This window comes from bacterium (assembly GCA_026416715.1).
Lineage (GTDB): Bacteria > UBP4 > UBA4092 > JAOAEQ01 > JAOAEQ01 > JAOAEQ01.
The window spans coordinates 1-57671 of record JAOAEQ010000014.1; the positions used below are offsets into that span (position 1 = coordinate 1).

52 protein-coding genes and 1 pseudogene (1 of these 53 running past the window's edge) are annotated in these 57671 nt (G+C 41.3%); 27 read left to right on the plus strand and 26 right to left on the minus strand.

Features of this window, described 5'->3' with window-relative positions:
- Both N3A72_07190 and N3A72_07195 read right to left on the minus strand, forming a co-directional pair.
- A partial coding sequence (locus N3A72_07190) for a hypothetical protein (protein MCX7919379.1) occupies positions 1 to 227 on the minus strand: 227 nt, incomplete at its 3' end.
- 4 nt (positions 228 to 231) lie between these two features.
- A complete protein-coding gene (locus N3A72_07195; protein ID MCX7919380.1) occupies positions 232 to 903 on the minus strand; it encodes a response regulator transcription factor in 672 nt (223 codons plus the stop codon).
- 211 nt (positions 904 to 1114) lie between these two features.
- Here N3A72_07195 and N3A72_07200 point away from each other — a divergent pair, with 211 nt between their 5' ends.
- The 7 genes from N3A72_07200 to N3A72_07230 all read left to right on the plus strand — a co-directional run bounded on the left by N3A72_07200 (position 1115) and on the right by N3A72_07230 (position 8078).
- A complete protein-coding gene (locus N3A72_07200; protein MCX7919381.1) occupies positions 1115 to 2272 on the plus strand; it encodes a cystathionine gamma-synthase in 1158 nt (385 codons plus the stop codon).
- 109 nt (positions 2273 to 2381) lie between these two features.
- On the plus strand, positions 2382 to 3329 hold the full coding sequence (gene arcC / locus N3A72_07205) for a carbamate kinase (GenBank protein ID MCX7919382.1): 948 nt from the start codon (positions 2382 to 2384) through the stop codon (positions 3327 to 3329).
- Positions 3330 to 3428: 99 nt separating this feature from the next.
- Positions 3429 to 4082, plus strand: coding sequence for a VCBS repeat-containing protein (locus tag N3A72_07210; GenBank protein MCX7919383.1), 654 nt, complete (start codon positions 3429 to 3431; stop codon positions 4080 to 4082).
- Positions 4083 to 4599: 517 nt separating this feature from the next.
- Entirely contained in the window at positions 4600 to 4857 is a 258-nt protein-coding gene (locus N3A72_07215) for a hypothetical protein (protein MCX7919384.1), read from the plus strand.
- 238 nt (positions 4858 to 5095) lie between these two features.
- Positions 5096 to 6463 carry an FAD-dependent oxidoreductase gene (locus tag N3A72_07220; GenBank protein ID MCX7919385.1) on the plus strand — a complete coding sequence of 456 codons (1368 nt, stop codon included), beginning with the start codon at positions 5096 to 5098 and terminating at the stop codon, positions 6461 to 6463.
- Between the two features lie 108 nt (positions 6464 to 6571).
- Positions 6572 to 7726 carry an NAD(P)/FAD-dependent oxidoreductase gene (locus tag N3A72_07225; GenBank protein ID MCX7919386.1) on the plus strand — a complete coding sequence of 385 codons (1155 nt, stop codon included), beginning with the start codon at positions 6572 to 6574 and terminating at the stop codon, positions 7724 to 7726.
- A gap of 166 nt (positions 7727 to 7892) precedes the next feature.
- Positions 7893 to 8078, plus strand: coding sequence for a ferredoxin (locus N3A72_07230; GenBank protein ID MCX7919387.1), 186 nt, complete (start codon positions 7893 to 7895; stop codon positions 8076 to 8078).
- 85 nt (positions 8079 to 8163) lie between these two features.
- Here the strand turns inward: N3A72_07230 and N3A72_07235 are convergent, their stop codons facing one another.
- Both N3A72_07235 and N3A72_07240 read right to left on the minus strand, forming a co-directional pair.
- Positions 8164 to 8835: a TVP38/TMEM64 family protein gene (locus N3A72_07235; protein ID MCX7919388.1), complete on the minus strand. Its 672-nt coding sequence runs from the start codon at positions 8833 to 8835 to the stop codon at positions 8164 to 8166.
- Between the two features lie 173 nt (positions 8836 to 9008).
- A complete protein-coding gene (locus N3A72_07240; protein MCX7919389.1) occupies positions 9009 to 9434 on the minus strand; it encodes an archease in 426 nt (141 codons plus the stop codon).
- Between the two features lie 174 nt (positions 9435 to 9608).
- Here N3A72_07240 and N3A72_07245 point away from each other — a divergent pair, with 174 nt between their 5' ends.
- The gene (locus N3A72_07245) at positions 9609 to 10892 is read left to right on the plus strand and encodes a neutral/alkaline non-lysosomal ceramidase N-terminal domain-containing protein (GenBank protein ID MCX7919390.1); all 1284 of its coding nucleotides are present in this window, start codon (positions 9609 to 9611) and stop codon (positions 10890 to 10892) included.
- A 202-nt stretch (positions 10893 to 11094) separates the two neighbouring features.
- A complete protein-coding gene (hemL, locus tag N3A72_07250; protein MCX7919391.1) occupies positions 11095 to 12378 on the plus strand; it encodes a glutamate-1-semialdehyde 2,1-aminomutase in 1284 nt (427 codons plus the stop codon).
- 142 nt (positions 12379 to 12520) lie between these two features.
- Here the strand turns inward: hemL and N3A72_07255 are convergent, their stop codons facing one another.
- From N3A72_07255 to tadA, 3 genes are all read right to left on the minus strand, one after another.
- Entirely contained in the window at positions 12521 to 12877 is a 357-nt protein-coding gene (locus N3A72_07255) for a zinc ribbon domain-containing protein (GenBank protein MCX7919392.1), read from the minus strand.
- Positions 12878 to 12923: 46 nt separating this feature from the next.
- The gene (locus N3A72_07260) at positions 12924 to 13685 is read right to left on the minus strand and encodes a hypothetical protein (GenBank protein ID MCX7919393.1); all 762 of its coding nucleotides are present in this window, start codon (positions 13683 to 13685) and stop codon (positions 12924 to 12926) included.
- A 66-nt stretch (positions 13686 to 13751) separates the two neighbouring features.
- Positions 13752 to 14207, minus strand: coding sequence for a tRNA adenosine(34) deaminase TadA (gene tadA / locus N3A72_07265; protein MCX7919394.1), 456 nt, complete (start codon positions 14205 to 14207; stop codon positions 13752 to 13754).
- Positions 14208 to 14355: 148 nt separating this feature from the next.
- Between tadA and N3A72_07270 the strand changes: the two genes are divergently transcribed.
- The 3 genes from N3A72_07270 (at position 14356) to N3A72_07280 (ending at position 21422) form a co-directional block, all read left to right on the plus strand.
- Positions 14356 to 17529 (plus strand): family 10 glycosylhydrolase, encoded by a 3174-nt coding sequence (locus N3A72_07270; protein ID MCX7919395.1) that lies wholly within the window; start codon positions 14356 to 14358, stop codon positions 17527 to 17529.
- A 139-nt stretch (positions 17530 to 17668) separates the two neighbouring features.
- Entirely contained in the window at positions 17669 to 18970 is a 1302-nt protein-coding gene (locus N3A72_07275) for a family 10 glycosylhydrolase (GenBank protein ID MCX7919396.1), read from the plus strand.
- Positions 18971 to 19181: 211 nt separating this feature from the next.
- Entirely contained in the window at positions 19182 to 21422 is a 2241-nt protein-coding gene (locus N3A72_07280; protein MCX7919397.1) for a rhomboid family intramembrane serine protease, read from the plus strand.
- Between the two features lie 220 nt (positions 21423 to 21642).
- Here the strand turns inward: N3A72_07280 and N3A72_07285 are convergent, their stop codons facing one another.
- The 3 genes from N3A72_07285 to N3A72_07295 are packed head-to-tail and all read right to left on the minus strand — an operon-like array spanning position 21643 to position 23742.
- The gene (locus N3A72_07285) at positions 21643 to 22164 is read right to left on the minus strand and encodes an ankyrin repeat domain-containing protein (GenBank protein ID MCX7919398.1); all 522 of its coding nucleotides are present in this window, start codon (positions 22162 to 22164) and stop codon (positions 21643 to 21645) included.
- 44 nt (positions 22165 to 22208) lie between these two features.
- The gene (locus tag N3A72_07290) at positions 22209 to 22850 is read right to left on the minus strand and encodes an ankyrin repeat domain-containing protein (GenBank protein ID MCX7919399.1); all 642 of its coding nucleotides are present in this window, start codon (positions 22848 to 22850) and stop codon (positions 22209 to 22211) included.
- A 31-nt stretch (positions 22851 to 22881) separates the two neighbouring features.
- Positions 22882 to 23742 (minus strand): hypothetical protein, encoded by an 861-nt coding sequence (locus N3A72_07295; protein MCX7919400.1) that lies wholly within the window; start codon positions 23740 to 23742, stop codon positions 22882 to 22884.
- A 315-nt stretch (positions 23743 to 24057) separates the two neighbouring features.
- On the opposite strand from N3A72_07295, the gene N3A72_07300 reads away from it, so the two are divergent.
- From N3A72_07300 to N3A72_07340, 9 genes are all read left to right on the plus strand, one after another.
- Positions 24058 to 24291: a zinc ribbon domain-containing protein gene (locus N3A72_07300; protein ID MCX7919401.1), complete on the plus strand. Its 234-nt coding sequence runs from the start codon at positions 24058 to 24060 to the stop codon at positions 24289 to 24291.
- 86 nt (positions 24292 to 24377) lie between these two features.
- A complete protein-coding gene (locus N3A72_07305) occupies positions 24378 to 24617 on the plus strand; it encodes a hypothetical protein (protein MCX7919402.1) in 240 nt (79 codons plus the stop codon).
- Positions 24618 to 24629: 12 nt separating this feature from the next.
- A complete protein-coding gene (locus N3A72_07310; GenBank protein ID MCX7919403.1) occupies positions 24630 to 25952 on the plus strand; it encodes a hypothetical protein in 1323 nt (440 codons plus the stop codon).
- A 93-nt stretch (positions 25953 to 26045) separates the two neighbouring features.
- The gene (gene amrB, locus N3A72_07315; protein MCX7919404.1) at positions 26046 to 26861 is read left to right on the plus strand and encodes an AmmeMemoRadiSam system protein B; all 816 of its coding nucleotides are present in this window, start codon (positions 26046 to 26048) and stop codon (positions 26859 to 26861) included.
- 105 nt (positions 26862 to 26966) lie between these two features.
- A complete protein-coding gene (locus N3A72_07320) occupies positions 26967 to 27830 on the plus strand; it encodes a hypothetical protein (GenBank protein MCX7919405.1) in 864 nt (287 codons plus the stop codon).
- A gap of 73 nt (positions 27831 to 27903) precedes the next feature.
- Positions 27904 to 28845, plus strand: a complete 942-nt coding sequence (locus N3A72_07325) for an SDR family oxidoreductase (GenBank protein ID MCX7919406.1) — start codon at positions 27904 to 27906, stop codon at positions 28843 to 28845.
- Positions 28846 to 29024: 179 nt separating this feature from the next.
- Positions 29025 to 30314, plus strand: a complete 1290-nt coding sequence (locus N3A72_07330) for a UDP-glucose/GDP-mannose dehydrogenase family protein (protein ID MCX7919407.1) — start codon at positions 29025 to 29027, stop codon at positions 30312 to 30314.
- A gap of 95 nt (positions 30315 to 30409) precedes the next feature.
- Complete coding sequence (gene selD, locus N3A72_07335) at positions 30410 to 31456, plus strand: selenide, water dikinase SelD (protein ID MCX7919408.1); 1047 nt, start codon at positions 30410 to 30412, stop codon at positions 31454 to 31456.
- 147 nt (positions 31457 to 31603) lie between these two features.
- On the plus strand, positions 31604 to 32725 hold the full coding sequence (locus tag N3A72_07340; protein ID MCX7919409.1) for a glycoside hydrolase: 1122 nt from the start codon (positions 31604 to 31606) through the stop codon (positions 32723 to 32725).
- A 260-nt stretch (positions 32726 to 32985) separates the two neighbouring features.
- Here the strand turns inward: N3A72_07340 and N3A72_07345 are convergent, their stop codons facing one another.
- The 6 genes from N3A72_07345 to N3A72_07370 form a co-directional block, all read right to left on the minus strand.
- Positions 32986 to 33993 carry an NAD(P)H-dependent glycerol-3-phosphate dehydrogenase gene (locus N3A72_07345; GenBank protein MCX7919410.1) on the minus strand — a complete coding sequence of 336 codons (1008 nt, stop codon included), beginning with the start codon at positions 33991 to 33993 and terminating at the stop codon, positions 32986 to 32988.
- A gap of 295 nt (positions 33994 to 34288) precedes the next feature.
- Positions 34289 to 35227 (minus strand): DUF362 domain-containing protein, encoded by a 939-nt coding sequence (locus N3A72_07350; protein MCX7919411.1) that lies wholly within the window; start codon positions 35225 to 35227, stop codon positions 34289 to 34291.
- Positions 35214 to 36089, minus strand: coding sequence for a hypothetical protein (locus N3A72_07355; GenBank protein ID MCX7919412.1), 876 nt, complete (start codon positions 36087 to 36089; stop codon positions 35214 to 35216). The genes N3A72_07350 and N3A72_07355 overlap by 14 nt, the downstream gene beginning before the upstream one ends.
- Before the next feature lie 242 nt (positions 36090 to 36331).
- Positions 36332 to 37432 carry an undecaprenyl/decaprenyl-phosphate alpha-N-acetylglucosaminyl 1-phosphate transferase gene (locus N3A72_07360; protein MCX7919413.1) on the minus strand — a complete coding sequence of 367 codons (1101 nt, stop codon included), beginning with the start codon at positions 37430 to 37432 and terminating at the stop codon, positions 36332 to 36334.
- A gap of 74 nt (positions 37433 to 37506) precedes the next feature.
- Entirely contained in the window at positions 37507 to 38538 is a 1032-nt protein-coding gene (argC, locus tag N3A72_07365; protein ID MCX7919414.1) for an N-acetyl-gamma-glutamyl-phosphate reductase, read from the minus strand.
- A 374-nt stretch (positions 38539 to 38912) separates the two neighbouring features.
- Positions 38913 to 39995 (minus strand): DUF2961 domain-containing protein, encoded by a 1083-nt coding sequence (locus N3A72_07370; protein MCX7919415.1) that lies wholly within the window; start codon positions 39993 to 39995, stop codon positions 38913 to 38915.
- Between the two features lie 161 nt (positions 39996 to 40156).
- On the opposite strand from N3A72_07370, the gene N3A72_07375 reads away from it, so the two are divergent.
- From N3A72_07375 to N3A72_07385, 3 genes are all read left to right on the plus strand, one after another.
- On the plus strand, positions 40157 to 41314 hold the full coding sequence (locus N3A72_07375) for a hypothetical protein (GenBank protein MCX7919416.1): 1158 nt from the start codon (positions 40157 to 40159) through the stop codon (positions 41312 to 41314).
- A gap of 125 nt (positions 41315 to 41439) precedes the next feature.
- Positions 41440 to 42492 (plus strand): GDSL-type esterase/lipase family protein, encoded by a 1053-nt coding sequence (locus N3A72_07380; protein ID MCX7919417.1) that lies wholly within the window; start codon positions 41440 to 41442, stop codon positions 42490 to 42492.
- 96 nt (positions 42493 to 42588) lie between these two features.
- The gene (locus N3A72_07385) at positions 42589 to 44061 is read left to right on the plus strand and encodes a hypothetical protein (protein MCX7919418.1); all 1473 of its coding nucleotides are present in this window, start codon (positions 42589 to 42591) and stop codon (positions 44059 to 44061) included.
- A gap of 82 nt (positions 44062 to 44143) precedes the next feature.
- On the opposite strand, the gene N3A72_07390 is transcribed toward N3A72_07385, so the two are convergent.
- The 6 genes from N3A72_07390 to N3A72_07415 form a co-directional block, all read right to left on the minus strand.
- Complete coding sequence (locus tag N3A72_07390; protein MCX7919419.1) at positions 44144 to 46375, minus strand: LamG domain-containing protein; 2232 nt, start codon at positions 46373 to 46375, stop codon at positions 44144 to 44146.
- 39 nt (positions 46376 to 46414) lie between these two features.
- Complete coding sequence (gene folE, locus N3A72_07395; GenBank protein MCX7919420.1) at positions 46415 to 46987, minus strand: GTP cyclohydrolase I FolE; 573 nt, start codon at positions 46985 to 46987, stop codon at positions 46415 to 46417.
- On the minus strand, positions 46968 to 47501 hold the full coding sequence (gene folK, locus N3A72_07400; protein ID MCX7919421.1) for a 2-amino-4-hydroxy-6-hydroxymethyldihydropteridine diphosphokinase: 534 nt from the start codon (positions 47499 to 47501) through the stop codon (positions 46968 to 46970). The genes folE and folK overlap by 20 nt, the downstream gene beginning before the upstream one ends.
- 9 nt (positions 47502 to 47510) lie before the next feature.
- Complete coding sequence (gene folB / locus N3A72_07405; GenBank protein ID MCX7919422.1) at positions 47511 to 47864, minus strand: dihydroneopterin aldolase; 354 nt, start codon at positions 47862 to 47864, stop codon at positions 47511 to 47513.
- 101 nt (positions 47865 to 47965) lie between these two features.
- Positions 47966 to 48697 carry an SDR family oxidoreductase gene (locus tag N3A72_07410; protein MCX7919423.1) on the minus strand — a complete coding sequence of 244 codons (732 nt, stop codon included), beginning with the start codon at positions 48695 to 48697 and terminating at the stop codon, positions 47966 to 47968.
- A 108-nt stretch (positions 48698 to 48805) separates the two neighbouring features.
- A complete protein-coding gene (locus tag N3A72_07415; protein ID MCX7919424.1) occupies positions 48806 to 50011 on the minus strand; it encodes an NAD(P)/FAD-dependent oxidoreductase in 1206 nt (401 codons plus the stop codon).
- Positions 50012 to 50525: 514 nt separating this feature from the next.
- Between N3A72_07415 and N3A72_07420 the strand changes: the two genes are divergently transcribed.
- Entirely contained in the window at positions 50526 to 51662 is a 1137-nt protein-coding gene (locus tag N3A72_07420; GenBank protein MCX7919425.1) for a family 10 glycosylhydrolase, read from the plus strand.
- 117 nt (positions 51663 to 51779) lie between these two features.
- Here N3A72_07420 and N3A72_07425 read toward each other — a convergent pair whose 3' ends face one another.
- The 4 genes and pseudogenes from N3A72_07425 to N3A72_07440 all read right to left on the minus strand — a co-directional run bounded on the left by N3A72_07425 (position 51780) and on the right by N3A72_07440 (position 55102).
- A complete protein-coding gene (locus N3A72_07425; GenBank protein ID MCX7919426.1) occupies positions 51780 to 52886 on the minus strand; it encodes a hypothetical protein in 1107 nt (368 codons plus the stop codon).
- Positions 52887 to 53085: 199 nt separating this feature from the next.
- Complete coding sequence (locus N3A72_07430; GenBank protein MCX7919427.1) at positions 53086 to 53391, minus strand: MscL family protein; 306 nt, start codon at positions 53389 to 53391, stop codon at positions 53086 to 53088.
- 60 nt (positions 53392 to 53451) lie between these two features.
- On the minus strand, positions 53452 to 54132 hold the full coding sequence (locus N3A72_07435) for an OmpA family protein (protein MCX7919428.1): 681 nt from the start codon (positions 54130 to 54132) through the stop codon (positions 53452 to 53454).
- 571 nt (positions 54133 to 54703) lie between these two features.
- A pseudogene (locus tag N3A72_07440) lies at positions 54704 to 55102 on the minus strand (peptidylprolyl isomerase).
- Between the two features lie 290 nt (positions 55103 to 55392).
- On the opposite strand from N3A72_07440, the gene trxB reads away from it, so the two are divergent.
- A complete protein-coding gene (trxB, locus tag N3A72_07445) occupies positions 55393 to 56310 on the plus strand; it encodes a thioredoxin-disulfide reductase (GenBank protein ID MCX7919429.1) in 918 nt (305 codons plus the stop codon).
- Between the two features lie 52 nt (positions 56311 to 56362).
- A protein-coding gene (locus tag N3A72_07450) for a glycosyltransferase family 39 protein (GenBank protein MCX7919430.1) crosses the window boundary here: on the plus strand, positions 56363 to 57671 show its 5' portion. It continues 176 nt past the right edge of the window; the window shows 1309 of its 1485 coding nt (coding positions 1-1309); it begins with the start codon at positions 56363 to 56365; the stop codon falls past the right edge of the window.

Here is a 57671-nt window from a genome sequence, read left to right on the forward strand (position 1 = left end):
GGGATAGCAGCACCCACAAAATCTTGTGACTCAGTTTTTAAAACGATTTTACCCTGCTCTATTTCCAAATTATTGCTTAGTAGTACTGCTTTCGCCAGCAATTCGCTGTCAAAGCTGTTATATAACGACCGTTGTTTGCTGAAATAGAGCAATAGACTAAAGCTCACAATAACGATAAACAACACAAGTAGAAACCAGCCGATAAGTTTTAATCGTAACGAATGCATAGGTTTATTCGCCTTTCAGCATATATCCTTCTCCGCGGATGGTGATAATCATTTTGTTTGGGAAATCTTTATCAATTTTATTCCTCAGATGGTTTATATAAACATCAATGATATTGCTGGTAGATTCATCTTGCCAGTCATAAAGATGTTCCCAAAGCTGGGTTCGACTGACAATCTCATTCTGATGATATGCAAGATATTCCAATACCGCATATTCTTTCGGTTGCAAGATAATCTCTTTTGTATTTCGCCATACCTGATGCGATCGGGTATTGAGTTTCAAGTCGCCGATAGTTAATATCGGTTCTTTCTTTTGATATTCCCGACGGAGAAGTGCACGAAGCCGGGCAAGTAGTTCATCATAATGAAATGGTTTGGTTAAATAATCATCGGCTCCGGCGTCAAGTCCTCTAACCTTTTCATCTGGCGCATCCCGCGCGGTTAAAACGAGAATATGGGTTTGAATTTTTTGTCGACGTAATCTTTGCAGCAATGTTATTCCATCAAGTTTTGGTAACATTAAATCTAAAATAATAATGTCGTAAGGATTATTTTCTGCAAGAAATAAACCTTCTTCGCCGTCATAAGCGACATCGACCGCAAAGGTTTCTTCTTCTAGTCCCTTTTTCAGGCTTTTCACTAAAGCTTTATTATCTTCAATCAAGAGAATGCGCATAATAATATCAATTAGTTTACTATAAGTCAGATTAATTTTAGATTAATTAGGAATAAATTATTTCGTCTGAATTAATTCAATGCTTATCATAAAATAAAACGATAGTTTTACGCTATCGAATAAACCAAAGGGAACCACGCTTGCTGAGATGTAGGATACAATAGTTAGTATCTAGACCACTGAACCGTTTGATATAATAACCACAATTAAAATGTTAACGGAGGAAGCCATTATGCACTTTGAAACCATCGCAATCCATCGTGGGCAGGAACCGGACGCGAAAACCGGTGCTGTGGTCGTTCCGATATATCAGACATCAAACTTCCAACTTGATGCTATTGGAAAAGATAGAGGATATGAATATTCTCGAACCGGGAACCCAACGCGCACCGCGTTAGAAACGTCCATAGCGGCGTTAGAGAACGGAACGTATGGATTAGCGTTTGCTTCCGGTATGGCAGCGATTAATGCCGTGATTCAACTTCTGCTTCCTGATTCACATCTGATTGTCTGTAATGATTTGTATGGCGGAACCTATCGGCTGCTAGAGAAAGTTTATAAACCTTGGGGTATATCGGTAACCTATGCCGACGGAAATGATATTGATTCGTTTGCTCGTTCGATTCAAAAGAATACGAAAATGATTTGGCTCGAAACTCCGACCAATCCATTATTGAAAATAATTGATATAACGGCAGTAGCTAAAATTGCTAAGGAACATAATCTGCTTATCGTCGTTGATAATACGTTCGCGAGTCCATATTTCCAGCGACCGCTAGAACTCGGTGCAGATATCGTTGTCCATAGTACTACCAAGTATTTAGGCGGACATAGCGATATTATTGGCGGAGCAGTGGTAACGTCTAATGAAGAAGTATATCACGCGCTCAAGTTTTATCAGAATGCTGCCGGAGCGGTTCCGGGACCATTTGATTGCTGGTTAGTTCTCCGTGGCATCAAAACTTTAGCGGTTCGTATGCGTGAACATGAACAGAACGCTCTATATCTTGCAAAGGTTCTAGCGCAGCATCCGAAAGTAGAACAAGTCTATTATCCTGGATTACCGAATTCTCCGGACTATGCAATTGCAAAGAAACAAATGACCGGATTCGGCGGAATGATTAGTTTCGAAATTAAAGGTGGATATAACGCCGTAGAACAATTCGTTTCGAAGCTTAAAATTTTTATTCTCGCAGAAAGTCTCGGTGGAGTAGAATCGCTGGTTTGCTATCCGCCGAAAATGACCCACGGGTCTCTATCCCGACAAGAACGGCTGAAACGAGGGATCAAAGATAATTTGATTCGGCTGTCGGTAGGTATAGAAAACAAGTTAGATTTAGAAGAAGATTTAATGCACGCGTTGGGTTAATAGCGGAAAAATCCCTTTTCAAAAGAATACATGCAATCGGACTGTTTGTCAGTTAGTTGTGGTTATTTATTATTGCCCACTGACTCCTAAATTGTAGGTAGGAAATCCTATGCAATTAGCAGTGATTGCGATTGGCGGGAATTCGTTGATTCGTGACCCCTCTCATCTCGAAGTGTCCGACCAGTATGCAGCGGTCTGTGAGACTGCTAGACATATTGCGGAATTAGCTGAACGGGGCTATAATCCTATTATCACCCACGGCAATGGTCCGCAAGTCGGCTGGATATTGCGTCGGTCGGAAATTGCGTATGAAGTAGCTGGTTTACATCGGGTTCCGTTAGTAAGTTGTAATGCTGATACGCAAGGTGCGCTCGGATACCAGATACAGCAGGCGATGGATAATGAATTTCATAGACGAGGATTGCACAAGCTATCCGCTACGATTGTTACGCAAATAATTGTCGCTCAAGATGACCCAGCGTTCACTAACCCGACTAAACCGATTGGCGAGTTTTATACCGAAGAGCAAGCGAATAAAATCCGGGTCGAACATCCGGATTGGACTTTAATGAACGATGCTGGCCGAGGATACCGCAGAGTTGTTCCTTCTCCGGAACCATTGGAAATAGTTGAACTGGAACTTATTGAACGGCTCGCGCGTGATGGATATTGTGTTGTCTGTGTTGGCGGGGGTGGGATTCCTGTCGTTCGCGAGAGCGACGGGAACCTCAAAGGACTCGATGCGGTTATTGATAAAGACTACGCTTCGAGCTTATTAGCATCAAAACTCCATGCGGATTTATTTATTATTTCGACCTCAGTTCCGTTAGTCTATTTGAATTATGGTAAATCGAACCAACAAGCGTTAAATCGGGTTACCGTTGCTGAAATGAAACAATATATCAAAGAGAACCAGTTTGCGCCTGGTAGTATGCTTCCGAAAGTTCAGGCAGTAATTCGTTTCTTAGAACAGGGTGGTCGAGAAGCAATTATCACCAATCCTGAATCGTTAGCCGATGCCGTAGACGGAAAAGCCGGAACCCATATCGTTCCATAACGATTATGCCAGATGAGCAAACGTAAATGTTAATCAATCTTAAATGTCCGCTCCGTCTACGTTGTTAATATCAATGTTCATTTCACGGGGAAATTTAAAATGCAGAAGAAAACAATAAATTTACTATTGTGGGTTATCCCTGTTTGCATGATAGGTATGATTGTTGTAGGACTTGTTGGCATTTTTTATTATCTGACGCATCCGAAACCGATTATGAATTTTCATAAACCTACACCTTATACAATGTCTGAAGATGAAATAGCTGAATTTAAAAAAGTAGAAACTTTGATGGCATCCGATTCCACAAGGTATTGTGAAGCGGATTTTAATGGTGATGGAATTCTCGACCGCGCTTATGCAAACGGTTTGGATACAGAAATTATATTCAGTATCGGAACCGATAAAGAAAAAAAAGCTCGTCGTATGCAACTTGGAACCTCTGGATTTACCTGCATTGCCTGCGCAGATATGAATCAGGATGGTAAAATCGACCTAATTCTTGGTGACCCCGGAGATAATAGAATTGATATTTTATATAACGATGGAAAGGGAAATTTTGCATTTAGTTTTACATTGAGAAAACGCAGCGATAGAATAGGGTTAGGACATCAAGGGACGATATTTATTGTTAAAGATATTAACCAAGATAATTTACCTGATATTATATACAAGTCGTACTCTGATGATTATTATGCTTGCATAAACCGTGGTGCTACGGAAAAGCTTTCTATTTTAACTCCAAAACTGAAATAAAACCTGATAAATCAAAATATCCCCACCTCAGCTCAAAAGCTGGCTCGAAAAAGCAATGCTTGGCAAATCAATCCTATACATGATGAAATTTACTTGGAGTCTAACGGAGTCAAAATGAGTGCGTCCGAGGAGGAGAGTGGGTATTGCTTTGAGCAATTCCCACTCTCCTCCGCTTGTTATCCGAATTCTATATTTAAATACATAGTTGATAAATATAGAGCTATACATAAAATCGGTCGGTTTACAAGAAAATACGATTTTTTTGAATCCGATTATTTCCTTTTGCGTCTTTATATAGCCAACTGCGAATATTTTTGCACACTTTTACATAAAAAATGTAACCAAAATGTGCCATTTTTTCATATTAGGTTGATAGGGTAACTGAGACTCTCTGCTCCTTACAACCATAACCCTAACAAAAACAACACTGGATGAAATAATACCGATTTAGTCCTGTTTTGGCATAAGTTATGCATTTTTTTTAATAAGGTTTTTATATAGAAAGTAGGTGGATTTTATGGCAAAAACTAAACCAACAACTTCTACTTCTTCTACTACCCCAGCTCGGAAAAAAGGACGAGCGTTTAAACGGAATAAGGTTATTCGGAAAGAGGAATTTATTCCGTATTCTGATTTAGCTGACGAAACGGAAAATGAAGAAGCGATTAACTGGTATCAGGATGAAGATGCGTATCGCCGAATTTCGTCTATCCGCCCGCAACGTGATTGGGATGAAGAAGATGGATTGAATATCTGGTGGAACTGGGGAAATTAACCGGTTCATTTTCTATTTCTTTACTGTCCGCAACCGGAGTTCTGGTCTTGAATCAGAACCTCCGGTTTTTTTATTCCTTTTATTTCAAGCAGGTAGAGCACAGCTTTCTCCCGATAAAATAAAGGATAGAGCAAGCCTGTTTTAACCTTTGCACTTTGTAAGTTAACCCTCCTCTTGTCTGCGTGATATAATATTTTGTAACGATATCTAATTAGGATTTATCATAGGAGCAATGGATATGAAATATATCACTGAAAAAAAGCGAAAGATACCGGTAGTTGAAGAAGTAGATGTTCTCATAGTCGGCGGAGGAACCGCTGGTGCAGTTGCAGGCATCGCTGCTGGTAGGATGAAAGTTAACACTTTGATTATCGAACAGTTTGGGTTCCTCGGCGGAACCCAAACTGGTGCGTTAGTCACCCCGATGATGCATAATCAAGTTAACGGAGTTCAACTCAATCCTGGGATTGGGATGGAAATAATGGATCGGCTTAAACTAACCGGAGATACTGGCGGGGATAATAACGGCCGGTTTAATGCGGAAATGCTGAAATACGTCCTAGATGATTTCGTGACTGAAGCTAACGTTCAAGTTCGATTTCATACTTTTGCGTCAGATGCGATTGTTGAAAACGGCAAAATTAAAGGAGTAGTTGTTGAGAGCAAATCCGGTCGACAAGCGATTGTAGCGAAACAGGTGGTTGACTGTACTGGCGATGCGGATATTGCGGTTCGTGCCGGCGTTCCCTATTCTGCTGGGCGTGAAGAAGATGGGATGAATCAAGCGATGTCGCTTCGTTTTCATCTTGGGAATATTAATCTCGTTAAATTCTGTGAGTTTCTCAACAAAATTGCACCGGATAGAGCGTTCGAACAACAGCCGACCCATCTGCATACCGCATCTGTCTGGGGAACGAATTGGGCGTTAGTCCCCTATTTCGAACGCGGGGTTCAAGAAGGAATCCTCGAACGGAGCGATGGCGATTATTTCCAGTTATTCTCGGTTCCAGGACGACCGAACGAACTTGCGTTCAACTGTCCGCGAATCAGCCAACGGGTTAAAGGATATGATGTAACTGATTTAACCTATGCACAAATTGAAGGACGTAAGAAAATCCGACGGTTGCTAGCGTTTATGAAGAAATATTTTCCCGGATTTGAAAATGCCTATATCGTGTTCACGGCACCGATGGTTGGCGTTCGAGAAAGCCGGAGAATTAAAGGGGAATATTTGTTAACCATAGACGATATTGTTAACGCACGAAAATTCCCTGACCCGGTTGCGAGAAATAATTATCCGGTTGATATCCATAATCCGAAAGGGTCGGGTACGAAATTCCATTATCAGCTGCAACCGAACCAGTATCATGAGGTGCCCTATCGCTGTCTTGTTCCGTTAAAAATCGATAATTTATTAGTTGCTGGACGATGTATTTCCGCAACATTTGAAGCGCAATCATCTATTCGGATTCAATCGAACTGCTATGCGTTCGGAGAAGCAGCCGGTATTGCCGCAGCACTCTGTGTGAAGAAAAGAACTACACCTCGAACATTGGAATATAAATATCTGAAAAAGTATCTACCGAAACCAAACTTAAAGCCGTAGGAAACAGTGGTCAGTAGTCAGTAAACAGGATACGTATCAAGAACATTGAATATTCAATATTCATTTTCAATTGAAAACTGCTCATTGAACATTTAGTATTGAGTTCATATGTTGTATGACGTAATCGTCGTCGGGCTTGGACCCGCAGGGGCAACTGCGTCCTATGCGCTGAGTCGAGCGGGACATAAGGTTCTGGCGTTTGATAAACAGCATTTGCCGAGATATAAACCCTGTGCCGGCGGATTATCATTAAAAATCGAAAAAGTCTTACCTTTCGCTGACTGGTATAATTTGATTGAAACCACCGTATATGACCTTATCCTGTCTTATAAAGAAGAGGATATTCAACGATTCCATTCCGAGCAACCGATTGCGTTTCTCATTGACCGGCGCAAATTTGATTATTATCTGGTTCAAAAAGCGCTTGACGCAGGAACGGAAATCCATCCTGCAGAACCGATACGCACGGTTAGCGAAGATTCCGATAAAGTCGTAGTAACCACACCTATTCGCAGTTATCAAGCGCGATATTTAATCGGAGCTGATGGCGCTAAAAGCATCGTTGCCCGCAGTCTACCAGTGTTCCAAAAGAATAACCCGCAATATTGGATTGGATTAACCACGGAACTCGACTCGCAATATCTCCGGATGCAAGACCACCATGCAACGGAAGCAATTTATATCCATTTCGGAACCATCCCTCGAGGATACGGTTGGTCTTTCCCGAAAAAGACTCAATGGAGTATTGGAATCGCTGGCGACCGTGATAAACTTAAACCTGCTCGAGCTTATTTTACTCAGTTTATTCAATCTCAGGTGGTGGTTAAAGATTTCAAACCGGATAACACGTCTGTTCATCTCATTCCGCTCTATCAAGAAGATAATATTTCACGATGGAGTTCACGAACGATATTAGTCGGGGATGCCGCAGCGGTTGTTGACCCATTTCTCGGTGAAGGAATTTATTATGCGATACAAAGCGGACACCTCGCAGCGCAAACGCTCCATGCAATCTTATCTGGTCAATCCGAATCGTTAGCAGAATATGAAACCAGGGTGCGGAGTGAAATTGGAAAAGAACTGCGAATAGCGCAATGGATTGCAAACGCAGTATATCGGGTTCCTGCGTTAAGTTATCATTTATTTAAATCGAATCCGACCTTTTTTGAGTTATATCGTTCCGTGCTTTCCGGACAAACAAGTTATTCGGATTTAGTATCAGCGATAAAAATTAAAGTAGAATCGCTGTTTCCTGGTATATAATATATAGGGTAAATTCGAATATCGCAAACGATTATAGTCTTGACCACGTAGAAGAACGAAACAGTCGCAGAGATTCACTTTATAAAATGAATCAACATAATCTGCGATTTTTGCGTGTTCTGCGGTTAGGTTTATACCGGATTTGATTTTGAAAGGAGGGTAGACAATGGTCGTTAACATAGATGAATCTCAATGTACCGGATGTGGACTATGCGAACAGATTTGCGTAACAGTATTTGTAATGGGTGATGACGGATTAGCCCATGTGCTAAAACAGCCGGATGCCAGTGAAGAAGCAGCGGTAAAAGACGCGGTTGCTAGCTGTCCAGTAACTTGTATTAGGTCGGAATAACCGCTAGATAAAACTATTCCAATAATTATAATAAATGCTAGGAATAAATAATTTTATTTGTTTCTAGCATTTTCTTTTTATAACGCTATGATTGGAATAAAGTCCAGCCCTGTTTTCTTTTCTGATTTAGATAACTTAAAGCGACAATCAGGAAAAGAATCCAGAGTAGGATGGGAATCCAAAATTGCGGTGACTTGGGTGTGGTAATCGCTGCTGTAACTGCAACGAGAAATAAGGTCCCTGGAATTAAACCGAGCGCAGTGCCGAATGTGAAATCCCAGAATCGAATTTTGGATAATCCGGCAGCGAAATTTACCGCATAAAAAGACGGGATAATAACCGGGACAAGCCGTAATATCAGGATAACCCAAAATCCATGGGTTGCAACTTTCTCATCAAACTGTGTCATTCTACCGGGAATGAACCTGATTACTGCTTCTCTACCGAGTTTACGCGCTAATCCGAACGCAAACATCGCACTAAACGTCGCACCGAGTGTTGCATAAATCGTTCCCCAGAAGATGCCGAATAATAACCCTGCAACGATAGTCAGGATGGTTCCGGGGAATAAGGTCAATGGTCGAATCGTGGAAATTAGCAGGAACATGATTGGCGACCAAATACCGAACGAAGCGATATATTTCTGGAGAGAGGTAACATTAAAATAGTTGCTTAATCCGGTCGCTCGGAATAAAATGACCAGCAGAACTAGTCCCAGAATTAGCAAAATAAGTTTCGTTATCGCTCGTTTATCCATCAAAAATTAAACCTGATACAAATTTGACTGTAGCGTTCGTAAGGTTCGTGAAAAGACCACCTTGTTTTATAACATTTGAATTACCCGCTACAAACGCTGCATTCTCCACGGTAAGAACTATATCTTTGTGTCAATATTCGATATCCACTTCCAAAGCGTTAGCAAATGCCAGGTTATAAATCGCAAATAACTTGAATTATCCATTCGTTATCCTTCTGTTCTATCAGCAACTGATGATAGGTTACCGCTTTAATTTCATCAAAAATATAATGCTTTTCCGGATTAAACTTTTCTCCGTGCAGCGTTCCTAGAATTCGATTCGGCGCGGGTAACTCAAGCTGATATTCTTTCGGTATAAAAGTTTTCGCGTCGTGTAAATAGAGGAGATAATTCAAAAAGTGGACTACTAAATCTTCTCTAGTACCTGCGGAAATATCTATCGGGTGTGACTCGGCCGTTTCAACATATTTCATATCATGGATTGCTGCAAACATTCCTTTCGCGACATTAACTAACGCTTCTAGGAAAGATTTTCCAAATCCGCGAATCCCAATATCCGCAGTATGATCTATATATTCGTAGCATTTATTATCGGTCATTATTCAATGGAAAAACGATGTAAACGGATCCAACCTGATTCAGACAAATGCTGAATACCTGTTTGCATCCGAAATAAACCGTCTGCAACCATTTTTTTATAGACAAATATATATAAAATCAAGTATAATCTACGCTGGGGATTTAGTCAACTTCATTGATTGGGGAACCGTTTGATGGTACTCGCTGGGGTAGCAAAAACTGATATAACTCCGCCGGTCGGAATCGAATTAACGGGATATATCGGACGACAGCAACCGTCGGTGGGAATCCACGACCCGTTATTTGCGAAAGCAATTGTTCTTGCTGATGGAAACACCAAACTTGCTCTTGTTTCCTGCGATTTATTAGCACTCTCTCGCGAATCCGTAGCCGCTATTCGTCAGGCAGTAAATCACCAGAGCCAAATCCCTCTTCAGAATATCCTCATCGCCTGCACGCATACCCATTCCGGTCCAGCAACGGTATTTTTACGAAACTGCGGTACTGTGGATAAAGATTGGCTTGCGAAACTCGAACAGCAGATTAGTAATACGATTATAGCCGCAGCAAACTCAATGGAACCAGTCAACCTCGGGTTCGGAATCGGGACAGCGGATATTAATCTCGACCGACGCACCAAAAAAGATACCACCTTAAAACCGAATATCGTAGATAAATCGCTCGGTGTGATTAAACTCGACCTGATTACTGGCGAACCGCTTGCGATTATTATAAATTATACCTGTCATCCAGTAGTGCTAGCGGAAAAAAACCGCTATATTAGTGCGGATTATCCCGGTGCAGTTTGCGATTATATCTCGTCACGATATCCGAATGAACCGCTGGTAGTATTCTTCAATGGCGCTTGTGGGAATATTAATCCGGTCATACGTGGCGGAACCTGGGACGATGTTTACCGATTAGGTGAAATTATCGGCAAGCGAGCAATTGAAGTGCTCGATTCGATATCAACGAATGATGCTATGGCATTCTCCGCAATAAGTCAGGATGCAGAATTAGAACTTAAAATTCCAACCATTGCCGGGCTGGAATATGAACTTGATATTTTCCGCGAAAAAGCTGCGCTTATCCCGCAAGCTGAGTCAATGAACCAGCGGGTTAATTCCGCAATGGTTAGTTGGGCGGAAGAAACACTCAATTTACTTAAACGAGGGAAAGTATCGCAAACTGTTCCGCTAGAAATCCAGGTGATTAAACTCGGTGAGTTGATTCTGGTAGGAATCGGCGCAGAAGTATTCTGCGAAATCGGGCTAAATATTAAAAAAGAGGCTGGAGCACCAACATTGATTATCGGATATGCGAACCATGTTGTCGGATATATTCCAACACGAAAAGCCTTCGATGAAGGTGGGTATGAAGTTGATACAGCATATCGCTATTATGGCAATTTCATGTTAACTCGGGATGCACAACATACCGTCGAAACTACCACTCTCCATCTAATCAAATCAATCTAGTTTGATTTGCCTTCACTGTAGGAATAAACGCTAGTTTAATTTAGGAAAATTATCGCTGTCCATATTTTCCGGTTTAGAAAATATCATTTTTTCGCTTTATGCTTTACTGGTCAAAATTGTTGTGATTATCTATAATCGCATTGGAAAAACTTATATAATATTTTATATATATGTTTTATACTATTAAAAAGGAATATTTTTTATGAACCATACGAAATCAAACCAGCTTTTTGCCAATGCACAAAAGTATCTAGTTGGTGGAGTGAACAGTCCGGTTCGCGCATTTCGTGGAGTTGGAGGAACCCCCTTTTTTGTTACCCACGGGAAAGGTGCATATATCTGGGACGTAGATGGGAATAGGTATCTCGATTATGTCTGTTCTTGGGGCGCATTATTATTCGGTCATGCGCATCCATCAATCGTTACATCTGTTCAATCCGCAGTTGAAAAAGGAACAAGTTTTGGAATTCCAACTGCACAGGAGACTGAGTTGGTTCAACTGATTCGAAAAGCGTTTCCATCTATGGAAAAGATTCGATTGGTTAATTCTGGGACTGAAGCGACGATGAGTGCAATTCGAGTCGCTCGTGGGTTCACGAAACGAAATATCATTATTAAATTTGACGGCTGCTATCATGGGCATGGAGATAGTCTACTGGTTCAAGCAGGGTCAGGCGCAATGACACTTGGTATTCCCGATTCTGCTGGCGTCCCTGCAGATTTTGCAAAACATACGATTTCATTACCCTATAACGATTTGAATGCGGTTAAAAAAGTGTTTCGTAAACTCGGGAAACAGATTGCTGGCATTATCGTTGAACCAGTTTGCGGAAATATGGGAGTCGTGCTACCGCAAGAAGGTTTTCTGCCCGGATTAAGAGATTTATGCACGCAATATGATGCCGTATTAATTTTTGATGAAGTGATGACCGGATTTCGGGTCGCGTATGGCGGCGCGCAATCGGTTTATAATATTAATCCGGATTTAACGACGTTAGGCAAGATTATCGGCGGTGGTCTGCCAATCGGCGTGTATGGCGGAAGAAAAGAAATTATGGATCTCGTCGCCCCGCTTGGTCCGGTATATCAAGCAGGAACATTATCCGGCAACCCGATATCCGTCGCTGCAGGAATCGCTATGCTCAAACTCGCTGCACAGATGAAGGTATATCAACAGTTAGAAAAGCGAACGAAACTGTTATCTGCTGGAATTCAGGAAGCTGCAAAAAAAACCAGGGTACCGCTTTTTTCCGTTTCGATCGGGTCAATGTTCTGCGGTTTTTTCACTGAGCAACCTGTCTATGACTATGCAACCGCCAAATTATCGGACACTAAACGGTATGCAAAATATTTCCATCTGATGCTCGAATCGGGAATCTATTTTGCGCCATCGCAGTTTGAAGCCGGATTTGTTTCCGCAGCACATACCGAACAGGATATCGAGAAAACTATCCGAGCGAGTCATAAGGTATTCAAAAAACTTTAGTAGAGAAACGAATAACTCTTCGACTTCGTCCAGCGTAAACGAAAGAACTGAATAAGGCAAGAATTAAAAAAGCATTTCTCGTAAAGAACGCCATGGTTTTATTTAACCATTTAATTTATTTAACTATTTACCTAGCAATTTGCTATTTCCATCTCGTCTGTTTTGTATACGTCGCTCGCATTCTGCCGTATCGTTCCATCGCAGATAAGGTTCTGCCACATTGCGGACATATCGGGTCACGGCTAGTTACTTTCTTCTGGCAATACGGACATTCTTTGGTATAGTAGGAAGCTAAACGGTTAACGCGAGTATTTCCGCATTTGGGACATTGCAATTTTTGCGGATAGAATCGTTTATAGATAACCCACGGGATAATTAAACAGAAAAATAATACTACTTCCAGAAAAACCTTAAACCCTGAACGAACCTGTTCCGCTTTCCCACGAAATTCACAGTTCGGACAGTAGATAAAACACTGTTTTTTTCGCTCTCTTCCCATTCTATCTAGACCAATTCAAAAAAGCATGAACCATGGTATTAACGTTCTACTCTTGGATAAATACCCAATCACCAATTGTTTCCGCAGTTCCGCCATACATATATTTCGGATAAAATTTTCTAGGCCAATAGACGAATCGGTCGAAATGATGACTGCCAAGCGGCGGCATTAACCGCAGTTCATATCCGCCGGTTTCAAATCGAACCCATTTATTTTTACTTTCTTCCCGAACAGGCTTTTGCATCATGCCGGAAACGTATTCTAGCTTTTCATATTCTAAAACCGGATATCCCACCATCGGGATAGTTGGAATCTGGTCAAGATATTTCGGAACCAAATCCGTTATCGAACTCGGATATTTTCCGAATTCAGTATGATACTGCTCCAATGCAGTAATTATCGGTTGAACGAGTTTTGCGGTAGTAAGCAATCTCGTATTTCGTATCTGCACTACCAGCTTCCCTGCTCCATAACAAAAGATAAAATTCAGCAGTAACATCAACCCGACTGTCCGGAGCAAATTCCGCTGAAGTTTCTGGAACAACGAAACGATAAAAATAACTAGTCCTGTAGGACCGCCAAAAAGGATAATAAGACTTAATATCGGGAAAATAAAATAGGTTACTAACGCGTTATAGAAAACCAATTCGAGCCAGCGATTATTTAAGAACGGCACGACTTGAATAAAAAAAACCAATATCGGCACAACTACTACCCATAGAAACCCAAGGAGAATATATTGTACATATCTATTTTTCTTTTTAGATTTCTTCTTCGGAACGCTCTTGGTTTTAAGATATTTCAGCATAGAGAATAAGTATTAGGAATCGAGGAAACTAAGAAAAACCACTGGTTTCTCGATTTTCTAATAACCTTACTTTTCTTTTCTCAATTTTTTAAAGAATTGTTGGAGTAATTCTCGGCATTCGGATTCCAAAATTCCGCTGGTTATTGCAATCCGATGGTTCAGGTGCGGATGATTGACGAGATTAACCACCGAGCCAGCAGCGCCGGATTTCGGGTCGCTGACTCCAAATATCAATCGTTCAATATGCGCAAGTACCATCGCCCCAGCGCACATCGGACAAGGCTCTTTCGTGACGTAAATCCATGCGCCATCTAATCGTTTCTGATTCAGCTTCTGACACGCTTCCCGAATCGCAAGCAGTTCCGCATGGGCAGTAGCGTCGGTAGTAGTAATATTCGCATTATTCGCTCGGCTGATTATCTGACCTTGATATACGACCACTGCGCCAACTGGCACTTCGTTTAATTCCGCTGCGGATTGCGCTAGTTCAATCGCTTCTCGCATATATTGTTCATCAGTCATAATGAACCCAAAATCAACTGGATTATTGCCGGTGTATCCGCATAATCGAACTCGTTTATTTTTACAAATATCCGTTTTGCAATCGTATTTATCTATGATATTATTATATAGAATAAAGGAGTCTATTGAAAACCGAAAGGATAACAAGATGAAAGTAGCTATTATAACTAAAGTATCTGTTATAGTTTCCCTATTATGTTTAATCACAATTGCAGGAGCAGATATTATTGTAGAAAGTGGTATCGGTGGGTTGAACCGTTCATATTATTACGAAGTAGGTAGCCGATGGTTTGATAGTACGAGCAAAAGTACTGCTGAAGGATTAACCCCAGGTATTCTCTCACGGTTTGTTAACTTGCAAACGTATCCAAATGATAGGGATACTGCGGTATTTCGCCCATATATTAATACTGCGGGTAACTATCAAGTTTTTGTAAGTTGGAATCTTGGAAATGCATCTACTGTTCGGCATACTATCTATTATTCTGGCGGGACAGCGATTCAAGATTTGTTACAGGATGGGTATGGTCAATCGACTCCTAGCAATGCAAATATCTGGATTCCGCTAGGAACTTACAATTTTGCTAGCGGTACTAGCGGTCGAGTTGAAGTAACGAGCACGTACGTAAGCGGCCGTCCGGGACCGATTGGTAATTATCGGGTATATGCTGATGCGGTTAAATGGGTTTGGGCAGATGCACCCGTTACGCCAGTTGCAGCGTTTACCGGTACCCCGACGACTGGGCAAACTCCATTAACCGTTTCATTTACCGATAACTCGTTAAACAATCCGACATCATGGTTTTGGGATTTTGGTGACGGAACTACGAGCACTGTTCAAAATCCACAACACACTTATTCAACAGTTTCAGCAATAACCTATTATACCGTTAAACTCATTGTTTCAAATTCTGCCGGAACGAGTACCACGATAAAAACGAATTATATCCGCGTTACCGCTCCGTCATCTCCGCCACCAATTGCAATCGATTCCGTCACGCGAACCGGGATTATTGTTGATAATTTAGATTCTGGATTTAGTTATTTCGGTGCATGGTCGCTAGCAACCGCATATGGACAATGGGCATCGAACTATCGACTAGCGACTACGGTAAACAATAATCTTTCAAACGCAACCGCTCGATGGCGACCGACATTGCCTGATAGTAAAAAATATAATGTTTATGTTTGGTATCCGGCGACGACAAACCGCGTTCTCGATGCGCGGTATCGCATCTATTATTCCGGTGGAAATGAAACATTTTATGTCAACCAGACAGTAAACTATGGCGGCTGGTTCTATTTAGGATGTTTCAGTTTCGCTTCCGGGACAACCGGATATGTTGAATTGACGAACGCAACGCGAACCTCTGCTGGTTCATACTGGGTCGGTGCAGATGCAGTTATGTTTGAAGCGATAACGACCATTATTGTTGATGATAGCTTGCATTATAATAACCAATTTAAAATAACTGGCAGTTGGTCGGTAAGCACTTCACCGCAGTATTTCTACAGTACTACGGCGCGATATGTCAGCGCGGTTACGTCCGGATTAGCTACCAGAACTGCAATTTGGCGACCGCATCTTCCAGCAAATGGTATCTATCAGGTTGAAGTATGTTATCCATCAGAAATTCTCGGGCAAACCTTAGCGAAAGATGCGAAGTTTACTGTGTATCATAAGACTGGCTACGAGCCGGTGATTGTGCCACAATATGCGCATGGGAAATTTCTCGGCGGACATTGGTTTGATTTAGGTGTATTTGCGTTTGATAGCGGAACAACGGGATATGTCGAGTTAACCAATCTCGCGCCGGAATCGAACGGTCGTGTCGTTGCAGCGGATGCGGTTCGGTTCACGACCTATTCTCCGTTACCGGCTAGGGAAGGCGGAGAATTCCGTGCATTCTGGGCACACGGAATTAATGTTATGGGTCTACGAAGTATTCAAGAAGTAACCGCAATGATTGATACCGCGCGAATGGCGAATTATAATGCGATAATCGTCCACGGGCGGGTTGCCGGTGATGCTTATTACGATTCCGCATATGAACCGAAATCGTCTGCGTTAGGCGCAAATACGACGTTCGATGCGATATCGGCTTGTGTCGCCTATGCGCATGATACCTCCGGCGGAAAGCCGTATATCGAGGTACATCTCTGGATGAACCCCTATCGCGATTATCGAACCGATATGCCGCCTACTGATACTACAATGCATCTATTTTATCTCCATCCGGAATGGATTGATCAGACGTATAGTGGAACGACTCTGGTAAATAATATGATGTTCACTAATCCAGCTATACCGGATAATCAAGATTATCATATCAAAGTCTGGATGGATGCGATTCGGAATTACGACGTTGACGGAATTCATACCGATGATTATTTCTATCAAGGGAGTAGCTGGGGATATAATACGATAGCGATTAGTCGGTTCTCAACAGAATTTGGATATTATCCATCAACCAATGACGCAAATCATGGTAACTGGCGCCGACAAGAAGTAACCAGTTTTGTCCGGCGTGTATATGCGGAATCATTAACTATCAAACCGCATATTAAATGGTCGAAATCGCCTGTCGCTTCTGGGAGTATGATTCCGTATACTTCGAGCGCAGCGTATGCGAGCGGTTTTTCCGATTGGATTGATTGGTTAAAAAACCATTATATCGATGCGTTCGTCCCAGAAGTATATACCGGATTCAATTCGACTTTTACGACCAACGTCTGGTTTTCAACTGATACGGCAAAAGCATATGGTCGGCATAACTACGTCGGGTTAGCCTGCTACTCGCAGACAACTGCAACGATTATGACCGAAATTAACTATTGCCAGAATTCAGCGAAATCTCATGGTACGGTCTGCTTTACCTATCATCAACAGACGCCTGCTCCAATAGATAATCCGGGGTTCTATTCAATCATAACCACGGTGGTGTTTGCAAAACCGACAACAACACCGGCGATGCCGTGGAAATCGAATCCACCGGGTGGTATCTTAAAAGGGGTTGTTGGTTCCAATCTTGCACCATATAAATTCTATAGCGGGAAATCGTTATATAAAGCGCTGGTAACCTATACCGGTCCATACGGTTCCGGGTCAACGTATACTGACGGTTGTGGGTATTATTGTATGTTTGATGTGCCGTATGGAGTTTATACAGTTACTGCATATCCACCGCCTGGGGTCGTTTTAGCACCGGTATCAGTTCCTAACGTTCAAATCATTCGTGGTGTACCGACGCGAGTCGATTTGTTTTTAGATACGGTACCGGTAGAACTCTCAGCATTTACTGCAGAAGCGGTGAAACCGTAATCTAATCAAAAGAAAAGGAACGGATGAACGAAAAAACAAACCGCAAAATGCGCGCAACAGAAAATGTAAAGGTTGCAAAGCGGTTAATCTAACCCATTTAACTTATTTAACCTAAATCTACCATAAGGAGAAAATCTCCATGCAACGAAAATCCCGATTTACTCTGTTACTTTGTCTCGTCTGCTGGATTAGTCTTTCAATATGTTACGGTGAAACCACTCGAAGGGAGACACAAGAAGTGAAACCAATGAAGTCTGAACCGGTCGTTAACCCTGAGCACGAAATCCGAGCGCTCTGGGTAACCCGGATGAATTATAAAACTGCAGATGATGTAAATAAAATTATTACCAACGCTTATAACTATAACTTCAATCTAATTCTGTTTCAAGTTCGCGGTAATGCGACGGTATTCTATAAATCGAAATATGAGCCCTGGGCTTGGGAATTAACCAGCACTTCAACTTCGACTACCAGCACTGCTGAAGCAGTTAAATCGCTGGGAAAAGATCCTGGCTGGGACCCGCTAGCGACTGCAATTGATACTGCGCATGCGCTCGGACTTGAACTTCACGCATATATGAATACCTTCCCAGCGTGGAAAGAAACCGTTCCACCGCCGGAAAATGTCAATCAGCTCTGGAATACACACCGAGATTGGTTTATGCAGGATAGTGCTGGTAATGTTATGTGGCCGCAAGATTGGTGGTCGTATTGGTATACGTTCATAGACCCTGGGGTACCAGAAGTACAGGAATATTTAACCAATATTTATCTGGAGGTTGTTCAGAACTATGATGTTGATGGAATCCATTATGATTATATCCGCTATCCTGGAGAAGTTGGAGATTGGTCATTCAATCCGATATCGGTTAAACGGTTCACTGAAACCTATGGTGACTCGCCGCATAAGTTACCAGCGTTATGGAATGAATGGAAACGAACGCAAATAACCGAATTAGTTCGGAGAATATATCGTGCAGTGAATCAGGTAAAACCTGGTCGGATAACTGTTTCTGGGTCAGTCGCAGGAACCTGGGATAACGGATATACTAAATATTTTCAAGACCGAAGAACCTGGCTTGCGCAAGGAATCATTGATATGACCAACCCGATGTGTTATGTTACCACCTATAGCATTTTTTCCGCTGAAGTAGATGAACATCTAAAAAATTCGTTCGGTCGGTTTGTGTGTCCGGGTATAGGAGTCCATCGAACGATGACCCCAGACCAGTTACTCGAACAAGTTGAGTTGGTTCGGAAACTCGGTGCTCCGGGGATAACCTTTTTTGCCTATAATAATTTATTCCCAAAACACCAACCGAATAAACTAGCGCAAGCTCTATTGACCGGACCATTCTCCCGCAAAGCAGTTATACCTCCGATGCCATGGAAACAAACTACGCGTTCTATCAAATCCCAAGAAAGACAAGAGGGAAATTAAATTTTTCGGTTTATTTTGACTTTTCTACCTGATTTCAATACTGTTTAGGATAGTAATCTTCAAGGAAGCTATACCGGAGATGAACAAGAGCGGCTTTAACCCGCTCTTGTTCATCTCCGGTAACCAACCAAAAACAGAATGATTGACTTTCTCCAACCATTAAATGCAAGTAATTTGATATTAGGCATTTAACATTGGGTATTGATTTACTATGATTATTCCGATTGGTGATGATAATCCGCGCGAAAAGGTTCCGTATGTAACCTATAGTCTCATTGGAATTAATATTATTGTATATATCTATTTCGGCTGGATTCGCGGAAATTATGAAGAGTTTGTAACCCAATTCGGATTTATCCCAGCGCAATTTGATTTTTTAACCGTATTCACTTCGATGTTTCTCCATGGAGATATTTTCCATCTCGCTGGCAACATGCTGTATTTATGGATTTATGGCGATAATGTTGAAGCGAAATTCGGGAAAATCCGATTTCTCCTGTTTTATCTATCTTCCGGAGTTGTTGCACATGGATTGCAGACCGCGTTCTCCACCAACCTGCAGATACCGAACATCGGCGCTTCCGGCGCTATTGCCGGTGTACTCGGTGCATATCTCGTTCTATTTCCCCGGGCGAAAATCATATTCTGGTATTTCTTTATATTCTATTTTCGGATATATACCGGTCGATTCAAGGTTATCGCTTGGTTAGTGCTCGGATTCTGGTTTTTACAGCAGATTATTTTCGGTTATTTCGGGTTATCCCAAACAACCGCACAAGAAGGCGGTGTAGCGTTTTTTGCGCATATCGGCGGATTCTTATGTGGAGTAGGCGTAATGCTTCTATTCCGCCAGACGTACCGGTTTCAGCGGAGTCGGTTATTGCGCCCGGTAATTGATGAACAGTTGAGATATCCGGTATCGTATACTTCTCAGCAGTGGAAAAATATTCGAAATTATCAGAAAACTATTAAAGAGGTGCTAATTCAACAGGGGACTGCAGTTGCGGTGCCGTTATATGAACAGATGCAGAGTCAGTATCCAAACACTGCGCTTGATTCTGAAAGTATGTTCCTCATCGCAGAATCGTATACCCGGAGAAGAGAATTCGATAAAGCGCTGGAAACCTATCAGAAAATTTTGCGGTTCGAACCGCATTCGGAGAAAGCGGATAATGCACTATGGGCTATGGCAGAGATATATCTCCAGCACTATCATCTGCCGGAAAAAGCTAACCAATGTCTGCAGATTATTGTTGATGGATATCCTTTATCCGAATGGTATGAACCTGCAAAACAAATTTTGGAACAGGAAGGAATAACGTTCGTAACGCATCGGGGAACACAAACCGTAACGAGACTCGGGTTTGCTGGTCGGCAGCTGCAGTTTACCGGACCAGTTCTAATCGGGTTGCTCTGTTCAGCTGGAACGTTGAGTTGGATGTCTGCAAGTCTCCCCCATAGAAGTGGTGGATTATTCATTGAAAAATCAGCGGGAACAATGATGACTGAAACTGAGCCGCCGGTTTGGTTGGATAATTTTGATACAAATAAACTAACCCGATGGAAAATAAAATATCCGGAAGATAATTTAGTTCGTTTATCGCAGGATAACGCGGTGAGTAAACCATATAGTTTGCGATTTTCGCGCGAACAGCAACCGCAACAAGGGTTGATAAATCCGGCAGAAATCGTCTCCGAGACAATTCCGATTGAGTTCACCAAACCATACACGCTATCATGCGCTATCTACTATACCGGAATGCTACTAGCACAAGAAATCGAGTTCGGCCATATTAAACTCGAAATCCAGATTATTCGGTTGCCGGTGGTCGGAACTTCAGCGAATGTTAGATATAGGTTCGGCACACAATATCGCTCGATTCAATTGAAAGATAAACCGTTTGCGCGATATTTTCCAGCGGAACAATGGAATCGGCTAGAGTTAACCGTTAACCAAGCGCAGAAAACGTTGACGATAACGATTAATGGAAACGAATGGGCGACGGTAGCGTTAGATGTCGCGAATCTAGACCCGAAACCGAAAATCCGGGTTAGCGCCAGTTTGCCCGCACCGACAAACAATCTATCGGAAACGACGATTGTTTATCTCGATGACATCGCAGTGTACGGCAAAAAAATCGTTGAACCGAAAGCTGAAACGAAACAAATTTCACCAGAGCCGAAATTTAACGCTGAATTTCTGGAAATATATCAACTCGGATGGAGTCAATATAAAAATGGGGAATATTATTCTGCAATAACGAGCTTCCAGAAAGCATTAGCATTAAATCCGCAGTCGCCAGAAGCGGTTAATGCGCTCGGATTAGCCTATCGGCAAATCGGCGATGTAGAAAAAGCTAGAGAGCAATTTCAATTAGCGCTTATTCTCGACCCGAACTTCGTTCCCGCCAAACATAATCTGGAAACTCTACCTGCTGAGACTACCAAATAAGTTCTATTAAGAAGTTAAAACCTCGGAAGAATCATCATGTGAAGAGCACAAAACTTATCAAGGTTTGCTTGATAAAACGAGCGAAGCAAGCTACCGCATTCCAAAGTAGGACAAGAAAACCTTGCTTTTGTCTTAAAACATCACAATCTCATTTACGTCATTTGGTTATCCATCAGAATACCAGTTAATTTTTCGCGAGAAGTACATACAATAGCAAAATTCATTTCGCGCCAGCGAACTTTAAGAGTTGCACGATTTCAGTTAAAGCGCGATTCTCCGCACACTGTAATGCGGTGAGTCCATATCGGTCTCGAATATTCAAATCTGCACCGTGCGATATCAGTAAATCAACAGTTTCGATATTTCCGGATTTTGCCGCAAACATTAATGCTGTCTCATTGAAAATCGTGGTAGCGTTCACATCCGCACCGTGCTCAATTAACACTTTCGCTACTTCCGGATGTCGGAAATGCGCCGCAAATATCAGCGGAGTCCAGCCGAATGCTGCGGTTTTCGCATTCACATCCGCACCATGGTCAATGAGCAAATATGCGATACGCGGTCGTCCCTTTTTCGCCGCAAACATTAATGCAGTCCAGTTCCGTTTATTCCGTTCGTTCGGGTCTGCGCCTTGTGTTAATAAGGTTAGAACCTGGTCAATGTCTCCTTCATCGCATGCGCGCATTAAGGGAGTCAAATCATCTTCCAGCCCAATTTCTTCAATATCTATAGTATCAGCCATAATTTTCCTGAAATCAATACTATTCGGATACAGTCTCTCCTTTGTTATTCTTTCGCCCCAGCAGATTTTAGTAAGTTGACGAGTTCCGAATAGTTCCTATTCTGTGCGAATTTCAATGCAGTCCATCCATATCGGTCTTTCGCATTCAGGTCAGCGTTTTTTCTGATGAGTAGTGATGCTATATCCAGCAACCCGTTACGAGCAGCAAACATTAACGCAGTTTCATTAAATATAGTTACGGCGTTAACGTTTGCTCCACTTTCTAGAAGAAGTTCAACTATTTCCTGATGCTGATAATACACCGCAAAAATTAATGCAGTCCATCCAAACGCGGTTGTCGCAATATTGGGGTTTGCCCCGTGGGATAATAATAATTTCGCTATTTCTATTCTTCCGAGCTTTGCAGCGAGCATTAACGCAGTCCAGTTCCGTTTATCCACCGCATTAACATTAGCCTTATGTTCTAGCAGAAGTTCTACGATATCGGTTGTTCCATGTTTAACCGCAAAATGTAATGCTGGAACACCATCTGGTGATGTTGTATTCGGGTCTATTCCGGCAGCGAGAAATAATGAAACAATCTTATCCTCTCCGGATTCAAGATATGAGAGAAAGGTTGCGGAACTGAACTCAATATTCAGCCGTTTCAGTTCTTGACGTGCTGGTTCGGAAGATATATTCGACATAACATATCCCAGCATTTCAGGAATGTAAAGTTTAACTTGATTCCGCTAGTCGTAACGTCATCCGTCTCTTCTGAAGGGCTTCGGTAATCAATGATTTACTGGTTTTATGCGTTCGCCCTTTTTGTCCATCATACGTAGTTACACTATAATTAAAGATGATATTTTCAATCGGCATCGTCTGTAAAGTTGAGAAACTGCCATTGGTCAATTGTTTTTTAATTTTTCGTAGAAGGATAGTAACACCTTTTTCGTCTGTATCCGGGAGAATCAATAGAATCAATTCATCAGAATATTGTGCAACAATATCAATCCCACGAACTATTTTCGGTAACCAATTCGCTATTTCAACAATCAGCGTTTTTTTCGTCCAGTATTCTTGTGAAGGTAATCCAATGTTTTGAATATTGATTTCAAGGAGCACCAACGTTACCTTATTTTTTTGTCGTTCGGCACGGCGCATTTCCAAAGTAACAAGCCGATTGATTTGTTTCAAATCGGCTGGAAAATAATTTAATTCATCACTCGCGGTACTTATTCCCGATTCTTTCTGAACCCCAACGATTTCCGCTGCTTCTTTTTCAATCCCGAGTTTCGTTGCCCAAAATGTTACACTATCTATAAGGGGAATATTTTTACCAAGTGAATATAACTCTAATAAGTTGCCACCCTTATATCCAGCACAAGGTACATACGAACATTTGAAATGCTTGCGGTCTAAATCTATTGCTAAACTTCGAACCACGGTATCTTTATGAATCGGACAGAACACGCGCATCAAATTCCCATTAAAGGTTGCCTGATGCTTCTGGTCAATCCCTAATGCAGATAGCACCTCTTGCGGGGTTAATAGATTCAAGATGCGAGTAACTAAAATATCGAATTGCGTCGCCATAGTAGTATCTACTGCGAGTGTTTACGCTACGGACAAGTTTAGGTGTCAATGGCTATTAATGTTATTTCTGTTTAAGTATACATTAGATAACAGACGATATGCAAGTCGAGAAAAGAAGAAATGAAATAATATATATTATCTCTTGACAAGAATGGGTTGCTAGCATAGGATAATTAGATAAAAATGAAGCTAAATTAATAGATTTTGATGTCGAAATAATCGAAAATTCAAGATATTTTAACGAATAAAAGACAAAATAACGTAGCGTTTTGTTGGTTTTGGACTTCAAGTTTATTATTAGGTTACGTCATCATTATGCCAATTTATGAATTTCAATGTTTAAAATGCCATAAAATATTTGAACGGCTGATTTTATCTAAACACGATATAACTGAAGTTGTCTGCCCGAAATGTAAGAGTAACCAGACTCGCCGGCTACTATCTCGATTTGGGTTAGGCGGAAATTCGTCAGGAGAAAGCAAGGCGTCGGGAAGTAGTAGTGCTTCTTGTTCGACCTGTTCTGGAGGGGATTGTAGTTCTTGTAAATAACTTGACTCATTCGTTGATTTAAGATTAAACGATCATAATCCTCAACTAAAGGTGAACTAAAAAGGTCAAAGCAAGGAGATAATGATATGATTTTTCAGGTAATTATTGCAATAATCATTTTTCTCATAGGATTTTATTGCGGGAAAATCTGGGTAACTAAACTTGCTGGGAAAACCATTTCGTTTTCGTTACGGAGTGCATTAACCGTAATTTTTTTAATTTTAGTCGCTATCATAATAATTGGTAGCATAATTTTTTCATACCGGCCGCAGGCAGGCGAAGAACCAATTTCTACGCCTGAACAGGTCGCTCCGCCAGTAAAATAAATTACAATCGATATGGAACCAAACCAAAACAAAAAGGATACCTTGAATCAAAATAATCTTGCTGAACCGCAATCCGCTGCGGAACCACTGGTTCGGTTTCGATTGCTACCGTTTTTTCAAGAGGTTCGACTCACCAGCCCGAATTTCGTTTTCGGATTAACCCTTATTTTTATTGCCCTGCTCTGGATAATCCTTTTCATCGCTCCCTTTACTAACCTCCAAATGATGACGCAGATGTTTGCGGCTTATGCCAGTGGGATGATAGTAACTTTTGTTCTGACTTTTTTCATGACGCTTCTTGCCGGCATATTAAATTCAAAATACTCGCCCCGAGTCGTAGATGTTTTGTTCTCGCAGTGGACGATTGGATATATGTTTTTATTCATTGTAAGCATAATTTATGCCCTGTTGAATATTAAAGGAAACGTTTCTGAATGGCATCTCCGTTTCGGATTTGGTTTACTTTCAACCTGTTTATTCCTCTTAATACCCTATATTGTTTTCGTTAAAGAATATCTAAAACCGGCACAATATTTAGATAAAATTAAACGATATGCTATGTTAAAAATCCAGCATATGTCCGCGGAAACCGAATCATTACCGGAGGAAATTAACCAAATAGATTATCTAGTGGTCAGCAGCCAGCGAGTAGATGATTATGATACTTTTGAAAAGGGATTGGAAAGTCTAGCGAATCTAATTGACTATTTACCGAATGAACAAACGAAACAGCATCTTATTCAGCGGTTTGAATCCATTGCCCGGTCGTTTATTACGAAACCGCATGCGCCGGTTATCGTTATCGGATATTTAGAAAAACTCGGGTTGAATGCAATCCAGTCATCTCGGTATGCTATCGTTCAACAGATCAATGAAGCGTTGATTAACATCGGCGAAGATGCAACGAAGATACATGGTACTTTTGTGGTGAATAGGATTATTGCGATTTTCAACCGTTTTGGCAAAGAAATCTGTTATAAAAAAGATTGGACTACGGTCACCAAACAGCTATTCCGCAATCTCGGTAATCTTGGCGACCAGTGTTTGAAACGGAAATTACCCGCCAGTTGTGAAGCGATTGCAAAAAGTCTTGGCGAACTTGGCGAACTTGTCGGAAAATCATCTGATTTTGAAGATTTAACCTATGAAGTGGTAAATTTACTTAAATCGTTATCACATACCGCAAAATTAGCGGATTATGATGAAGTACGAAAAGCGATTGTTCTATCGTTAGGGAATATCGGCAAAGTTACGACCACACAGCCGGGATTAAAAGAATTAACGAGTTATATTATTTCTGCTTGGGAACAAAGTTCTGAAGGATTGGAAATGTAGATGAAAAGAAGCAAGAAGTGAGATGTCAGAAGTTAGAAATTCATTTTGTTCTATCTTACATGTTACATCTAACATCTTGCATCTGCTTGATTAATGTTGATACGACAACCGAGTGTTAGTGGTCATTTATATCCCGCAGACCCTGAGAAGTTAAAAGACCTGATTCAATCATTTCTACCCAAGAAAAAAGGGGCACAGGAACCAGTATTAGGTATTATTGTTCCGCATTCGGGATATAACTTTTGTGGAAACATTCTTGCCGCGACATATCAGCGGGTTGTTCTGCCGGAAACTATCATTATTTTAGGGCCAAACCATAGCCAACAGGGAGACCCGATGGCATTATTTGCTCGCGGGCTCTGGCAAACTCCACTTGGTGAGGTTGAAGTTGATACAAAACTAGCGCTGGAAATAAAACTGCATTCAAAAGATTTATTAGATGAACCGGAAGCGCATGAATCTGAACACGCGATCGAAGTCCAGCTGCCGATGTTACAATATTTCGCACAAAAAAAATTTAAGATTGTTCCGATTACAATAGCAACGTATAAAGATGCTACGATTGGATTCGAGTTGGGGTTTGCGATTGCCCGCGCGATCAATACACTGAACAAACAAGTTACAATCATTGCGACTACCGATTTAACTCAAGACGAATCGCAGGAAATGGCAAATCGGAAAGACCAACGGATTATCAATGCGATTCTGCGTCTCGAACCGCAGGGGGTCGTTACCACGATCCGACGGTATGGTGCAAAAGTTTGCGGAAGTGCTGCGGTGGTAGCAATGTTAACCGCAGTTAAAGAACTTGGCGCATCCCAAGCGGAATTAGTGCAATATGGTACTTCAGGCGATGCTACCGGTGACTATTCAAAAGTCTGGGGATTCGCTGGAATTTTAATTAAATGAACGAAATCGGTGGTCTGAAGTTTACCTCACGATCAGACTGGATTAGACTGAGCAATTGCCGATTTTTCTGGTTTGGTTTTATTTTCATAAGGAGGAACTACGGAAATGAAGACTATCAAAGTTAAAGCGCCGGTGAGAATTGATTTTGCCGGCGGTTGGACAGATGTTCCGCCATATTGCGAAGAAGTCGGTGGAACTGTGGTTAACGCTACTATCGATAAATATGTTGAGGGAACCTTTATTATTGATGAACAAGACCGAATTAGTGTTCAATATCAGAGTGATATTCCGATATCTTCAGGGTTAGGAACCTCAGCAACCATGAATGTTGTCTGGTTGAAATTAGTCAAGAGTCAGGTTGAAAATTTTGCTATTGCAGAAAAATCGTTCTGGTTAGAGAAATTGCTCGGTATCGCGGGCGGTCGGCAAGACCAATATGCGTCAGCAATCGGTGGAATAAATTATATGATGTTTAATATGGATCAGACAACCGTTTTCCCGATTCAGGTTTCGCCTTCGTTTATTCAAGAAATGGAAGATAATATGGTACTCTGTTATACCGGAAAAGCGCGATTATCCAGCAATATTATCACGGTGGTTATGAAAAATTTCAAAGAAGGTAACCGCGAAACAGTTACCGGTTTAACCCAAATCCGAACCGCAGCGCAATTGATGAAATCTGCATTAGAACAAGGAAACCTAAAAAAAGTAGCGGAACTGATTAATCAGAATTGGGATGGGCAGAAGAAACTCTCACCGGAAGTCTCAACTGAACAGATGGAATTATTATTCCGGTTAGCGTTTGCGCATGGCGCGATTGCTGGAAAAGCTTGCGGTGCAGGTGGCGGTGGTAGTCTCTTATTTATCGGCGATAAACAGAAAATTTCCGCTGCATTACAGGCGCACTGTCAAATTATTCCGTTCCATTTTGATTTCAACGGACTGCAGATTCAAATCCAAGAAAAATAAAATAAAGGATAACGTACTCAGGATAACGTATGACCATTAGAACCTCATACGTAGTTCTTAGTACGAATATATAATGCCTAGAACCGTTGTTACCGGCGGTGCCGGATTTATTGGGTCACATCTTTGTGACCGTTTAATTAAAGAAGGACATGAAGTTATCGCTATAGATAACTTGATTACCGGAAACACTGATAATATTGCGCATTTACACAATCTACCGTTCAAGTTTATCAAACAAGATGTTACAGAATATATTTATATTGAAGGGAAAATAGATTATGTACTCCATTTTGCCTCACCAGCGAGCCCCATTGATTATCTTGAATATCCCATTCAGACGCTCAAAGTCGGGTCGCTAGGAACCCATAAAGCGCTCGGATTAGCGAAAGCGAAACAAGCGGTTTTTTTACTCGCATCAACCTCGGAATGTTACGGTGACCCCTTAGTTCATCCGCAGCCCGAAAGTTATTGGGGTAATGTTAACCCCATTGGACCTCGAGGTGTGTATGATGAAGCGAAACGGTTTGCCGAAGCAATGACAATGGCGTACCACCGGGTTCATAAGATGAAAACGCATATCGTTCGAATATTTAACACATACGGTCCACGTATGCGGATTCATGATGGTCGAGTTGTTCCGAATTTCATTTATCAAGCATTACATGGTCAACCGCTGACAGTCTATGGCGATGGCAGCCAGACGCGCAGTTTCTGTTATATTTCGGATTTAATTGAAGGGATATATCGTCTCTTACAAACTGATTATGCTGAACCGGTTAATCTGGGAAACCCGAACGAAATGTCAATACTTGCGTTTGCGCAGAAAATCAATGCATTAATGGGCAATAAATGTTCTATCGAATTTAAGCCATTGCCCGTCGATGACCCGAAACAACGGAAGCCAGATATTTCCTTAGCGAAGAAGTTGCTCGGTTGGGAACCGAAAGTTTCATTAGATGAAGGATTGAGACTCACTATCCAATGGTTTCAAGATAAAAGCCGTTCAAATAGGTAAGGATTCGACTTTCCGCAATGCCTTATCCATATCGCAATTGCTCCTGAAAAATAATAAACTTGGTTCAATAGACTGTTTTTATTTATAATATTTGAATAAATCTAATAGATTAGATGAACTGGATGGTTCACCTACAATAATCAAGTTCTATATCTTATAGGTATAGGAGGGCATCTCGAATGAAAGTATGTGTTATAGGAACTGGATATGTTGGATTGACAACCGGTGCAGTGTTTGCTGATTTAGGAAACGAAGTGGTTTGTGTCGATAATATTAAAGAGAAAATTGATATGTTGAATAAAGGGATTATGCCAATTTACGAACCTGGTCTCGAAGAAATGGTACATCGGAATAAAAAAGATGGTCGGTTGATTTTTACGACGGATATAGCGTTTGGGGTTAAACGGTCAGAAGTGATTTTTATCGCAGTAGGTACGCCGCCAAAACCTAATGGCGAAACCGATTTATCTCAGGTGGAAGCAGCAGCGATTAAGATAGCACAAAATCTTGATTCCTATAAAGTTATCGTTAATAAAAGCACGGTTCCGATTGGAACTGGTGATTTTGTTCGGCAGATCATTGAGGCTAACCGAAAAAAGAATGTTGATTTCGATGTGGTTTCAAACCCTGAATTTCTCAAAGAAGGTTCCGCAATTAATGATACGCTCAATCCTGACCGAATTGTTATTGGCGCACCGAGCCAGAATGTTGCGATGAAACTATTAGAACTCTATGCGCCGCTAGAACGGCCTATGCTGATTACCGACGTTTATTCAGCGGAAATGATTAAATATGCCAGCAACGCATTTCTAGCAACAAAAATCTCGTTTATTAATGCGATTGCGAACATCTGCGAAAAAGCGGGTGCGGATGTAACTGATGTGATTAAAGGAGTTGGTGCAGATTCACGTATCGGTCATGCGTTTCTTCAAGCTGGACTTGGTTATGGCGGTTCCTGTTTTCCAAAAGATGTCGAGTCGTTAATCCATACTTCCAGCAAGTTCGGGGAAGAGTTTAAGTTGCTCAAATCTGTTGTTGAAATAAATAAAATGCGGGTTCCTCGGTTTATCCAGCGGATGAAAAAAGAGTTGAAATCAATGAAAGGAAAAACTATTGCTATTCTTGGCCTTGCGTTTAAACCAAATACTGACGATTTGCGCGAAGCAAAATCGTTAGAAGTTATCCGTCTGTTACTCGATGAAGGAGCGAAAATTCAGGCGTATGATCCGATAGCAATTGAAAACTGTAAAAAAATCTTTCCAAAACTAAAATATTGTAATAATGCGTATGATGCAGCGAAAAACGCTGATGCTTTAGTTATCGTTACCGAATGGAATGAATTTAAATTCTTGGCGCTCGACCGGTTGAAAGAAGTTATGAAACAACCGATTATCTTCGATGGACGGAACTTGCTTGACCCGAAGCGAGTGCGCGCTACCGGATTCAAGTACTTCGGAGTAGGACGATAATCATAAATATTTATTTTCGAAATGCGAATGTCGAAACAAAAAAGACAAACTGCAATAACAACAATCAGATTTACTATCACAATGCAATAAAATGTATGGGCAAGAAGATTCGATTAACCCAGTATGCCAGTTGTTCCGGCTGAGCAGCGAAAGCGAGCCAGAAGGCACTCGCGCAAGTTCTGCGCGAGCTTCCGAAAATAACCCATTCGAATCTGCTCCTTGGTATCGATGTACCGGACGATGCTGGGGTATTCCGATTGAATCCATCGACTACTATCGTTCAAACCGTAGATTTCTTTACTCCGATAGTTGACGACCCCTATGATTTCGGACAGATAGCCGCAGCAAATTCTGTTAGCGATATTTACGCTATGGGCGGAACGCCGGTTACCGCATTAAACGTAGTTTGTTTTCCAACTGTAACACTGGGAACCAAAGTTCTCGCGGCGATACTTCGTGGTGGACTTGATAAACTTAACGAAGCGGGAGTAGTTATTGTCGGCGGACATACGGTAGAAGATGCGGAACCGAAATATGGAATGGCGGTAACGGGAATAGTTGACCCGAAAAGAGTTGTTACTATTGCAGGCGCAAAACCGGGTGACCAACTGATTCTAACTAAACCGCTAGGGATAGGCACGATAACGACTGCGCTGAAATTCGGGAAAGCGAATAAACAAGCGGTAGCGGAAGCGGTTGCTGTGATGAAACAACTCAATAAAACGGCGGCGCAGGTTATGACCCGACTCGGAGTTAATGCAGCAACCGATATAACCGGATTCGGATTGCTCGGTCATGCGTATGAAATGGCTGAGTTAAGTAAAGTCAGTTTGGCTATCAATGCCTTGCGGGTTCCTATTCTAACCCCAGCAATTCCGCTAGCGAAAAAAGGGGTCTTTTCCGGCAGCGCATCGAAAACACTTAATTTCTTACAAGGAAAACTTGGGATTAGTCCTGAGATACCGCAGTATCTCATCAACTTACTTGCAGACGCCCAAACTTCCGGCGGACTCCTGATTTCTGTTCCGAAGAAGAAATCGCAGAAACTTTTATCCGCATTGCACAAGGCGGGAATACAAGAAGCAGTTACCATCGGAGAAGTTATTCCTTCTAGCAAAAATAAAATAATAATATTCAGCTAATTTTACATCATTCATTACGAGATATGATATACTAGTCACTTTTTAGAGTTTAGATAAGGAGATGAAAATAACGTGTTCGGCAAAAATGTATTGATATTCATACTATGTTGTGCAATTTATTCTGTATCCAATGGAGGCACGTCGGTTATGACACCGCAACAGCAATCACCAGGAAAAATCGTTCTTGAACTCCCGCCAACGTCTGGTAATCCGAGGAATAGTGAAGGAGCGTTCATCACGTTACGGGATAATCGGATTCTATTTATATACAGTCATTTTACTGGGACGAGTAGTGCTGACCATGCTAGTTGTAGTTTAGCTCGATGTTATTCTACGGATAGCGGCGAAACCTGGTCAAAGCCGGAAATATTTTTAACGGCAGATGAAGAAAAGGCAATGAATATCATGAGCGTTAGCTTACTGCGGATGCAGAACGGAGATATTGGTTTATTTTACCTTATTCGAAAAGGATGGAATGATATGCGGTTATATCTTCGTCGATCTTCGGATGAAGGGCTAACGTGGAGTAATCCGATTTGTTGTATTCCATCTTCAGGATATTTTGTTGTCAATAATGACCGGGTTATCCGATTACATTCTGGGAGACTGATTATTCCAGCGAATCTATTTCGGATGAAATATACCCCAGCGACAAGTTGGCAATCTCTTGACCATCGGGGAATCGCGATATTTTTTATCTCTGACGATGATGGTAAAACCTGGTATGAATCTGATAATTATCAGGTATTAACCGACGGCCCAACCCAATCCGGACTCCAAGAAACCGGAATTATAGAATTACAGGACGGTACGTTATGGGCATGGGCGCGAACTGATTTAGGCAGACAATATCAGATGTTCTCGTATAACCATGGATTAACCTGGACAAAACCGGTCCCATCAATGTTCTGGTCACCCCTATCGCCCTTATCAATGAAACGCGAACCGAATTCAGGTATTATCATAGCGGTCTGGAACCCCTATCCGATAGTTCATACCGGAAACTGGCCAGGACGAACCCCAGTCCGTGGTACCGATAGAAATCCATTAGTCCTTTCATTCAGTAAAGATGATGGGAAAACTTGGAGTGATTATTTTATTTTAGAACAAGAAGAAAAATCTGGATATTGTTACACCGCTATGCATTTCACCGCGGATTCTCTGCTTCTAGCATATTGCGCTGGAAATATTGACCAGGATCGCGGTATTCTAAATCGGTTACGTATTCGGAAGATACCGTTCAAAGAACTATTTACCCCACCGCAATAATTCAGTCCATCCAAACCATCATAAATACTATAGCATTCCATGCGGATAAGAAATACCTCTTCTGCGCCAATCACTTCTCTAGAAGCAAATCTTAGAGTAGGTTAACCAAAAATTGTTTCTGGAGAGACTACGAACGAGATAATATCTCGTTCGTAGTCTCTCCCAATTGGGTCGAGGGATATTTCGGAAAGAAATCGGGTAGAAATAAGAGTCAAGAAGCAAAGAAAAAACAATGTTGTAATAATTTTAAAGGAATAACATTAGATATGTTCGAGCTCGGGTTTCGCATCCCGCATCATTAAATCGCTGACCGCTTGAATGGGTGGTTTATTCTGGTAGATAACGTGGTAAATTTGTTCGGTTATTGGCATTTCGATATTAAGTTCTTGCATAAGTTTATATGCCGCTTGAGTGGTTCTGACTCCTTCAACGACCATACCGATTTCATTTAACGCCTGCTGAACCGATTCTTTTTTCGCAATTTTTTCGCCGAATGCTCGATTCCTTGAATGTCGACTGGTGCAAGTGACAACTAAATCTCCTAGACCGGTTAGCCCTGAGAAAGTCGATGGATTTGCACCAAGTTTGACGCCAAGCCGACTAATTTCCGCTAATCCACGGGTGATTAACGCTGCTTTCGTATTATCACCAAATCCGAGTCCGTCAGATATCCCTGCGCCGATAGCAATGATATTTTTCAGTGCACCGCCTATTTCAACACCAGTTAAGTCCGGATTGGTATATACCCGGAACCGTGGAGTGAACATCAGGCTCTGGACATATTCCATAGTGCTTTTATCAAATCCGGAAACGACCACCGTAGTTGGAATATCACGACTGACTTCTTCCGCATGGGATGGACCGGAGAGAACCGTTATTCGGGTATGATATTTCTCCGGGAGAACCTGCGTGATAACTTCCGACATCCGTAGATGCGTTTCCGCTTCAAGTCCTTTAGCGCAATTAACTATTGCTATCTGGTTAGAAATATAGGGGACTAACTGCTGGCAGACCGAGCGAATGGTATGTGATGGTAACGCTAGGAGAATCGCTTGCGAACCTTTCACTGCTTCCGTAAGTTCGTTGGTTATCCGAACCGAGTTCGGAATTTTTATCCCCGGTAGGAACCGATAGTGTTCCCGATGCTGTACCAAATTCGTAAACGCATTCGGGTCGAATTCCCAGAGCGAAACTTGTTCTCCTTTATTCGCTAATAACCGGGCGAGGGTAATCCCCCAACTCCCAGCACCTAAAACCGCAATAGACATACAATCATTCACCGCAGCGTTCGCTGAGAAAAAATATTTATTTTCTGCGGTCTCAGCGCGCGCTCAGCAGTGAATTATAATACCATAAAAAAGGGCAGAATATAAATTCTGCCCTTTCATGAGCGAACCATAGGTAAGGTTATTCATCCTATCAACCAAAACTAAGTTAAGGAGGATAGGTCCGCCTTGGCTTAAGGGTTAAATCTTACCTGTGAAATCGCCCAAATGTTAAACGGAAGAACGGAGTTACCTTAGAACTGAAGAACTAATACAGTATGGTAGTTTCGTTCTTTCGTTAGACTTTTAGAATATTGATTTTTTTCAAATCCGATTCGCCGAGCCCGAATTCAGTTGCGATTCTCAAATGCTCGAATTCGGTCGGTTGTCTGCCGAATAGCGTGGTGGCATATGCATCCGCCGCTATCATATCCACGCTAGCGATAATCGTTTCTGTTAATTTAACATCAGCTGGATTTCCGCCTTGTGGTCCGTGGTTAGTGAGTATCCGATATGCATCGATAACTGTTAAATTCGGTTTCCGGACCGTATTCAGTTCCGCTATTTTCCGGTCGTAATTAGCATGGATTTCGCCACGGTTCCCGCCAATAACCCCCATAATATTTTTCATTCCGAGCGTTAATCCTGCTAACCCATGATGTTTCGCTATGGGAACATTGATATAAACATCTGCATCCAGGAAATCCTGGTAGAACAGCCAGGATTTAACCAAATCTCCACGCGGAACGTTCACTGATTTATACTTTCGGTTATCCATAAAATAGATGTTTCCACCGGCGGATTTAACCGCTGCTTCGATTCCAGAATTACTATAACATCGGCGTGGATCATTGCAGGTGTTATCGAAAACCTGGACTTCTTTCGCGCCGGCTGATAAACAGAGTTCAACTAGCGTTTTCACTACATCTGGATTAGTATTAGCGGCTTGTTCCGGACGTCGGTCCCAGCCAATATTCGGTTTCACCAGAACAATATCACCTTTTTTAACGAATTTTGCTATTCCACCAATTGCTGCTAACGCACGTCTAGTTAACGCCGCCGGCTCACCTTTCTGCGCTACTGCGATGATAGATTTTGCAGGAGAAGGAGTAGTTGCTGGAGATTGCCCCGCCTTGGCAGCGGTGAAAACGATGTTCGGGATACTTCCGACACCAGCAACTACTCCGGCGAAAAGAGCACCCTGTTTAATAAACTCACGGCGACTAACTTTTTTCATTTCGGTTTGACTTATCTTCTTCCCCAGATTTAACCCGTTTATATATCTCGTCAGCTAACTTTACTTCATTATCTTTTTGGAAGTTCAAGAATAGGATGATATAATTATCGAACAACCCAAATCGAATCGGGTCAGTCTCCTTTTGAGTTAAGAACGCTTGTCTAACTTCATCTTGATTCTGATATTCGACGATAATCACTTTTCCAATAATCTTGTTGAATTCATATTCTGCATAAACCGCATTTGTTTTCTCGGTCAGTTTCAAATCAATGTATTTATTTACCTCTGGACAAACATTATTCAAAATCAATTTCTCATGGAAATAAACTATACTGCTTGGAATCAATCCTTGTTTAGGAAGTATTTTAACTAATCTCGGCTCCGAAGAAGTACTACTCGTCAGAAATTTTGCGATTTGTTTTCCAACTCTAATTAAATCAGTGGTCGATATTTTACTATCTAACCCTGCCGATATTCGAACATAATATTGCGCAACCCAGAAATCTAATAATCCCGGCGCGATAATCCCTTCGTTTCCGACATCGACGAATTCGTTACTTCCAAATCGGTTGAAACTATAAATTCCGAATGCATCATCGGGAGTGCTCATATCATAAATATCAACCGAAATAGTTTCTCTTTTGTTCTGTTCGAATTCATAAACCGTAACATCTTTCACGGCATAGGTATAATAGATTTCTGCAGCGCCGTTAATATGGTCGGTTAGTTTCTCTCGCGAATATACGACAGGTTTTTTCGTCTTAATCCAGCTCTGGAGCTTGATTTCAGCTGGTATCCCCGCAAAAGCGGATATAGTGATTATCAAGAACAATAGAGATAACAACCCAACCTTAAATTTCATGATACGATTAACTACCACCTCGGTTTGCTTTTATATTAATAAGGGGCTATAAAAAATCTAATTGGTTTCAGCAATTTTGGATTTTGGAGAGATAAATTAAGTATAAACAGTATACCACTCGAAGGTAGGGTTTGTCAAAAGAAAACGGAATAATTTATAACTCTAATAATATCAATGGTTCTTATATGAAACCGAAGAATGGATTAATCCCTTTGCTGGTTAGTCATCCCGTTTCTTTGTTATCAAGTTTTAGGATTGTTTTTTCTCCCTGCGGTTTCTAAAAAAACGATGATAATAAATATCGCGATCGCTTGTATGAGAATAAGAAGAGATTCGAACCAATTCAGACGGCGGAGCAACATCGCGCTGAATCCGATACATATCGTAACTAAATAAATCGTTAACACTGCTTGCCACTGAGTCATTCCAAGCGCAACGAGCCGATGTGAGAAATGGTTCTTATCCGCTTGATAGATGGGCAAATGCCGTTTCAGCCGGATTATCACTACTGATATCGTATCGAAAATCGGAACGCTTAAAACTAACAGCGGCATTATCACCGGTAAAATCGTCTGAGCTTCGGAAGAATAATAACTGCTTAAAACCGTTAACGTCGCTAATGCAAATCCGATAAACATACTTCCTGCATCGCCCATAAAGATTTTTGATGGATAGAAATTATACGGTAGAAATCCGGCAATCGCTCCACATAAGGTTAATAAAATAACGGCAATAAAATAATGGTCAAATTGGATTGAAAATAAAGCGAAAATAAACGCGGAAATAGCTGCGACTCCTGCCGATAATCCATCCATATTATCCAGCAGATTGAACGCATTGGTTATTCCCGTTAACCATAATATTGTCAATATTCCAGCGAAATAAACGTTCGGAATGAACAACTCGATGCGAACGCCGAATAGCACGACAATCAATCCAGCAATAATCTGCCCAATGAGCTTCTGCATCGCTGATAACCGTTTCATGTCATCAATCAATCCAAGAATGAAAATAACCAAACTGCCGAGAAATATTCCGAACAATTTATGAAGAACCGATTTGATGTTTGATAGATATTGGGTAACATCTTGGGTCAGGAAATGAAGTGATTGAGTGGATGGAGTTAATGCAATAATTAGTCCGATTCCGATAACGAGATTGAATGCAAGAAAAATTGCTACTCCTCCAAGGTAAGGTTTTACTTCCGTATGGATTTTCCGTTCCGTATCCGGATAGTCAACAATATCAAGCTTAAATGCTAACCGTCGAACTAGTGGAGTGAAAGTAACCGATAGCAAAAAAGCTGTGATAAATACTATACCATAGATAAAAAACCAATTCATAACTTTTTACCGCACGTACGCTCAACCTGCAGAGATATATTGATTCTCACCATCGAACTCTCCATTCTCTGCGGTTAAAGTAGTCCGGTGGTTTCTTTCAATCCGAACATAATGTTCATATTCTGAACCGCTTGTCCACCAGCGCCTTTTATGGTGTTATCTATTGCAGAGAAAATCAATATACTTCCGGTTCGTTGGTCTATTCCTAATCCAATATCACAGAAATTGGTATTAACCACATTAACTACTTGCGGGAATTCGCCTTGCGGGTATATGCGGATAAACGGTTTTCCCTTATAAAATTCAGTGTATAATGATACAATGCTATCAAGCTTAATCTTCTTTTTCGGTTTAACAAATATCGTACTCAGAATTCCTTTATCAATTGGGATAACGTGCGGAATGAAAGTTATTTTTACCGTCTGCTTGGAAATATTCGTTAATTCTTGTTCGATTTCAGGAGTATGCTGGTGGATAGCAACTTTATAAGGTCGAATATTACCGTATAAATCAAGGAACATATTAAATCCGGGCTTATACGTTCTCCCAGCGCCAGATATTCCGGAATATGCGGAGATATAGATTTGATTCGGTTGCACGAGATGATTCGCTACAACCGGCGCTAATCCTAAAATAATACTAGTCGCATAACAACCGGGATTAGCGATTAGTCGCGCTTTTTTAATCCGGGATGCATTGAGTTCCGGCAGTCCGTAAACGGATTGTTTCAACAAATTCGGTTCTTCATGAGTATATTGATACCATTGCTTATATTCGCTTGGTTCTTTTAATCGAAAATCACTCCCAATATCAATAATTTTAAGTCTATTGGATTGACGCAACAGGTCAGCGCCATATTTCATTGAACCACCAGCTGACCGGCAAATGAACACCACGTCTGATTGTGTCGCAATCGCAATCTTATCATATTCTTGCAACGGCAGCGAAACCAAACCTCGGAGAATAGGATGAACTTGGTCAACTGTTTTCCCAGTACTGCTACTTGATTCCAAATAGGTTAATGTAACTTCCGGATGATGGAGCAGAATTTTAATCAATTCACCCGCAGTATAACTGGCTGCACCGATGATACTTGCTTTAATCATGTTGATAAACCTCTTAGAAAAGCTAGAATAATAACGGATATAATATCATAACAAATCATTGGATTTCTATTCTCTTTTTTAAAAACAATAGAAAAAATTTGCGTTTGATATTTTAATTTTATAAGAAAACCAGTAAGATTGTATAAAAGATGTAAGTAGGGAACGTTTCCTGCGTAAGTTGGCTATTTTGTGTGTCCAGAATATGGAGGCGTGGCAGCATTAGGAAATTTGGTATTTGAGCAACTGGTTATGCCGGTTCGTGAATAACCCCAAGTTTGGACTTAGAAACGACAGTGTTGATATACATCCTGTGGTTTTAACCTTGAATTAAGAAAAGAAAAACGCCTATTCTAAAATTTGGGTTAATCGTTAAGTTAATACGGTAGTTCTTTTCGGTTTTTCCCGCCAGGCCAGTTTTCCAATCCACCAAACGCATAGGGAAGCCGGTCTTCAAACCGTCCGATTTCCGGTAACGGTTTCGTTCTCCCGATTTGATACCAATATGCGGTACTTGTCCAATCCCCTTGTCGGTCGTTCGCATGACCGTGTTCGATAGAAACTAGTAGTGACCGTTCAAAATATATTGGGTCTTCTATATGGAACCGATATTGAGAATGTTTGCCAGTATAATCCGCGTTTCCTTTAAAGTGGTATCCGAAATAAGGAGTACAATACGGCTGATGTAATCCATGGTAATTCCACGCACCACAAAAATAATCTTCAGTTCCAGTTCCATGTAGGTCTGGTGGCCATTTTTTACCGTCGATGAAAATCATATCGTCTCCTTCACCCCACCAGCCGGGTTCATTGGTATCAATATGTAAACAACAGCCGACATAATGCCCTTTTCCTTGCGTATCGAGAATAACATAATTATTTTTTCCAGTTGTATTTAAACGTTCGAGGTTCCCGCGAGCATTTTTCCCAATTTTTTCCGACTTCTTAACCACGAGTTGCCGACGCCAATGCGCATGGAATCGCGCAAGGTCTTCCGGCACGTCATCCCATTCCTGATAATCAATATAGAAATAGAGGAAACTATCTTTATCAGCATCATTCGTTACGGTTATTTTCGCGCTCGTCGCATACGGCATCGGAAACCAGCAATTTAATCCCAGATAAAACGCTTGCAACGGGAGTGATTGGAAATACGTCGCTTTCCCATGACCGAGTCCGAAAAAATCACCGAGCGGCGATAACACTGATGGCGTTTTTTCTCCATCCCAAAACATCCGAAGTACTAACCCACGAAGATTATTATCCGCTTCTTTAGTCGTCATCCAAATATGACGAATACATCCTGGCCCATTCATTTCTCCAAGCACCACTGTTTTCCCAGCGGGAATAATCCAGTTATCCGCATTTCCACCGGTTACATCATACGACGACCAGCGCCGTGACCGTATTCCGGTTTTTAATTTCGCTAAACTTGATAATGAAGTTAATCCAAAATCCATAAATAAATCCTTTCAATTCCAACGATATTTGCTAATTCCATCAATTGAGTAATATTGTATCCTATCAAAATCATATTGAGCAACTTCTATAAATTTTGAGATATAATATATTGATTTTTCGATATTTAATTTTATATCTTATATTAGTCTTTATTTAAATTATGTTAAAAATTGATTTTGCGGAACATAACGCTGAAGTGAAAAAAGTTTGGGAAGCTTACCGCGCACGAAAACCGATTCGGGTCCCGATGATTCTTGGTACGAACACCCGATATTATATTTTTAACCGTGAAATTAATCCGGATAAAATGATAACTTTCCAGCGGTATATTGAGAATCCGGACGTTATGTTCGAGGCGCAATTACAGTTTCAATACTGGTCTCGCCATAATCTGATTCAAGACGCTGAACTTGGGCTCCCTTCAGACTCCTGGAAAATTTTTGTTGATTTCCAGAATTTTTATGAAGCGGCTTGGTTTGGTGCAGAAATACATTATTATGACGACCAAGTGCCGGATACGCTCCCGATCCTGAACGACGATAATAAACGTATGCTGTTTGACCGCGGAATACCCAATCCCTTCACAGGCGGGATAATGAAAAAAATTACTGAATATTGGGAGTATTTCAATGAAAAATGCAAAACCTACCGATTCCATGGTATTCCAGTTGAAAACTTAGCACCAAGCGGTGCACTCGGAACTGACGGCATTCTTACCGTAGCAACTAACCTGCGCGGGTCAGGATTGTATCTCGATTTCTACGATGACCCGGAATATGCAAAACAACTGCTCGATTTTGTTACCACAGCGATTATCGAACGGATTCGTGCGTGGCGGAAACGACTTGGGTATCCTGAACGAACACCAGGATTCGGGTACGCTGATGATTCGATTCAACTTATTTCAACCGAGTTGTTTGAAGAGTTTGTTCTCCCCTGCCATAAACGGTTGATTGATGAACTCTCTGAAGGGAAAGGACCGAACTCATGCCATCTATGCGGTGATGTGATGCGGCATCTGCCGATTATGAAGGAGAAACTAAATGTAACCATGTTCGATGTCGGTTTCCCGATAGATTTCGGTTGGATTAGAAAAACTTTAGGCCCGGATGTTGAGATATCTGGCGGTCCACGAATCGATTTACTCTTACAAGAAACGCCGGAAACCGTTGAACAGGAAACCAAACGCATCCTTGAATCCGGTATAATGGACGGGGGTCGGTTTATCCTACGCGAAGGAAATAATCTTGCTCCATTCACTCCGATAGAAAATATTCAAGCAATGTATTCCGCTTGTAAAAAATACGGACGATACTAAATTTTCCCTGTGGTTACTATGATAAACGAGTAAAGTATACTCTATGTATTTATGATAGAGATTTTTTTTGTACCATACATCTGGGCCATGATGACTTAACAGACCAAAATTTAAGAGGATAAAGCATGCGAAAATTCACAAAGGTAAATATCATTATTTTTTTCATTGTTTTAAGTTCAATCGTTTATGCGGAAAAATTTATTCCGGCAACAGATTCGCGGTTGCAGTATATCGGCCGGGTTATTTCAGAAAATAGTATCGTTCATTTAACCTGGCCGGGTTCAGAATTGCACGCTCGGTTCACAGGAACCACGCTACAGTTGGTTCTTGCGGAGTCAACCCGAAACTCTCTCTGGGTAAAAATAGATAACCAGGATTGGCAAGCGTTTAATGTTCTATCAGATCAAACGGTTATCAATTTAACGCCGATAAAATTATCTCGTGGTACCCATACGTTTCGGGTGGTTAAAAAAACCGAATCCAGCTGGGGACGATTATCTATTAAAGGAATTCTGCTCGATGATACTGCGAAATTATTGCATCCACCGAAACGGAAGAAATATCGTATCGAGTGTATCGGAGATTCGATTACATCAGGATTTGCTGTGCATGGGAAATGGAGCGCAATCAACGATGACGCTCTAGCAACCTATGGTTTTCAAGCGGCAGAAGCAAGCGGCGCAGAAGTGTGGTTAACTGCACAATCTGGTATTGGTATCATTCGGAACTATAAAGCTACTGCTGAAGTCGGAACCATGCCGCTCCGTTATAGAAATCTCGAATTGTATAATGATGCGGTAAAAGTTGATTTTACTAAATGGCAACCACATATTATCACGATCAATCTCGGTACGAACGATAACTCAGTTTCTGCGGATACTGCTACATTAGAAACGCGGTTTTTTGAATTTTTGACTGAACTGCGAACATTACATCCATCAAGTTGGATTCTCGTCCTACGTCCGTTCCATGGCTATTATGCGGAAAGTGAGAAAAAAGTAGTTGAACAGCGGAAACAAGCTGGAGATAAAAAAATTGCGTTTATTGATACCACTGGCTGGCTTGACCGAAAAACGGATTATACTGACGGCACACATCCCAATCCAATCGGGCATCGGAAAGCAGCCGAGAAACTCATTCCGATTTTGAAATATTACCTTCACCGTAGAGAACACTGAGACCGCAGTGAAAAATCAAAGTAGCTTGACAAGGAGGTTAGATAGTGCTAATCTGAATATTCTAAAAATAATATATTTAAAAGGAGGGAAAGCAGGATGAAAAAGCATTTAATGTATTTCATCATGAGTCTAAGTTTGGTTTTAGTTACTGCAGGATTGGCGTTAACTAACGGAGATTTCGAATCCGGATTAGCTAATTGGATCGATTATTCTACTGGAAGTGGGCAGGCAACAGCAGATTATGGGACTGCGCGTACAGGCGATTTTTGTGCAAAGTTATTCATGGGTGGAATCTCAGGATATGCAGAGATTGCCCAAGCGGAATCGGCAGCGAATATAGGAGAAACCTGGAAAGTTGAAGGATGGTGTTATAAAACTGGCGGGACTTGTTATTTCGGCTGGTATGATGGTCCTCAGATTTCGGTAACATCAGGGTCTTGGACGAAATATACCGATATGATTACTTTTAGTTCTGGAGCAACGAAAGAAGTTGATTTTTATCTCGGTGGAATGATTGGCGCTACTGCGTATTTGGATGATGTCGTAACTTCAAAAGTTATACCCGCGATAAATACGTATGGTTCATTTGATTCCTCAGGTGATTTAGCGTATTGGTTATTTGAAAAATATGGTGACGCTACCACAGCCGGAACGCTTAACTGGGTGGCAAATTACAATGGGCAAACAGGGGTAGCGCAGATGAGCCAGAACGCCGGTGAAAAAGCTAAAATCACGCAGGTATTCTCGGTTCCGAGCACGGGCTGGTATACTGCTTCAGCTAAAGTCGCTACTGATATTTCCGACCCGACGAAACAGCAAAAGGTCTATATATACCTGCAGGAATTATCTGCGAGTACTGCAATTATCGCTGCTGGGAATACCATTATTCAGCCGGGTAAAGGCGGGTTTGGTGGTGCGGGGAACTGGCGGGAGATAAAAATCTCGTTTTATACTAATGCAACGTTTATGGGAGTGCAGGTAGTTGGAATAAATCCTGCGGGTTCTGGAGTGAGTGGAAATTTATATATTGATGATGTTTGGGTTACCCCAGGTGCACCGCAACCAAGCGGAACCGTGAGTTTAGTTAATGCTGAGTTTACGTCTAACATCAATAACTGGCTATTAGAACCCTATGGAGATGCGGGAGGTGCGGGGCCAGGCGCTGGAACGTGGGGTTGGGTAGGTAGTCAGGCTGGACGAAATGGAATTTTAGCCGGAGAACAATCAGCGGGACAAAAAGGGAAATTAACCCAGAATATAGATTTACCGCATGGAACTCATGATGCGCTATGTTCGTTATGGGTGTATAGCGGTGCAACATCAATGAGTGATACCCAGAAAGTGTATCTGTATCTATATAGTCTTAACAGCAGTAATGGAACGACAGTCATTGAAAGCGGAAATGCAATATTGCAACCCGGAAAATGGAACCAAGGGGGTTGGCGAGAGTTGAAGTTCGGGTATGCGCCGTATACAGGGTATAATGCGGTTCAGATAGTCGGGATTAATCCTACTGGAAAACCGACCCAATATATTTATTTTGATAGCGTGTCCATACAGCAAGATTAGAAAACTAAAAGCTAGAAGATAGGGGGACAGAATCGAGGTAATATAATAAAAAGCAAAGTCCGAATTTCGGATTTTGCTTTTTTTATTTTTCTGCGGTAAAACAGGAAAACCTTACCGGCGTTTGATAAGAACTCAGGGTAGTAAACTCCGCCGGTTGTCGAGCGATATCCGAGAACCTGAGTTCATCTATTCTCGCTTGATAATACCGGTTTTGACCTGAAATAGCATCCGCACCGACTCGGAACGTCATCGAGTTTGTTCCCGGTGTTATAAGTGCTACGGTAGTGTCAGCTACCAGATTCGGGATGATGTACCCTAGTTTAGTCCAATATAATTGAATCCGGTTCGTAGTGGTGTTGAGATATTGTACTACTGCAGCGATATGATACCAGGTATCCATTGACCAGACTAGCGGTGCGGTCTGAATCGAATTGGCAGGGGTTCCGGTTTCGAGTCGTATCGCACCATCGTGCATAACGCAAAGCATCCAACTAATTGTTCCAGCACTTCGCAATTCTGCTATCGTTTCATAATCATAGAAAATCCACGGTGAGGTTACCCAAGCTTCAATCGTAAATGTTGACCTTGAAGCGAAGGTATCTGAATTACTCCGGGAGAGATACCGGCTATCTCCGAATCCATCAAAACAATATCTTAAACTCGTTGCTGAAGTTATTCCTTTTAATACCGAGCCGGTAATCGTTCCATGACGATTATTCCCAGAAGAATCATAAGCGGTTGTTCCGGTCATTTCATTACAATGCCAGATGAGAATCGTTGCCGTATCAGCTTGATATTCATTCGCTAAACCAACTTGCATCGCTGGTTTCGGTGGTTTCGGAACGATTCCTACCGGTGTATCATATAGCGTCATACCACTTATTGTTGAATAATAGAGATATCCGCCTTGAAAATTCTGGCGTAATCCACCGGCGTAAGTATATGCGGTACTTGTTGGAAAACCGAGTAGAAACCGGTTAGTACTTTGGATATACGTCTGCAGAAAAGTTGAAGTAACTAGAAACGTTCCGGAAGTGCTCGACATAATCGCACAACGAAGTTGCGTGCCACCAGCGAACGTTTGCGCATAACCATAATCATACCAAAAAACATACGCAGTGCTTCCGATGCTGTTGATTGGCGAACCGAGATTCGGTTGGCCACCGTTTTGAGTGAACCATTGCAATATGCTGGTGTTGATATTCAAGTTCGGATCTCTACCTTCATAAGAGCAAAGCGTACTATAGTAACTCCATGCCGACTTCTTATTCCCACTGCTATCAAGGATTCCATAATACATCCCACCCGCAGGGTTATCTTCCAACTGGAACCAGATTGCTGTCTGCACAAACGGAGTATCGTTGAAGGTTAGATAACTTAAATTAACGTTTGTGGCTTGAACCGTGGTATCGACGTAGGAAGTCGTCCAGCCGACTTCGGTGATAACTATCTTTTTATTGGTGGTAATACCCTCATACGTCGTATATGCGCTATAAACCCAAGCGAGATAATTATGGAGTTGCGCAGCCGTTGTAGTAGTACCTTGGTCAATATAAATATGTTGACCGATTAGGTCAAGTGGATAAGTTCCGGTTAGGGTTTTGTATACCGTCCAATGATTATGATTTATTCCCATAGAATAAACGTTGCGAAGATACGTTGCGCCAGCGTTATCCGCAGAATAAATATCACCAATCGCATGACCGAATAATCCACCGGATAAGATTGTTATATCATTCCATCCTTTAGCAAGTTTAACCGCACTGGATACGCTATATAACATAGCAGCGAAGTTTGAGGGATAAATATAAAACCCACCCCAATAATATCCACCAGCAGAACTATTCGTCCAACAGTTCGGTTCGTTCCATATTTCCCAAATTGCAACTTGGTTCCGATAGGTTGAAATGAGACTGGCTGCGGTTTCGGTATATGCTTGAATGTACGCATTGTTTCCATCACCGCCGGTATGTTCATAGTTATTCGCACACCAATCTGCTTGCGTCCAACTGCCGGGAACGCTCGAATAATCTATCAACCCGATAACCTGAATTCCATACTTTTTCGCGGTTGCAAATACGGTGCTATATTTCGACAGTAATTCAGCATTCCAATTTGCATATCCAGCAAGCCGAAGTTCAACCCGTATCCAGCCTGCTCCAGCGGAAACGAACCGCTGCGCTTTTGTATCATTAAACAAGATATTCGGTGGAACGGAATTATCAATCACCCAGCCGTTATCGCATCCATGCGGACCAGCTGCATAAACCGATACCGTGAATAAAAGTATGAATATTAAGGTATATTTTCTCATGGTAAATAAATTCTATGAGCTCTAGGTTAATTTTTGATTTTAACTCTTGATGAGATGCAGGAATTCATCTCGGGTCGCTGGTGCATTCCGGAACGCACCAAGCATAGATGAGGTTAACATCACCGAATTCTGTTTCTCGACTCCGCGCATCATCATACATAAATGCCGCGCTTCAATCATTACGCCGACCCCGAGGGCATTAATCGAATCTTTAATCATATACGCTATCTGTTCAGTCAACCGTTCTTGTATCTGTAACCGCCGGGCATACATATCAACCAACCGAGCGAGTTTACTCACCCCCAACACCTTTCCCCGAGGAATATAGCCGATATGACATTTGCCATAGAACGGAAGGAGATGATGTTCGCATAAACTATATATTTCGATATCTTTAACAATAATCATACTATCAGATTTCTGCGTAAACATCGCTTGGTTAATCAATTTCTGCGGGTCGCAGTGGTATCCGTGGGTTAAGAATTTATATGCTTCTGCGACCCGTTTTGGCGTTCTTATTAATCCTTCCCGGTCGGGGTCTTCTCCCAATTCAATGAGAATTTGTCGAACTAATTTAGCTATTTTCTCGGTGTCAACTGTTTTCGCGGTCATGCCGTAAAATCTCCTTTCGTAAATTTAATGTATATTCAGTTAATAATTCCATAATATGCCCTGCCATGGGTGCAACGATATCTTTCAGGGCAACATTATATTTTGGAATAGTGAGTTCTGGATTTAACTCATATAACGGAATCGCAATAAACGGGCGGGTTAATATCTGCGGGTCAGGAATCGTCAGAGTCTCCGATTCGATAACCAAATCGTTATAGAGCAGTAAATCGAGGTCAATCGTTCGAGGCGCAAATTTATCGGCGACCCGTTCTCGTCCGAGTTCAGCTTCAATCTGACGGAGCACCTCTTGTTTCAATTCAAATGGCGGTATCTTGGTTTCGATCTCAATAACCAAATTATAATATTTCGGCTGATTCGGTCGGTTAAATGCTTCCGTTAAATAGACATTTGAGATCTGCGTTATCTGAACTTGGATAAGCAGTAAACGAAGCGATTGCAGAATATTTTCTGCAGGATTAATATTCGACCCGATACCGATATACGCTTTCGGCATAAGTATATTCTATTTGCGTTTCCTGATAATTTCAACCCCAACGCTTCGGGCAAACCGTAACGCAGCCGGTTTATCAACTCGCACTTGTACCTGCTGAACGAACGGATGTGCTAAACAGATGTTCGCAATAGATTCTGCTAATGCTTCAATAAGAAAATACTGTGAGGTTTCAACCTGAGCAACGATCTTCTTTTTAATCGCTCTATAATCAACGGTATCTTCAAATCTATCAGTTTTCCCTGCTTTCATCAAATCGGCATAGAGAACAATGTTGATAACCACATCCTGTTTTTCTCGCCGTTCTTCCGGATTAATGCCGATGATACAACGCACCGTTAAATCGCTGATAATAATTCGATCCATACCTAAATTTGCTGAAAAACTGAAGAACGCAAAAACGACAGAATTAATTTCTTTAATACCATTCGGTGTTCTTTCGTTTTTCGGTTCTTCCGTTATAACGTTTATTTTAGTAGATGTCTTCCGCCATCAACATTGATGATTTGCCCGGTGATAAAATCGCTTTTCAGGAGATAGATAACCGCTTCAGCGACATCGGTCGGATTCCCGTATTTTTTTAACGGAACGGTCTTTTTCAATTTATCCAAATAATTATAATCTTTTCCCGGCGGGGGAAGAATCAAACCAGGAGCGACTCCGTTAACCATTATATTCGGAGCAAATTCGAGCGCCATCATCCGAGTTAGAACCGCTAACGCATGTTTACTCACGATATAGGCAGTATGGTTAAAATCATAACTATTGATTCGAGTATCCAAGAGATTGATAATATGTCCTTTTTTAACCTGTTTCGCAAAGGAACGGCTTAACACCAGCGGGACCCAAGCGTTAACGTGGAGATGCTGAACGAAACTCGCATAGTCCACATCCTGGATAGTGTTCGGTAGAAAAATAGATGCACTGTTAATTAAGATATCGAATGAGCCGGTTAATTCGATTGCGCGAGATACCAGTTTCTCATAATCTTGCGGCTTTTCAAAATCTGCTTTCAGCAACCATACGTTCACACTCAGTGCCGTCAATTCTTTTTGCAGTCTTTTCGCTTCTGCTGCTGAATGCCGATAATGGATAACAATGTTTACTCCTTCTCCAGCAAGAGCTATAGCTATCTCGCGCCCGATTCGTTTCCCAGCTCCTGTAACCAGCGCTGTTTTACCAGATAACTTAGTACTCATGACTACTCCGTCAATAAGAACGGATGAAAATTTTCGTCGCTGATTCGTCGATTCGCCACTCCATCTATTTGAATTAGGGTTTACATTTGTGTCGGATATATGTTCATCTCATCGGATTAATCCTACAAGTTTTTCCGGAGTAACCCGTTCCGCTTTACGAATCAACTCGCGCGCTTGCTCGACTTTATCCCAGACATTGCATAGCATTACGCCACGAACAATATTGTCTTGTAAATAATATATTACGCCAGTATGATTGACTTCCTGCCAATCCGCGAAGGTTTCTAATGTTGAATTAATTTCACCGACAGCTTCATATCCGAACTCAAACAAGTCGGAAAAGAAATACGGCATATAATCATACGATTCATTAGCGCCCGCCATGTTCCGCCCGGCATATTTTCCTTGGTTTAATGCATTATCCCAATGCTCAACTCGGAACAGCTGACCAAGCGCTTGATATGGGAATAGCGTATTATCTCCGGCAGCATAAATATCCTGATTTGAAGTTTGCAAATATTCATTAACGAGAATTCCGTTCCCAGTTTTCAATCCTGCAGCAGCGGCTAATCCGGTTTCCGGAATGATACCAATTCCAATGACAATCAAATCGGTTACTATCTGCTTTGCCGATTCGGTTTTTGTTATATATTGATTACCGAGCTTACTGATTGAAATCGGTTTATCTTCATTCAGGATTTTTATCCCATGCTCGAGATAACGACTCTGAATTGCTTTTCCTAACGATTCGGGGAACACACGACTGACCGGATATGCCTCTGGAAATAGCATCGTTACTTCAATTTGATTCATATTCAATGCAGCCGCAAGCTCTGTTCCAATAAACCCGCCACCAATGATTAACACTGACGGTTTTTGACTTATTCTCGTTTTCAATGTTAGATAATCGTCAAGGGTACGAAAATAAATCAATCCATCTAAATTCCCTCCTTCAATAGGCAGCAGGCGCGGATTCCCACCGGTAGCTATCAGCAGTTTCTCATAATGATATTCATTTTGTTTATTATCGAAAACTAGTTTCCGGATTGCATCAACTGCAACTGCTTTCGTGCCGAGCGTAAGTTTCACCCCAGATTCGGTATAAAACTGATGATTATGTAAAAAGATATCCTCAACTTTCTTTTTCCCGAACCAAAGTTTTTTCGATAATGGCGGCCGGTCATACGGTAGCTGATTCTCATCACTTAATAAAAGAATCGACCCGTTCGTATCTCGTTCGCGGATTCCCGCTATTGCAGATACTCCAGCTAATCCACCACCGATAATGATATATTGATAATGCTGAGTTATCATATTATTTATACGTTAACCGCTAAGAAGATGTTTAACCCGTAAAATATTTCTTTTCGCCCTTTGCGAATTATTCTTACCATCTTTGTGCGGTTAAAGTTTTTAGTTTTGGATTTCTAGGTTCCGATTTATTTGCATAAATTATATGCTAAAGAGAAACCCTATTTCAAATTGAATCCGACAATTGAATAGCTTAAAGTCTTCCATTCATTCTCAACGCTTTCTCCATCGATAGCGAATAATGTTTATTGTATATTGAGGCAACAAATCACCATAAATTTTTTGTTTAATTATCCGTAAGAAGAATATCCGCTGTTATGTTTTATTATATAATAAAAAATCAAGTTTATAACCCTATTGTTTTGACTTTGAGACGAAAATCGGCTATAATGGATTTAACCCTAAATTTATCAGTTATTCAACTCTTTTAGAGAACGATTCTGTTATCGGAGTGGGAACGGAATTGTTCCGATCAATTCCGTTTCCGCTCCACTCCACTGTCGGAATAAAACTGTTTATGAAAAGATATATGTTTCACTTGGTAACCGGTCTAATTTTATTGCTATCTCTATGGAACTGTGGATTTGGAAAAGATATCCCTATCGAAACCCGAGGGGTATGGGTAGATAAATCGGATGTGTATAAAGGAAAAGACTATTTAATCTCGATGTTTGATAACCTAACTGCAGCGAATTTTAATACTGTTTACCTTCCGGTTCTCTATCGCGGATATGTCATTTACCCGAATAGCAAATATCTTCCGCAAGACCCAAAAGCAATTGAAATAGATAAAGATATCCTCCGTTGGATGATTGAACAGGCGCATCGACGCAGGTTGCTCGTTGAATCTTGGCCTGAATTTGGATTTTATGCGTATTGGACTAAAAATGCCGCTAACGATCCTTCCCGCGGGGTAATCTTGGATAAACATCCGGACTTAACCGCAATTGATATTACCGGACTTCCTTATCTGCATAATAAAGATTGGGGTGATTTCTATTCTCTCTGTCCGAGCAATCCACGTTCGCAGCGGATTATGATTGAGCTGCTCTGCGAACCGATTCAACGATATGAATTCGATGGATTAAACCTTGACCGGATTCGATATCCGACGAAAGATTTCTGTTTCTGCGCATATTGTAAAAAGCAGTTTAGAAAAGAAACAGGAATTAACCTAACTAAAGAGAGTTTAGAGAACGAAGAAACATTAAGAACATTCTATACTTGGCGGAAAGAGCAGTTGAATAAATTTATGCAGAACCTTTCGAATAAAATTCGGAAAATGAAACCAGCTATCCTTATCACTGCAGATGTCTGGACTCCGAATGAAATTAATCCGAAAGGACAGGATTGGGGAACCTGGTTGAAAAAGGGATATATAGATATTGCGATTCCGATGATGTATTGGAGTGACATCGAATCCGAATTAAATGCCTCATTGCAACTTTCAGCTAATCCTCGTCGAATTCTCGCTGGTATCAGTGCGGAGACCAATTCCTCGGAACAATTAGCCAACCAAATCGAACTCGCTCGGAACAAAAATTGCGGCGGAGTGGTTATCTGGTATCTCGGGAAACTCGAGGATAACCTTGCTTATCTAAAAACCACTGTTTTTCACGAACCAAGCCAACCTTTTATTCCTAAAAATGATTAGACTATAACGGAATCCCGGCAAAAGAAATAGCCCTGGAAATCAATTCATTCTCAGGGCTATTAGAATAGTCCATTACCGGCCGAAAAAATTAATTATTTTTATCCAGGTTCGTTTTTTCTACCTAATTCTTCGCTGTTGACCCGGTGGTGCGTTTTTGCTAGTATCAACTCCGAATCCCTTTTTCCCTCGCTGGCTCATTTCGGTAGGTTGTGCTGGTATGCCTTCCGGTTGTTTCCTCTCGAACCCAGGTTGTTGACCAGGAAACTCTTTCCTTCCGAGAGTATTCCCTTCACCTTTAAACTCTTTTTCTTTCTTCTCAAATCCACGAACTTTCGGTCTTTCTTGGTTAAACGGTTCCGGCGGCGGTTCAGATTCATTCCCAGGCTGTTGTCCTGGCAATCCTTCTGTTTTCTTCTTTTCTAATCCCTTTTGTTGACCTGGGAATTCTAACCGCCCGAACGCTTTTCCTTCACCTTTAAACTCTTTCTCGTTCTTCTCAAATCCACGAACTTTCGGTTCTTGCTCGGTCAACGGTCCAGCGAATTTTACTGACTTGCCTTTACGGTGGGGAGATTTTATCTCATTCAACGCAAGTTTATGTTCTTTCGAAATATCTTCCCACCGTTTCCCTTTATTCCGGGCAACCAGAATATCGCCGACTGGTTTCCCAGACCGGCTAGCGATATTAACCGCCGCAACGATTTCTCCCGGACGATATCCTTTTCGATGAATATCATCTATCTGGTGATAAGGAATACCATAATAATCGGAAGTTGCATGCAATACCGCTACCGACCAAGCATCTTTCTCGCGAATCCATCGTGGAGCATCCGGCGGTAATCGCAGTTCTCTAACCACAATCGACCAATCCCGTCTAGTTTTGTATGCATTGATAATATACAGCGGTGGCCGACGACTATAATGCGATAAATAGAGGATAAAAACCACTTCATCCGGCGAAAGGTCATAATCTCGATAATAGCCATAAATTATCGGATACCCGATACCGAAATACCCACAACCAAGATTCAAAACCACATCGGTATAAAACCTATCATAAACCACGACTGGCGGAGCATTATGTGGTGGTGGCGGCGGTGGCGGTGGCGGTGGCGGTGAACCTATTCGGATAGAAATCGATACATCATCCGCTGATACCATAACAGAAAATAAACCTAACAATAAACTTAACACCACTGGTAACCACATTAGTTTCTTATTCATATACTATTCCCTCCTTTTCACCTAAAACTATGGTAAATTACTTTACCAAACTTAAAATTGTATTATTCTATCGATTTAATTATACGCTATAATGTCATAGTGGGCAAATGTAAATAAATCAGCCTATGATTTTTATCGATTCCAGCGATTATATTTTTAGAACAACAGCTACCGAAAACGGATTCGCGATACCTGACTACTATTTTTTCGTGACTTTTTCCTCTTTAAGAACATATTTCGCAAACAAAAATACAATTAGCGCAATAATCAATAAATCGATACATGCGCCAAATAAATGCCCGATTTTAATCTGCAAGTTTCCGTATCCGATAACGAAATTCTGCCAATCACCACTCGGGATAATCACCGCGATAATCGGCATAATTAAATCGGATACTAACGCGCCAACAAATTTCGTTACGGCACCGCCCATAACTACGGCAATCGCTAATCCGATAACGCCATATTGTTTAAGAAACTCTTTAAATTCTTGAAATAGTCCCATAATCATGATAAAAAAAGGGATTCAATTGAAATTGAATCCCTTTTTTATTTCTCCTTAACTTTATGGATTAGCTAACTCGATTTCAACCCGCCGGTTTTGCGCCATACCTTCTTTCGTTGCATTTGACGCGACTGGTCTGGTTTCGCCAAATCCAACCGCTTGCATCGTACCTGCAGGAACACCTTTCTCTTCAAGATACTTTTTCACTGCATTCGCGCGCGCTTCAGATAATTTCTGGTTATATGCATCTGACGCGCGGGAATCCGTATGTCCGGAAATAATAATCGCAGGATACCCGTTTTCCGCTAAGATTTTTGCCGCTTTATCCAACTCTTTCTTACCTAACGGTTTGAGTTCTGATTTATCAGTATCAAAGAAGACACTCGGTAGAACGAATAATACTTTTCTCGTTTCTTTCGGCACTTCTTTATACACAATTTTTTCTACCGGAACTTCTTTAATCACTTCTTTTTCAACAATTTTTTCTACCGGAACCTCTTTAATAACTTCTTTAATTTCAACTTTTTCTGGACATTTTAAAACTTTACAGATTTCCGCATCGGTCATTCCAGCAATCCGGTTCCAATCCGCGCGGATATCCGCACATTTTTCCCACGGACATTTGCCAGTTGGTGCTTTCTGCAAGCTATTTTTAATCTTAGCAACATGCACCGAAGCGCAACCAAAGATAAAGATTGCGATACTAATCAAAGCTAATATTGCTAGGGTTCTTCTAACCATATACTGATTCCCCTCCTCTCTCTATTTGAAATAAAATAATATTGCGTTAAGTATATCACATTTAATATAAATCAACAACTATTCCAGTACAAAAGATAATTTTCCAATTTGCCGATAGAATGCACTGAGAATCGCGAGCGCATTTAAATTTTTCGGGTGCGAATTGAGCCAGTGTCCAACCGCTTGTACGTTCCATAAATTACTACCTAATAAAAAGACAGGGTGCAAAAAGCAAAATTTTTGTACTTCGGTATTTCCTGCTTAAAACTTTGGAACTTATTATTTTTCATTTGTTCCATGGTCGAGTTGGAAATTTCCGAATTAGATATTCATATCGGTCAATTCGTTTCCCGGTTCTCTCGTCAAACAACGGCGTACCACCAGCATAAACCGTATCTTTGGCATCACCGAACGGATTCAAATTATTCTTTTTTAACCATGCATCAATTCGTCTTTTTTCTTCAGGAGAAATTCGACCGGTTACTTCAGGAGGAGCAATCGGTTTTGCTCTCGCTACATCAATCGCCTGTTTGGAACCGACTGATGACCTCGGAAGTTTTACCGTAACTTTTCGCATAACATCACCAACCTGAATTTTCTGAACAACATCCATTCCCTGTACCACCTGCCCGAAAATAGTATATTGTCCATCGAGCCAACTTGGCGTGCCTAAGCATATATAAAACTGACAGTCAGCGCTATTCGGATCCATTGCTCGCGCCATCGCAACTGTGCCCGGTTGATGTTTTAACGAGCTGAATTCTGCTGGAAGTTTAATTCCGGTTCCACCGGTACCGTTCCCCAGCGGGTCACCACCCTGAATAACAAATCCGGGAACAACCCGATGGAACGTTAATCCATCATAAAACTTCTGCTGGATAAGTTCAGTAATTCGCGCAACGGTTTTCGGTGCAACGTCCGGAAACATTTCAAAAACAATGTTTCCTTTATCAGTTTCGATGGTTACCATTGGTCTTTGTGTCTCCCTCTTGATATGATTTGGTGTCTCGGGATTCGTGGTTAAAACTGAAATAGCTAATAAACTAACTAAAACTAATTTCATAATTTAAACCTCCCTAAACATATATTAATTCTATACTTTTACCATAGCGCAAACTGAAAAATTCTGCAAGCGAAATTCTAGTAACTTTATAGTGTAGTATGAGGTTCGAGTAAATTGCCTATCTGCAGTAATGTTTTCTTTTTTGTAAGCTATGGTAAAATTTATATAATAACCTAGCTATATGCGGAGAAATCTTTATGGAAAACATCTATGATGTAATTATCGTCGGTGGTGGTCCTGCCGGATTAACCGCTGGACTCTATGCATCTCGGTCGAAATTAAAAACTTTACTCCTAGAGCGATTCCTCCCCGGCGGTCAAGCGGCATTAACTGATTTTATTGAAAATTATCCCGGATTCCCTGATGGGATTAATGGCGTCGAGTTGATGCAGAAAATGGAAGCACAAGCGGTTCGGTTTGGCTTGCAAATTAATACTGATGAGGTAACGAAAGTAGGGTTGGCTCCGGATAATCTTAAACTAGTATCAGCCAATGATACTGAGTATCGCGCGAAATCCGTGATTATCGCTACCGGAGCCGAACCGAAAAAACTCGGAATTCCGGGAGAACTCGAATTCCGTGGAAAAGGGATTTCGTATTGTGCGACTTGTGATGGTCCATTATTTAAAGGGAAAGATTTAGCGGTTATCGGCGGGGGTGATTCCGCAGTTGAAGAAGGTATCTATCTAACTCGATTTGCTAAATCGGTTACGCTGATTCATCGGCGAGACCAGCTTCGAGCAACGAAAATTATTCAGGAACGAGCGTTTGCGACACCGAATTTGCGGTTTATCTGGAATTCAGTTCCGGTAGAATTCATCGGAACAACTGCGGTTGAAGGAGTTAAAATTAAAAATGTTAAATCAAACGAAGTTTCTATAATTCCGGTATCCGGGGTATTCATCTATATTGGGTTAGTTCCCCGCAGTGAAATGGTAAAAGACTTGGTTGCGTTAGATGAATCGGGAAGTATTATCACCGATACGACCATGGCAACTTCGGTTCCAGGAATTTTTGCGGCTGGTGATGTGCGTAAAACTATCCTTCGTCAAGTAGCGGTTGCTGTCGGGGATGGAGCGACTGCTGCTTATTCCGCAGAAAAATATATTCAATAAAAGCAATTCCGAAATCCGAATATCGAACCAAAATTGATGTATTTTGTGAAGTATGAGGTTAACTTCAAAAGTAGGTTTACGGAATCTTATTATTATTCTCCTGCTTGGTGCTGGGCTCCGATTATATCATCTCGGGTATGAAGATTTATGGGTTGATGAAATTTATACAATTCAAACCGCATCGCTTCCGTGGTCTGCTAGTTCACTGTCAAACTTACATCCACGCGATTTTCTCCATTTCGTATTCGATTTCGTGATCATGCGTTTCTGGTTGAAACTTGGAACCGACCCAGGTACCGTTCGATTACTTTCCGCATTAGCGGGTATCGCCACGATCGGATTATTATTTGTTATCGGGAGAAAATTGTTTAACGACACCATTGGGCTACTCAGCGCTTTATTTCTCGCATTATCCTCATATCATATCTATTATTCACAGGAAGCTTGCGCTTATGCTCTGCAGGTTTTTCTTATTCTCGCAATGGTTTATTACTTCATTCGTGGATTCGAAGAAAATAAAGTCTATCTATGGATTATATTTACTATCCTAACAGTTTTAGGAATTGCAGTTCGTGAGTTTACAATGTTAACCTGGGTCGCACTAATGGGTTATGCTGGTATCTCAATTTTTTTTTGGCAGCGGAAACCGAACCGTATAGAGCTTTGGTTCGGTTCACAGCTATTGATTATTCTTTTTTGCAGCTTCGGACTATGTCTCTTTCTGAATCAAGCGGGTGCAGTGTTTTATGGCGAATGGATATCAAAACCTACATTCGAAGATATTGGAGAAACTTTTAACTACTTCAGTCTCGGCTGGCTGCAATGGGACATGCCAAATCTGGTGAGGAAAACCATTGTTCCAATATTCATTTTTCTATTCTTATATTCTCGATTCAACTTCAACAACTCTGAACCTAAAAAACTTCCTCTCGACCATAACCCTGGTTTAATGTTATGCTGGTACTTATTTATTATCCCACTTATCCTATTTTATCTGGTTTCTTTCAAAAAACCGATTTTTATACCGTATCGGTATGTAATCATTATTCTTCCTTTTTTCTATCTATTAATTGCATATAGCCTATCGAAAATACCTAAAAAGTTTATTCGGTATTCGCTACTAGCTATTGTAGTTTTCGGAATGATATTTGGTACAATAGCTTATCATCAGGCAACGAAGAAAATCCCGTGGAGTAAAATCTCTGCCGAAATTGACCGGAACGCGCTCCCGACTGATATCGTCCTAATTTATGAAGAATATTGGAAACATGGGTTACTTTATTATCAGCGATCGTCTATTCCAGTTTATCCGATTTATTTATGGAAAAATTTATCTGAACATTTCCAGGACTTAACAAAAG

Bases quoted from the DNA above. Each gene is read 5' to 3' on its own strand.
- N3A72_07195 (MCX7919380.1), bottom strand. From the start codon at position 903: ATGCGCATTCTCTTGATTGAAGATAATAAAGCTTTAGTGAAAAGCCTG.
- N3A72_07200 (MCX7919381.1), top strand. From the start codon at position 1,115: ATGTTAACGGAGGAAGCCATTATGCACTTTGAAACCATCGCAATCCAT.
- arcC (MCX7919382.1), top strand. From the start codon at position 2,382: ATGCAATTAGCAGTGATTGCGATTGGCGGGAATTCGTTGATTCGTGAC.
- N3A72_07210 (MCX7919383.1), top strand. From the start codon at position 3,429: ATGCAGAAGAAAACAATAAATTTACTATTGTGGGTTATCCCTGTTTGC.
- N3A72_07215 (MCX7919384.1), top strand. From the start codon at position 4,600: ATGGCAAAAACTAAACCAACAACTTCTACTTCTTCTACTACCCCAGCT.
- N3A72_07220 (MCX7919385.1), top strand. From the start codon at position 5,096: ATGAAATATATCACTGAAAAAAAGCGAAAGATACCGGTAGTTGAAGAA.
- N3A72_07225 (MCX7919386.1), top strand. From the start codon at position 6,572: ATGTTGTATGACGTAATCGTCGTCGGGCTTGGACCCGCAGGGGCAACT.
- N3A72_07230 (MCX7919387.1), top strand. From the start codon at position 7,893: ATGGTCGTTAACATAGATGAATCTCAATGTACCGGATGTGGACTATGC.
- N3A72_07235 (MCX7919388.1), bottom strand. From the start codon at position 8,835: ATGGATAAACGAGCGATAACGAAACTTATTTTGCTAATTCTGGGACTA.
- N3A72_07240 (MCX7919389.1), bottom strand. From the start codon at position 9,434: ATGACCGATAATAAATGCTACGAATATATAGATCATACTGCGGATATT.
- N3A72_07245 (MCX7919390.1), top strand. From the start codon at position 9,609: ATGGTACTCGCTGGGGTAGCAAAAACTGATATAACTCCGCCGGTCGGA.
- hemL (MCX7919391.1), top strand. From the start codon at position 11,095: ATGAACCATACGAAATCAAACCAGCTTTTTGCCAATGCACAAAAGTAT.
- N3A72_07255 (MCX7919392.1), bottom strand. From the start codon at position 12,877: ATGGGAAGAGAGCGAAAAAAACAGTGTTTTATCTACTGTCCGAACTGT.
- N3A72_07260 (MCX7919393.1), bottom strand. From the start codon at position 13,685: ATGCTGAAATATCTTAAAACCAAGAGCGTTCCGAAGAAGAAATCTAAA.
- tadA (MCX7919394.1), bottom strand. From the start codon at position 14,207: ATGACTGATGAACAATATATGCGAGAAGCGATTGAACTAGCGCAATCC.
- N3A72_07270 (MCX7919395.1), top strand. From the start codon at position 14,356: ATGAAAGTAGCTATTATAACTAAAGTATCTGTTATAGTTTCCCTATTA.
- N3A72_07275 (MCX7919396.1), top strand. From the start codon at position 17,669: ATGCAACGAAAATCCCGATTTACTCTGTTACTTTGTCTCGTCTGCTGG.
- N3A72_07280 (MCX7919397.1), top strand. From the start codon at position 19,182: ATGATTATTCCGATTGGTGATGATAATCCGCGCGAAAAGGTTCCGTAT.
- N3A72_07285 (MCX7919398.1), bottom strand. From the start codon at position 22,164: ATGGCTGATACTATAGATATTGAAGAAATTGGGCTGGAAGATGATTTG.
- N3A72_07290 (MCX7919399.1), bottom strand. From the start codon at position 22,850: ATGTCGAATATATCTTCCGAACCAGCACGTCAAGAACTGAAACGGCTG.
- N3A72_07295 (MCX7919400.1), bottom strand. From the start codon at position 23,742: ATGGCGACGCAATTCGATATTTTAGTTACTCGCATCTTGAATCTATTA.
- N3A72_07300 (MCX7919401.1), top strand. From the start codon at position 24,058: ATGCCAATTTATGAATTTCAATGTTTAAAATGCCATAAAATATTTGAA.
- N3A72_07305 (MCX7919402.1), top strand. From the start codon at position 24,378: ATGATTTTTCAGGTAATTATTGCAATAATCATTTTTCTCATAGGATTT.
- N3A72_07310 (MCX7919403.1), top strand. From the start codon at position 24,630: ATGGAACCAAACCAAAACAAAAAGGATACCTTGAATCAAAATAATCTT.
- amrB (MCX7919404.1), top strand. From the start codon at position 26,046: ATGTTGATACGACAACCGAGTGTTAGTGGTCATTTATATCCCGCAGAC.
- N3A72_07320 (MCX7919405.1), top strand. From the start codon at position 26,967: ATGAAGACTATCAAAGTTAAAGCGCCGGTGAGAATTGATTTTGCCGGC.
- N3A72_07325 (MCX7919406.1), top strand. From the start codon at position 27,904: ATGCCTAGAACCGTTGTTACCGGCGGTGCCGGATTTATTGGGTCACAT.
- N3A72_07330 (MCX7919407.1), top strand. From the start codon at position 29,025: ATGAAAGTATGTGTTATAGGAACTGGATATGTTGGATTGACAACCGGT.
- N3A72_07340 (MCX7919409.1), top strand. From the start codon at position 31,604: ATGACACCGCAACAGCAATCACCAGGAAAAATCGTTCTTGAACTCCCG.
- N3A72_07345 (MCX7919410.1), bottom strand. From the start codon at position 33,993: ATGTCTATTGCGGTTTTAGGTGCTGGGAGTTGGGGGATTACCCTCGCC.
- N3A72_07350 (MCX7919411.1), bottom strand. From the start codon at position 35,227: ATGAAAAAAGTTAGTCGCCGTGAGTTTATTAAACAGGGTGCTCTTTTC.
- N3A72_07355 (MCX7919412.1), bottom strand. From the start codon at position 36,089: ATGAAATTTAAGGTTGGGTTGTTATCTCTATTGTTCTTGATAATCACT.
- N3A72_07360 (MCX7919413.1), bottom strand. From the start codon at position 37,432: ATGAATTGGTTTTTTATCTATGGTATAGTATTTATCACAGCTTTTTTG.
- argC (MCX7919414.1), bottom strand. From the start codon at position 38,538: ATGATTAAAGCAAGTATCATCGGTGCAGCCAGTTATACTGCGGGTGAA.
- N3A72_07370 (MCX7919415.1), bottom strand. From the start codon at position 39,995: ATGGATTTTGGATTAACTTCATTATCAAGTTTAGCGAAATTAAAAACC.
- N3A72_07375 (MCX7919416.1), top strand. From the start codon at position 40,157: ATGTTAAAAATTGATTTTGCGGAACATAACGCTGAAGTGAAAAAAGTT.
- N3A72_07380 (MCX7919417.1), top strand. From the start codon at position 41,440: ATGCGAAAATTCACAAAGGTAAATATCATTATTTTTTTCATTGTTTTA.
- N3A72_07385 (MCX7919418.1), top strand. From the start codon at position 42,589: ATGAAAAAGCATTTAATGTATTTCATCATGAGTCTAAGTTTGGTTTTA.
- N3A72_07390 (MCX7919419.1), bottom strand. From the start codon at position 46,375: ATGAGAAAATATACCTTAATATTCATACTTTTATTCACGGTATCGGTT.
- folE (MCX7919420.1), bottom strand. From the start codon at position 46,987: ATGACCGCGAAAACAGTTGACACCGAGAAAATAGCTAAATTAGTTCGA.
- folK (MCX7919421.1), bottom strand. From the start codon at position 47,501: ATGCCGAAAGCGTATATCGGTATCGGGTCGAATATTAATCCTGCAGAA.
- folB (MCX7919422.1), bottom strand. From the start codon at position 47,864: ATGGATCGAATTATTATCAGCGATTTAACGGTGCGTTGTATCATCGGC.
- N3A72_07410 (MCX7919423.1), bottom strand. From the start codon at position 48,697: ATGAGTACTAAGTTATCTGGTAAAACAGCGCTGGTTACAGGAGCTGGG.
- N3A72_07415 (MCX7919424.1), bottom strand. From the start codon at position 50,011: ATGATAACTCAGCATTATCAATATATCATTATCGGTGGTGGATTAGCT.
- N3A72_07420 (MCX7919425.1), top strand. From the start codon at position 50,526: ATGAAAAGATATATGTTTCACTTGGTAACCGGTCTAATTTTATTGCTA.
- N3A72_07425 (MCX7919426.1), bottom strand. From the start codon at position 52,886: ATGAATAAGAAACTAATGTGGTTACCAGTGGTGTTAAGTTTATTGTTA.
- N3A72_07430 (MCX7919427.1), bottom strand. From the start codon at position 53,391: ATGGGACTATTTCAAGAATTTAAAGAGTTTCTTAAACAATATGGCGTT.
- N3A72_07435 (MCX7919428.1), bottom strand. From the start codon at position 54,132: ATGGTTAGAAGAACCCTAGCAATATTAGCTTTGATTAGTATCGCAATC.
- trxB (MCX7919429.1), top strand. From the start codon at position 55,393: ATGGAAAACATCTATGATGTAATTATCGTCGGTGGTGGTCCTGCCGGA.